Here is a 57,671-nt window from a genome sequence, read left to right as displayed (position 1 = left end):
AAGCCTTTAAAGTGTTAATATAGGCGACTTTTCATAAGTGAAATGTCCAGTGAACGGCAATAATCAATCCAACTATCCCCCTCAAATCAGCCTGCCGCAAGCAAACAAACAGCCTCTTAATCCCGCTGGTCATCAAGAGAGTTCCGCCACCCAAAAAAGGAATTATCAAAACCAGGGAGGAATAAGTAATGCGGGAGGAATGACAATGAGAATTATCGCAGTTCACGAACATCCTCATTTATTGGATAGCGCAGTTCAATTTTTCTGGGAGAAGTGGGGAACAGAAGAAAACTTCACTTTTTACCAGGATTGCATGATTCACTCCGGGAAAACTGAGGACGGGATTCCGAGGTTTTATGCAGCCATCCAGGATGAGCAATTCATTGGCACGTATGCATTAATCCGCAATGATCTTAATAGCCGGCAGGATTTGCATCCGTGGCTGGCATGTCTGTACATTGACCCGGACTGCAGAGGGAAGCAGTTTGGCGCCCGGCTGCTTGATCATGCTATTGAAGAAGCGGCGAACCTTGGATTTAAAAAACTCTATCTTCAGACGGATTTGGAAGGGTATTATGAAAAATACGGCTGGACGCATCGAGGAGAGGTGTATGGGGCGGGCGGCGGCTCCATTCCCTTTTTTGAAAAGGGGACAGGGACTTAAAAAGTAACGCTCAGGAAGAATCCTGAGCGTTTTGCTGAATGCTTATGATCTTTTTCCAAAAAACGTACCGGTCACTTCCTGTTCCTGCAGGGATAGAAGCTCGGAGACGGTAATGAATTCGTAGCCCTCTTTTTCCAGGTACTTCAGCAGGTCTGGAAGTGCTTGAGCAGTTGGCATATGGATGTCGTGCATTAAGACGATTGAGCCTGGCACGGTATTGGCCTTCACAATTTTTTGAATCGATGAAGCGTTTAGTGTTTTCCAGTCAAGTGAGTCGACAGACCAAAGAATAAGCGGTGTATGGGCCATTCCGGCAATTTTTTTCACATCTTCATTCATGGCGCCATAAGGCGGACGGACGGTTGCGGGAAGCTGGCCGCTTGCTTCCTTGATTTTGGCGCTGGCCTCTTCCATTTCTTTGCGGATTTCTTTTTCGCCGAGAGAAGAAAGGTCCGCATGGCTGTCACTGTGATTTCCGATTTCATGGCCTTCCGCAGCCACTTGGCTTGCGAGTGCAGGATAAAATTGCGCCTGACTGCCAAGCATATAAAAGGTAGCCTTTGCGTTATACTTCTTTAAAATATCCAATATAAGCGGTGTGACTTTCGGGTGCGGCCCATCATCAAAGGTAAGAGCAATATACTTGCCGTTTGGATCAAGTGGAGCTGCTTCCTGTTCTTCGACTTCGGGTTCAGGCAGCTGGATGTCAGGGAGCTTCAAATGCAGGGCAATTTCATCCTTTAAGAGGGGACGAATCTGTTCGATTGGAATTTTTACCTTGACCGCTCCGGCTGCTCCTGCCGCAATTTCATATTCGTTAAAATAAAGCGTGAAATTCTTGCCGCTCAGTGACCATTTCCAGCTCGACGGATTTTTCAGCGCTTCGTCCAGCAGGTCATTAAACAGATAGTCCTGGAGCTCTTCCTTCTGGCCAATTTGGTTTTTTATCATCGTTCTGAGCGTTGTCAGGGAATCCTCATCCATATGGATGACATCTGCAAGCTGCACCATTTTCTGATTCGCAAGGTCGATCGTGAACGTTTTGACCGCGGCCTGCCCATTGGCGCCGCCGGTGTACTGGTAGGCTTCAAATACCAGGGTGTACATGGTATCGGAGGCCTTTTTCGGCTCAGCTTTGATATTGAGATGGGCACGGAATTCTTCGCTGTCCAGCACTTGCCGGTTTGCCTGCACAAGTTCCAGGAATTCCATTTCCTGAGCCTGAATCCACTCTTTCATGGGTTTGTTTAAATTCTCAATTTTAGTTATAGGAGTACTGATCGCAAGGGTATAAGATTTCGTTTCCTTTGTCCGGGTTTCTAGGTTTAATCCGGGGAAAGCTGCCGGGGAAGTTGTTTCTGTTCTGGAAAAGGCCTGCAGGCTGGTGTCAGCTCCAGAGCTGATGAAATAATAGATGCCTGCAATGAAGATGCTGAATAATACCCATGATGGCCATTTTAACCGCTTAAGCAATGATATCCTTTCCTTTCCTGTCTTTAAAATTATGACTCTCCAAATATATAATTATATCAGGAAATCTTCGGGCTGGAGAAAAATTCACCATTTACTTTTAAAAAAATATAGTATAGAATAACACTTTAATCCGACTAAAGTGATAAGAAAAGGAGTGAATAAGGTTGGCTCAAGTAGAAGTTAAAAGTAAATCATGGGTTTCAGCACCAACAACAGTTGTTTCAAACTTAAATCCGATTCAAAAGCCTTTTGTTGCAGCGGGCGTTCTTGCAGCTATCATTTTGTTCATTTCCATTATAAATGCAGCGAACATGACACAGGGAGTTCTATTTATTATTGGAATTGCACTCGGCATGACCTTGCTTCATGCCCGCTTCGGCTTCACATCTGCATTCAGGCGCTTTGCAAGCGTCGGAAACGGGCAGGGCCTGCAGGCGCATATGCTGATGCTGGCAGTTGCTTCAGCTTTATTTGCAATTATTTTAAGCACAGGCTTCAGTTTTACAGGAATTGAGCCTAAAGGATATGTTTCTCCTGTAGGAGTCAGCGTCCTGTTTGGTTCCTTTATTTTTGGAATAGGGATGCAGCTTGGGAATGGCTGTGCATCCGGTACTTTATATTCTGTAGGCGGAGGGCAATCCTCCATGATCCTGACACTGATTTCTTTCATCGCTGGTTCCACGATTGGAGCGTACCACTTTTCATTTTGGATGGAAGAAACACCGTCATTGCCGCCAATCTCCCTGGCTACCTCTACGGGACTCGGATACGGCGGAGCATTGGTTCTGCAGCTTGCGTTGTTTGCCTTAATCTATTGGGTGACCCTGCAAATCGCGAAAAAGCGTAAAGCGCCAATGATGAAAGCCTTGCCTACAACGGCCGGCTGGAAAAAAATCCTGCGGGGCTCATGGCCATTATTCGCAGCGGCAATCGTATTGGCTTTACTGAATGCATTGACTCTGACAGTCCGCGGAACGCCTTGGGGCATCACATCCGCGTTCGCATTATGGGGTGGAAAAACGCTGATGGCAATGGGCATCGACGTAACCTCATGGGGTTATTTTGCAAGTGAGCCCAATTTAGCGGCTTTGAAAAACACTGTTCTTGCTGATTCTACAAGTGTTATGAACTTCGGCATCATCCTGGGTGCCTTTATTTCAGCGGCATCACAGGGAACGTTCAAGCCTGGGAAAATTAAGCCGGGTGTAGCAGGTGCTGCGATTGTCGGCGGACTGCTGATGGGATATGGTTCCCGTCTCGCATTCGGATGTAACATCGGCGCCTATTTCGGCGGAATTGCATCCTTCAGCCTGCACGGCTGGGTATGGGCGATCATGGCGATGCTTGGAACCGGCGTTGCTCTGTTCATCCGTCCGCTGTTTGGATTGAAGAACCCGAAATCAACGGATTCGGTTTGTTAATGGATAGCCTGGTGCTCTTGATGAGTGCCAGGCTTTTTTTTGTTAAAACTGGCGGTAAGCTCCTGCCAATTCCCTCCCTCAGATTCAACTTCAGCAAAACTGGCGAAGCTCACACTTACAAGACTTTCCTCCTATTCCTTATAAAAAACATTTTTTTGAAAAATATTGAATTTTAGGAAAAAGTAATCTATTAATATTTCTGCTCTCGAAATATAATGAGTGGCAAATAGTAGAGGAGGGATTATATGAAAAAGAAAAAGCTTCTCAGACCTGCAGCTGTGTTAGCGGTCATTTCTATGACTCTATCATCACTTGCCTACACGCCTTCAAATGCAGCTGCGAAAGAAGAGCCTGTACAGGCAGCACAAATCGAGGATGTAAAGTCTCAGCCAATTTATTCATATGAAGAGGCGATTCGTGAGACGATCTATGTCGAGTCCACACTTGATTCGGATGAAAACGGAAAAGCAGACCGGATTGCCGTAGATATCATCCGTCCGAAAGAAACAGAAGAGGGATTGAAGGTTCCCGTGATCATGGATGCGAGCCCATACTATGAGAGTCTTGGGCGCGGAAATGAAAGTGAAGTGAAAGACCGGGACAAGGATGGTGTGAACGAGAAGTTTCCTCTATTTTATGATAATTATTTTGTTCCAAGAGGGTATGCAGTAGCATTGCCCGAGATGGTTGGAACGAACAATTCTGATGGCTGCCCGACAACTGGCGGATATGAAGAGATTGAGAGCATCCGTGTTGTAATTGACTGGATGAATGGCAGAGCAAAAGCATGGGATCAAGATCATAAAGAAGTAAAAGCAGAATGGACAACCGGGAATGTAGGCATGATTGGAAAGTCCTATGATGGTACACTGGCAAATGGGGTTGCCGCTACAGGAGTAGAAGGCTTAAAGACCATTGTTCCAATTGGCGCCATAAGCAGCTGGTACAATTATTACCGTTATGAGGGACTTACATATTACAACAACGGGCCAGGCGGCCTGGCCAGCAGAGTTGCAAGCAGCTCCCGCAAAGAGGCCTGCAAGCCGGTGTTCGATCGCTTGAACTCAGAAGCGGATGATCCATCAGGAGATTATAATGAGTTTTGGGATGAACGAAATTACGTGAAAGACGTTAAAAACGTAAAAGCAAGTGTGTTTGCGGTCCATGGATTAAACGATTACAATGTGAAAATGAATCACCTTGCGGACTGGTGGACAGCACTTGCGAAAGAAGATGTACCGCGTAAATTATGGCTCACTCAAACCGGCCATGTCGATCCATTTGACTTCCGCAGGGCAGAGTGGGTTGATACCCTTCACCGCTGGTTTGATTACTGGCTGATGGATATGGAGAATGGCATTATGGATGAGCCTGCTGTTGATATTGAAAGAGGCGCGGATAATTGGGAAACTCAAGCTTCCTGGCCGGATCAAAATGCGGCAGATGTCAAGATCCGTCTGGCACCAGGCGAGAATGACCAGACAAATGGCACGCTGACAACAGGACCTGTGAAGGGCAATTTTAAACAATCTTTTACAGATAACCCAACACAAACGGAGCAGCAGATGGTCACGAATGAAACGGCTGTCAAAAGCGACCGCCTGGCATTTTTATCTCCACAGCTTAAAGAAGACGTCCGTTTGAGCGGCATACCTGAAATTTCACTTCGGGCAAAGGTAGATAAAGAAGACTCCAACTTAACAGTTCTCATTGTAGACTATGGAACAGATACCCGCATCAATCATGAGGGTCCAGGAGAGGGTGTCCGGACACTTGATACAGAAACCTGCTGGGGAGAAAGCAGTTCAACAGATGATGCCTGCTACAAAGAAACAGAGAAAACCACTCACACAGCACCATATGAAGTTGTGACAAGAGGATGGTTTGATCCGCAGAACTGGAAAACGATTGAGCAGGACGACCCTTTAAAAGAGGGCAAGAATTATAAGTTTGAATGGGGTGTTTTGCCCGAAGACTACGTATTTAAGGAAGGTCACCGAATTGGCATCATCATCGCCGGAAGTGACCGGAGACGTGCCATTCCTTCAACAACAGGCGCGACATTTGAAGTAAAAATGGGGCAAAGTTATATCAGTCTTCCTGTTGTGGGCGGAAGAAAAGCGGTTGAATTTTAATAGAATAGAAGAGGCGGGTCTGCAGCAAGTGCAGACTCGTTTTTTATTTAAGATGGACAATTGCTTATGTAAATTCCATTTCATAACAGAGTTCTTCCTGCTGTGTATCCTCAAACCACTTCATGCCAGCCGCAGTCATGCCGATTTTTTCGAGCACCTTTCCGGATGCAGGGTTGGCCGGATCCGCCGCCGCGGATATTTTCCGCACATTCAGGCCACTTTTCCTTAAAGCGTCCACGCACGCAGCCGCAGCTTCAGCAGCATACCCCTTGCCCCAGTAATGCTGATTAAAATGATAGAGGAGCTCGACTTCGTGTTCATTTTCAGTCGGGTTAAACCCGCAAACCCCGATGGTGGAGGAGGATTCTTTTAGCAAAACAGTATAAACAGAGTAGCCTTTTTCATTCTGCAGCCTCCGGTAAAAGTCAATGGAGCGCTGGATTCGGCTTTTTGTACTGGCGCCGCCGCAGTGTTTCATTACCTCAGGACTGCCCCAAATCTCAGAAATTGCATCCAGGTCATCGGCCTGCATGGTCCGGAGCTGGAGCCGGTCTGTTTCAAAAGGAATGGCCATTCTATTCACCTCTCGCAGTTTCGTCTTCTATGAAAATATTATAAGATAGAGTGAGGAAAAAAGTTAGGAGTTTTTGTTATGCACGTACTCTATAAATCTTTGATTTTAGGAATAGCTGCCGGCATCCAGGGAATCGCGATGACCTTTTTCTTGTTTCCGCATTTTATCCCTTCCGGCGGAGCGGCGAGTCTGGCAGTTTTATTCAATTATCTATTGGACATCCCTTATTCGGTGACATTGTGGATTTTGAATGTGGGCCTGCTGCTGGCAGCGGCCAAATGGCTCGGGAAAAGCAGTGTGATCTGGACGCTGTTTTGTGTTTCGGTTACTTCGGTTACGATTGATTTTCTGACTCCATACATAACGGAACCACTGAATCCGGTTCTCATGGATCTTTTGCTTGGAGCAGCAGTCTTTGGAGTTGGAGTCGGCATCTTATTCCGGATGGGCGCTTCGTCAGGGGGCATGGATATCCTGGCGTTAATCATTTCCAAAGCAAGAGGAAGTGCGCCGGGACGGACGCTGTTTTACATAAATGGCAGTCTGCTTTTGCTTACAGGGGTTGTCGTGGACTGGAAGGTTATTGTTTATGCGGTGATCTGCCAGATGATCGGGACGCGGATGATTGATCTCATTTACAAGCTTGAACTTGATATAAGTAGTAAAAAGGCCGTTAATTGACGGCCTTTTACTGTGCTTTTGATCATTTTATAGGTCAATCGGCTGCTGAAATCGGCCAGGTTTCGTTATATCGGGCAAAGAGTTAAGGATAGCGGCCGGATTTTTATTTTATCGGTCACTTTCAAAAGTAAATCGGCCAGAATTACATTTTATCTGCCACTCCGCTTCACGTTGATTTGCGGCAATGGCACAGTGCAAAATAATTTAATATAATACTCTCCACAAATAAAAAGTAGCATACGCTTCCCAATTCTCCCAGCGAGCTGAATATTTCAGGATTTCCTCTCTCGCCGGTTTCCTTTCAGAGCCTGTGATCACTTTGATCGCATTATGCAGGCCGACATCATCGATAGGAAAAGCGTTCAGGAAGCGCAGGCACCGCATGAGGACATAATGGGCGGTCCAGGGGCCGATGCCGCGTATTCGCGTTAGTTTTTTTTCTGCAGCTTTTACATCGCCTTTAAGCAGGTCCTCTTTCGACAGCTCGCCGTTTGCAATTAAGCGGGCTGTGTCTATCAGATATTCGCATTTTTTAACGGTCATTTTTAAGTCGGCCAAATCTTCGATAGTTAACCCGGCAATCGTATCCGCTGCAGGAAAGAGCCAGTATTTGCTCCCGCCGTTTTCCAGCGGCTCCCCATATTTTTCAACGAGCCGCCGTTTTAGTGTATATGCATATGTAAGGTTAATCTGCTGCCCGAGGATTCCCCAGGCCAGAGCCTCGAATAAATCGGGAATTCCCATAACTCTCAGCCCGAAAAATTGCTCAGCAGGCTTTTTCAGTAAGGGATCTGATTGTGCCATCTTATAAAATGGCGTCAGGCTGACTCCCAGGTCGAACCAATCATGAATATATGCCGCAATCTCCGCTTTCATTTGATGCGTGACAGGCTTATGAATCCTGACGGCTAGGAAGTGTTCTGACTCACCGCTTATTTCTAGCAGCAGCTTTTCATCTCTGATGGAAATGGCGCGTCTAATTGTCTCGCCAGAAATCTCATAAAGGCATTCATTTGCCGAACGTGACAAGTATTGCAGGTTTTCGGAAAAGCTGAATTCAGACGGAGTGAAAAGCACCAGGCCATTTTCAGCATCTTTCCAGTTAACAAATGGAAAGCTCATTTTGATTCCCCCTTTTCTTTATTGTAAATCCTCAGGATTACGTTATCTTGCGTTTATATATAGGAAATGGCTGATGAGGAGTATTTTTTGTGTATACTTTTTAGCAGAGGTGAGCGCATGTGGCTTATGAACAGATTCCGGAAGAATACTGGACTGCAATAAAGGATTGCGACAAATCCTATGATGATCTCTTTCTTTATGGCGTTAAAACGACAGGAATATTTTGCAGGCCATCATGCCGATCGAGAGTCCCGAATATCGGCAATGTCGCTATTTTTAAAAATGCTGATCAAGCAATGGCGGAAAATTTCAGACCGTGCAAGCGCTGCAGACCAGAAGGCCTCAGCCTGCCAGCAGAAGAATGGGTTAAGCAAATAACCGGGTGGATCGATCAGCACTATAGCGGCCCGATTACATTGCATCAATTGGGGGAACTGTTTCATGGAAGTCCTTATCATTTGCAGCGGGTGTTCAAACAGGTCACCGGGAAGTCGCCCACAGAGTATATTCAGGATATCCGGCTCGAAAAAGCGGTTCATATGCTGGAGACTGGGGAGCATTCGATTGCCGATGTCGGTGCATCAGCAGGATTCCCCAGCACCCCTTATTTTATCTCTTTATTTAAAAAGAAGCTCGGCACAACGCCTGCAGCATATAGAAACAAAACAAGGGAGGAGAAAGAATGAACATTGAATGGGCGAACCTGCAGGAAGGTGAATGGAGCCTTTATCTGGCGAAAACAGAAAAGGGTCTTTGCTATATTGGATCTGACCCGGAGTTTGAGGAATTTGAAAGCTCCCTGAAGAAATATATCCCAGCTGCAGTGCTTGCGGAAAATAAAGATGCATTGCAGCCATACATGATGGAAATACAGGAATTTCTACAGGGAAAAAGACATGTTTTTTCAATGGACCTTGATGTGAAAGGGACTCCGTTCCAAGAAGATGTTTGGGAGGCATTAGCGCAGATTCCTTACGGAAAAACAGTCTCTTATTCTGACATCGCAGAGAAAATAAACAGGCCGCAGGCAGTCCGGGCAGCCGGGAAAGCAATCGGTGCCAATCCGCTGTTAATCGCAGTCCCATGCCATCGTGTCATCGGCAAAAATGGTGCGATAACCGGCTACCGCGGGGGCGTTGAAATGAAGCAGACTCTGCTTGAATTGGAGAAACAAGGCTGAAGAGAGGGCCTCTTCGGCTTTTATTTTTCCGCAGCTGGAACATCCAAAGGATAAAGGGAACTTTTTCCTCCCGCGTTCGTAGAAATAGACAAGAGAACACGGTGTTCGTACAAAGGCGGAGGAGGGAAGGGTATGTATGACATTGATCCAATGATCTGGCCTAAGTTATTACTCTTATTAGCCATTGTCGGAGCATCTATGTATTTCTTCGAATTGGGTTTAAGAAAATGGCTGAAGGTTGAGAAAAAGAAATTTTTTTCATATAACCATATCAATGATAAACATAAAAAGGTGGATTGGACCATTCGAATAGGGTTTTTAGTGGCCATCCTGGGCGGAGGCACTTTTAACATGACGAGGGATCCGATGGAGTGGCTATGGTTTTTAGAACCATGGTTCCTGCTCTTTGTTTTTATAGGTGTTTCAGAAAGCGCCAGGGCTTTAATGGAGTGGAAATATGCCGAAAACCGCAGGGCTTATATGGTGACCATTATTCATCTGGTCTTTGTTTTAGTTTTGTTATTGACAGTTATTAATACTGATTTTTTCTGGATGTTATAGGTTGAATCAGCTATCAAACAGTCACTGAATTCCGGACCTGAAAACTCCCGGGGGTCCTTGTCTATTTTTTAGCGGTTAACTTCTTTTTCGAAAAGCATTTGAAATCCGTAATTTAATAATGCTAACGCATAATACCTAAAGAATTTAATTTATTTAACTTATAATGACCAATTTTTTGAAACAGTGCACTCAAAGGAAAAGCAAATATTAGATCCATGATGAGGTTGCTTAAGGCATAGATCGAGAATTTTCCATATGTAAAATGGAATACCCACAAGTTAATGGTGAAAATGGCCCGTAGATGAAAGCAAGGTCATCGAATATAAGAAATTTAGTGCCGCCCTTTACATTCCACCATTTAAAGATGAAGTTAAGAAGAGAAAGTATCAGCAAATTACCTGCACAAAATAGTGTAACCGGTAAAAATCTCCCATAAGACAATCGCATTGACTATTCTAAAGAAACTTGCCATCCGGATGCCACCCCCATTTATTTCATTATCATGTGACATTTGGCTTTTTTTATTCAGTTTAGAATTCCCGATTCATTGTCCAATCTATCATCCCTCATAGTTTCGGATTATAATAAACTAAAGCATGATCAGGGGGGATTAAAATGCAAAGCATCACCTGCGAAAAAAGATCCTATTCCAGAGAGTTTCATTCGCACCAGCATGAGTTTGGCCAGTTTCTGTTCCCCTTGCAGGGCTCCCTGGATATCCAGACGAAATGGCAGGAAATCAAGCTTGACCCCGAGCATTGTTTTTACCTTCCGCAAGGGGTTGATCATAATTATCGGTCCATGGACCGGAATGAATTTTTGATCCTGGATATCCCGACGGCCTATTTGCCCGAAGAGACCAGCAGCATGTATATTCAGCTGAACCAGCAATGGTCTTCGATCCGGTATTTGCTGCTGGAAGAGGCGGGGAATCAGGGGAATGCATCCTCCCTGGCAGATTTGACCAGGTATGTGGCCAGTAAACTGCAAATCGCCAAGCCCCCATCGATTGACTATATTCATAAGCATTTTAAGGAGTCCATCCGATTAGAGAATTTAGCGCAAATCGAACATTATCATCCAGCCTATTATTCCGCATGGTTTAAGAAGAAAACCGGAAAAAGCCCGAAAGCCTATATATCTGATCTTCGATTGAGAGAAGCGAAGCATTTATTAATGACAACCTCCTGGTCCATTTCGGTGATCAGCGGGGAATTAGGGTTTGAAAATTCTTCCTCTTTTACCCGCTGGTTCAGCCGCTGTGAAGGGGCAGCACCACAAAAGTACAGGATCCTTAAGAATGGATAAAAGGGATATTAAACTTGGTAAAGAAAATTCACTTGGAATTTTCTAAGATAAGTTTAATGATGTCCTTTTATCTTTTTTATTGAGGTGAGAAAATGAGTGTGAAAATAGCTCCGTTTTATATACTGCTTGCCGGATTGCTCTGGGGGACCACGGGTACCACGCAGGCATTCGCGCCGGAAAACGCACACCCGATTGCCATCGGGGCTGCCCGTCTGGCGGCAGGCGGTTTATTTTTATCATGCATGGTTCTGATGGCGGGGAAATTGAACCTGAAAAATTGGCCTATTAAGAACACCCTTTTGGCTTCACTTTGTATGGCGCTGTACCAGCCATTATTCTTTTCAGCGGTCACTCTTACAGGGGTAGCCATTGGGACCGTGACAGCGATCGGGAGTGCGCCGGTCTTATCGGGTTTTCTTGAATGGCTCTATTTAAAAAAGCGCCCGTCTGTCATTTGGTGGTGTTCTACCTCCCTGTCCATTTTGGGGTGTGTTTTGCTTTTCATGAACAAAAATTCGGTTCATATGGACCCGATTGGCCTATTAATGGCATTGGGAGCTGGTTTAACATTTGCAGGCTATACGCTTGTCAGCAGGGATCTGGTTGAAAGTTATTCATCCCTCTCAGTCGTTGCCGTTGTGTTCACACTAAGCGCCATCTTTCTATCGCCATTCTTATTTATTTTTGACATGTCCTGGCTTGCGAGTGGTCGGGGGTTGACTGTCAGCCTGCACCTGGGGATTCTGGCTACTGGAATTGCCTATTTCCTGTTTTCAAAAGGGCTTGTCCATATTTCCTCTTCAACGGCTGTCACACTTGCGCTGGCGGAGCCTTTAACTGCAGCATTATTAGGCGTTTTTCTATTAGGGGAATCTTTAAACATGACTTCCTGGCTGGGGATATTCCTTTTGCTGCTTGGAATTGGCGTATTGATAGGGTCCTCAAAAGCTTCTGGAGGACACCTTGAGCCTGGGGTGGTAGAGAAACATTGAGCTTCAAATAAAAAGCCTGTCCGGACCAGGGATTATCGAAAATCCAATTAATCTAGTATTATATATAGTAAATAAACAAAAAGGGGAAATACACAGTGGATATACAGAAAATCATTACAACACGCCGCAACATAAAAAAATTCAAATCTGATAAAGTAGAGCATAGTTTAATCACATCCTGGCTGGAGGCTGCAAGCATGGCACCCAACCATAAAATGACGGAGCCTTGGGAAGTATTATTTGCTGGTCCGGAAACAAGAGCCAAGCTGAATCATAAAACCGATTTCGGCGGTGCCCCTGTTGTGCTGGCGATTCTGTCCAAACATGGAGCAACAGCTCTTGAGCGAACAGAGAATATGGCTGCCGTATCCTGCTTTATCCAGAATTTTATGCTGATGGCTTGGGAATCAGGAGTGGGGACATTCTGGTCTTCTCTGGGGACTTCAGCTAAAGCCAGATTAACTTTAAATGTCCCTGATGATTACGATGTAGTCGGTATTCTGGGAGTAGGATTCCCTGAGGAAGTGCCAGAAGCGAAGGAACGTACACCGATTGACAGGAAAATAAAGCATTTATCATAAGTATTTTAATAGGGCGCCTATCTCATTGGATGGTGCTCTTTTTTGTTAAAATATGGTATAATTACGAAGTAGTAGATTACTATCTTACAAGAGGAGTTCATATGAAAATCATCCAGGCTATTATAATCATATTAATATGGGCGATTCCTATTTTCAGTATAAGAAAAACTTATAAAAAAATGGATTATGAAGAAAAGCAGGATGTTAAAGATGAGTTGAAGAACCCCTCGTTCCTTCTGTTTGTTTTCACCTGTATTGGTTTTCAGGTGTTGATTACCGGCAATATCTAAGAAATAAAACTCCTGCAGCATATAGGCGCAGGCTTAGTGTTCATCGGATTCGTTTCTGGATGTGTGGGCGCTTTCAGACAAAGATACTTTAAAAAGGGCATTGGGTTAATGTTAGCAGGCGGTATTGGAGCAGTGATTTATTTTATCTAATGTTTGTTCAGAAAGGGGTGCACACGCAGCTCTTTTTTTCACGTCCTCCCTATGGCATAATTTTCTAAGACAAAGGAGTGAGAGGATGCAGAAAGTATTCATTATTGAGGATGACCCGAAAATTGCGGAGCACCTGCAATCTTATTTAGTGAAGTATGGCTACCAGGCAGTTATGGCGGAACAGCTCGATGATGTAATGGCAGAATTTCATAAGCAGAAGCCGGATCTTGTCCTTTTGGATATTAATCTTCCGAGCTTTGACGGGTATTACTGGTGCAGGCAAATCCGAAAGGAGTCCATTTGTCCGGTCATCTTTATTTCCGCCCGGGTAGGGGAGATGGACCAGGTAATGGCGCTTGAAAATGGCGGGGATGATTTTATCACAAAGCCGTTTCATCCGGAAATTGTGATGGCGAAAATCCGCAGCCAGCTGCGCCGGGCATACGGGGAGTATGCCTCACAGGCACAGGAACGGATAATTGAGATAGAAGGATTAAAGCTGTTTCCGGAAAGAATGGAACTCACATTTCGTGATAAAACGGTCCAGCTGTCAAAAAAAGAAGCGGATATTATCGAAAGTCTCCTGGAGCGGCACCCGCGTGTGGCAGGGCGTGAGGATCTTCTTGAAAAGCTGTGGGATGAGCAGGTTTATGTGGATGAAAATACACTGAATGTAAATATGGCAAGGGTAAGAAAAAAATTTGAGGCAATTGGGCTTTCAGGAGCGGTCGAAACCGTGAGAGGGGCAGGCTATCGTTTGATTGTTACCTGGTGAAAGGCTGGAGAGACATGAAATTATTTTTTAAAGAGCATGCACTATTAATTGCTGTACAGATTGTTCAATTTTTTGTGGTTCTGGCTATTTACTGGCTTGATGGCTATCAGCGTCTATTGCCGGCTCTCTATGGCATATTTCTCGGACTATTCTTTCTCACGGCTTACCTTGCCTACCACTATTTTAGCCGCCGCAAGTTTTATAAGAGGCTGACAAATGAGCTTTCTTCTCTTGACGATTCCTTTCAAACAACAGAAAACTCCCCCATCTCCCTGGCGCTTGATGAACTGCTGAAGGCCCAGTATAAACACTATCAAACGAGAATCAAAGCGCTGGAATCCAGGCAGGATGAGCACCTGAAGTTCATGGATCAATGGGTTCATCAGATGAAAACACCGCTTTCTGTCATTGAGCTGATTGCACAAAACCTGGATGAACCGGATTCATCCAGCATCCGGGAAGAAACAGACAGGATGAAAACGGGCTTGAACACGATCCTTTATATGGCGAGACTTCGGACAATCGAACAGGATTTTCATATCAAACCTGTACACTTATCGAAAATCATTCATGAAGTAAATGGCGAAAACAAACGGTTTTATATCCGGAACGGAGTGTATCCGAATCTTCTGCAGGAAAAAGAAAACATAATCGTGGAGACAGATGAGAAATGGCTGTTCTTTATGCTTTCTCAGCTGATCCATAATGCGGTCAAGTATTCCAGGGGAAAGAGCAGCAGGGTTGATATTTCCGTCTATGAAAAAGACGGGGAAGCTGTCTTAGAAGTGAAGGATTTTGGCGCCGGCATTCCGGAAGCGGATAAGCGCCGTGTGTTTGAACCTTTTTATACCGGTGAAAATGGGCGGAAATTCAGGGAGTCCACAGGTATGGGGCTGTACTTGACGAAGGAGGCGGCCGACTACCTTGGCCATCGGATTGAACTGGAATCCACACTTGGTGAAGGGTCTCTTTTCCGGCTGATTTTCGGAAAAACACAGAACCTTACAATCTTGTAAGGTAAGTGAAAGAAAAATCGATTTTTGGAACTGGGAATAGACGATATACTGATCACAAGTCAACAGAATGTGAAAGGAGAACTTGTGATGCTAAAAGTAAAACAAGTAAGCAAGATTTATGAAGGAAAGATCGCCTATCGTGCGTTAACGGATATTAACTTAACGATTGAAGAAGGTGAGTTTGTCGGAATCATGGGTCCTTCGGGAAGCGGGAAAACGACGCTGCTGAACATGATTGCCACCATTGATGAACCGACCACAGGGGAAATCCTGATTAATGAAAGAAATCCACATGTCTTAAAAAAAGAGGAGCTTGCTCAATTCCGGCGCCGTGAATTGGGGTTTGTCTTTCAGGACTTCAACCTGCTTCATACCTTGACGGTTGAAGAAAATATGGTCCTTCCGCTGACATTGGACGGAAAAAAAGTGAAGGAAATGAAGGAAAAAGCGTATCAAATTGCTGAAAAACTGGGGATTACCGGCATTATGAATAAACGGACGTATGAAATATCCGGGGGACAGGCACAAAGAGCGGCTGTGGCAAGAGCGATGATTCATACGCCAAAGCTGCTATTGGCAGATGAACCGACAGGGAATCTGGATTCCAAGTCTTCCAAGGATGTAATGGAAATGCTTGAATCGATTAATAAAACGGAGAAGACCACCATGATGCTTGTCACACATGATGCCCAGGCGGCGAGCTATTGCAACCGCGTCATTTTCATCCGGGACGGAAAATTCTATTCGGAGATACACCGCGGCGATAACCGCCAGGCCTTTTTCCAAAAGATCATCGATACACTTTCGCTGCTGGGAGGGGATGCACATGACCTTTCGTCAGTTCGCGTTTAACAACGTCATCCGCAACAAGCGGCTGTATGCAGCCTATTTTCTCAGCAGTTTATTTACAGTCATGGTCTTCTTTACCTTCTCGATTTTTGCAAATCATCCTGCATTAAGCGGGGATGCGATGAACTCAACTGTCACGAAGGGAATGAATGCAGCAGCCGGAATTATCTATGTGTTTTCGTTCTTTTTTGTGTTGTATTCGATGAGCTCATTTTTGCAGTCCAGAAAAAGGGAATTCGGCTTATTAATGATACAGGGCATGAGCATGAAACAAATCCGCCTCATGGTCTTTTTGGAAAATATGCTGATTGGCTTATTTGCAACTGTGGGCGGCATTCTGCTGGGCCTTGTGTTTGCAAAAGGGATTTTGCTGCTGGCTGAGAATGTGCTGATTATTGAACGTACGCTTTCTTTTTATTTTCCGGTGAAAGCCATTCTGGTTACCTTTATATCTTTCATCATTTTATTTTTCTTTATTTCCTTGTTTGTCACGTATGTTCTGCGCAGCAAAAAGCTGATTGAATTAATTAAAGGAAATAAGATGTCTAAGGGTGAGCCGAAAGCGAATCTTTTCTTAACGCTGCTGGCTGTTCTTTTATTAGGAGCGGGGTATGCAGCCGCCTTACTTGCAAAAGGTGTTATGGTAGTAGCTGCCATGGTGCCGGTGATCATCGTTGTCAGCATTGGGACCTACCTGTTATTTACGCAATTAAGCGTGTTTATCATTAGACGATTAAAGAAGAATGAGCGTGTTTTCTGGTTTAAGACCAATATGCTGCTGTTTTCTGACTTAGCCTTCCGCATGAAGGATAATGCGCGGACATTCTTCATGGTGGCCATGGTTTCAACGGTTGCCTTCAGTGCAATCGGCACGCTGTTCGGATTTCAGACCGTTTTGACCTCCAGTATCAAAGATCTGAATGCCACAACGTTTTCATATAAAACAAGTGAAGATCAAGAAGAGAAAAATGTTGCGGCTATCAACCGAATATTAAAGGAAGAAAACATTGAAACCGAGTCGGCACATACTGTATTGCAGAGCTTTGAAGTGGGCGGAAGTTCCACTCAGATTGCCAGCCAATCCGATTTTAACCGTTTTGCCTCCCTTATTGGCGAAGATCCCGTTACTTTAAAAGAAGGACAAGTGGTGGTGGTGGAGTTTGAAGGCACCAACTTCGGGCAATCGAAGGACCTCATGAATGAAACCATTACACTGACGTCAGGCACAGTTTTGAAACCGAAAGAAGCTATCCACTCGAAAGCCCTGCCGGCAATAGATTCCTATTTTATCATGTCTGATATAGACTTTAAAAAACTTCCTGAACCGACTTGGAAAGAAAGCTATTACGCCTGGCAGGCAACAAATGGCGAGGAAAGGGTAATGGCTGCTTCTGAAAAGCTGTATAAAGAACTGCCAAGATATGAGATCACATCCGTGGAGTATGAATTATATGAGATTATGAAAGGATACGGGCCCATATTATTTGTCGGTCTGTTTATCGGAATTGTCTTTTTCGTATCAGCCGGCAGCTTCCTATACTTCAGGCTTTACATGGACCTGGATGAAGATAAACAAAAATTCAGGTCGATATCCAAGATGGGGCTGACCGGTAAAGAGCTGAAAAAGGTCTTAAACAGACAGACGATGATTCTGTTTTTCGCCCCGATCCTCGTCGCTCTTATTCATGGTGCTGTGGCCCTGACTGCGTTATCAAATCTGTTCTACTTTAACTTGTTTAAAGAATCTGTCGCTGTTCTGAGTGTTTTCCTGGCCATCCAGGTTGTTTACTTCTTCATAGTGCGCTTTTTCTATACGAAGCAGATTCAGGCGGCGGTCTGATTAATGATTGATTAAATATTCAGGATATAACAGAGCATTCATATTTTTGGAGTTAATTATAGAATAGGGGGTATTCACTGCGGCAGGCTTGTACTGCCGCTTTTCTTATATATCATACTCAAGATCCCACCTGCATATAGAAAAGGGAACGAAACTATATGCAGGAGTGATGGAATGGCAATTTTGGTTACTGGAGGAGCAGGTTATATTGGTTCGCATATTGTAGATCTTCTCATGCGAAAAGGGTACAAAACAGTAGTTGCCGATAATTTGACTACTGGCCATAGAAAGGCGGTCCATCCGAAGGCAGCTTTCTATGAGGGGGATATCAGATCGCAGGCTTTTCTAACTAGTGTCCTTTGCCGTGAGCGTATAGAGGGAGTATTTCATTTTGCGGCGTCATCCCTTGTAGGGGAATCGATGAAAGATCCGCTAAATTACTATAATAATAATGTACTTGGTTCTCTTAGCCTTTTAAAGGCTTTGGAAGCGCATAAGGTAAAAAAGCTGGTGTTTTCGTCAACAGCGGCCGTGTATGGGGAGGCAAAAAGCCAGCCAATACGGGAAGATGCGCCGCTATCGCCTGCAAGCCCTTATGGTGAGACGAAGCTTGCCGTTGAACGGATGCTCCATTGGTGGGCGCAGGCATCAGGAGCAAGGTTCGTGTCGCTCCGTTATTTTAATGCTGCAGGGGCAAAGGCTTCAGGGGAGATGGGCGAGGACCATCAAAATGAGACGCATTTAATCCCGATCATCCTGCAGGCGGCACTTGGAAAAAGAGAATCGGTCTCCATTTTTGGGGATGACTATCCAACAAAGGATGGTACCTGCATAAGGGACTATATACATGTAGAGGATTTGGCTGAAGCCCATCTGCTGGCACTCCGGTACCTGGAAGATGGAGGGGACAGCAATGTGCTTAATCTGGGGGGCAGCAAAGGGTTCTCTGTAAAAGAGGTGATTGAAGCTGCAGAGGAGGCAACAAACAGGCATTTTAAAGTAAGAATTGCTCCCCGCAGACAAGGAGACCCGGCAGAACTGGTTGCTTCATCTGAAAAAGCAAGGCTACTGCTGAACTGGAAGCCGCAAAAAACAAGTATCCGCCAGATTGTTGAGGATGCCTGGAGCTGGCACAGATCCCATCCTGACGGATATCGCAATTCATAAGCGGGCTTGCCTTAAATATAGGGAAAGCTTATCCTTCAGTTCAGGTCTTTGCAGGGCATAATCAATCGAGGCTTTAAGAAAGCCGAATTTATCTCCAATGTCATAGCGGCTTCCCTGGATCAGGTAGGAATAAATTTTTTCCCGGCAAAGCAAGGCATGGAGCGCATCTGTCAGCTGCAGCTCACCTTTGCTGTCAGGGCTTCCGTTCTCAAGCATGTCAAAGATTGCGGGTGTTAAGATATAGCGGCCAATAATCGCATGGGCAGATGGGGCTTTTTCAGCAGAAGGTTTTTCCACGAGGCAATCCACTTTGTATAATGGGCCCCTCTGTTCTGAATAGCCTACAATTCCATATTTATTGACTTCAGACATAGGAACCTCACTGCATCCAAGGATGCTTGCCCCCATTTGATTATATTGCTCAATCATTTGCAGCATGGCAGGTGGTTCTCCGTCGATGATATCATCGCCAAGGAGGACGGCAAATGGCTCCCTGCCAATGAACTTTCTCGCGCATAAAATGGCGTGCCCCAATCCAAGCGGCTCCTTTTGCCTGACATAATGGATATCAGCCAGATTGGTTATTTCGCGAACTTCCTCAAGCATTTCAAGCTTTCCGCTTTTCTGCAGCAGCAACTCCATTTCAACCGATTTATCAAAATGGTCTTCAATGGCCCGTTTGTTTCTCCCTGTTATGATGATAATATCTTCAATTCCTGAAGAAATGGCCTCCTCCACAATATATTGAATGGCAGGCTTATCGACGATGGGGAGCATTTCCTTCGGCTGTGCCTTCGTGGCGGGCAGAAAGCGGGTTCCGAGGCCTGCAGCTGGAATGACCGCTTTTTTAATCATAAAATCCCCCTTTCCACTCTATTTTTATGTAGGAGGAAGGTTGTATTATCCCTTCCTGAATAATTTGCCCCTCTTCGTGAACCCTAAAATTGTAAATATTCTTCAACCCAGAGGTGTAGAGATTTGCTTCTAAAAAAATTGGCAGCCGAGAAAAATCTCCTTATTCTGGCAGGCATTGCTTTAGCTTTATTTGTTTCCCCTTTATACATATTAGGTGAAAATGCACATATCCGCGTTCATGATAATCTTGACAGCAATCTGGCGTGGTATAAAGTTCTTGCTGAAAGCGGGCAGCTTACAGGGCCAATAGATGCTGTCATTGCGCAAATTATGAACGGAAATCTATCCCGCAATGCGTTCGGATCTGAATGGACCATCATTGTTTGGCTGTATGCCCTTTTTCCGACAATGATTGCGTATGCACTCAGCCAGACAATCACAAGAGTGTTTGCTTTTATCGGGATGTATTTGCTCTTGAAAAAGCACTTTCTAATAGGTGAAAAGTGGGCGCCCGTAACGATTGGGACAGCCCTTGCTTTTGCTTTCACGCCATTCTGGCCTTCCGGTATGCTGAGCACGCTTGGGATGCCGCTTGCGCTTTGGGCATTCTTAAATATCAGGCAGGGGGAACGGTCATGGAGAAATGTCCTTGTCCTCACCCTCTTGCCCTTATATGCAAGCATCGTCCTTGGCTTTTTCTTTTTCCTGAGCGCCATGGGAGTATTCTGGCTGAGAGACTTGATCCGGAAAAGAACATGGAATTGGCCATTTCTCTTATCAATTATTTATATGACCGGAATCTTTTTCATCGTTGAATACAGGCTCGTTTATTCCTTCCTATTTGACGATGAGCCGAACAGCCGGGATGAATATTTCCATGCAAGGCTCACTTTTTGGCATTGCGTCAGGCTGGCATTCAAGAACTTTGCTATCGGGCACCATCATGCTGCCACAATTCATACGCTGATCATTCTGCCCATCATGTTAGTGGCCCTTTTTATGGTACTGAGGAAAAAGGATTGGAAAAAAGAGAAGGTGTTTATGGGCCTGTTTTTCCTGAACTTTGCGTTATCTGTATGGTATGCCTTCTGGTTCTACAGAGGCTGGCTTCCCCTTACAGAGCGTTTTCACGTGCTTGATACTTTCAACTTTGCCAGGTATCACTTCTTAAGGCCCCTGGTGGTTTATGTCCTGTTTGCGTTATCGTTAAAAATTGTTTGGTCATACGGGAGGTTATGGAGGAGGCTGGTCCCTGTATTTGTGCTTGCCCAGGTGTTTGCCGCGTCCTTTTTTAACGAGGAAATTCTTTTTCAGAATAAGCCTTCTTTCAAACAGTTTTATGCAGAAGAGCAGTTCTCGGCTATTAAAGACTACATTGGGCTTCCTCAGGAGGGGTACCGGGTCGCAAGCATTGGGCTTCATCCGGCTATTGCCCAGTATAATGGGTTCTACTCGCTGGATTCCTATAATAATTTCTACCCCTTAACATACAAATATCAATTTCGAAAAATCATTGAAAAAGAGCTTGAAAAAAATAAAACCATCCGCACCTATTATGATGAGTGGGGTGGGAGATGTTATATCTTTACAGACGAGCTTGGCAAGCATTATATGTTCAAGAAGCGCACGAAAAAAAGGCTGAAGAACCTGGAATTGAATACAGACGCCTTTAAAGCCATGGGAGGCTCCTATCTTTTTTCATCCGTTCCCATCGACAATGCCGAAGATAATCAGCTTCGGCTGGAGAAGGTTTTTGAATCAAAAAGCTCTGTGTGGAAAATCTACCTTTATAAAGTCATATAAGCAGGGGGGATTAGAATGACCAACCCGGTACTCACCATCGTAGTTCCTTGCTATAACGAAGAGGAGGTACTGCCGGATACAATTGATCAGCTTGGTGGCTTGCTAACAGAATTGGTTGATGATGATCTTGTTTCTGATCAAAGCAAAATTCTGTTTGTCGATGATGGCAGCAGGGACCGGACCTGGCAGATCATTTATAAGCAGAGCCTGAATAACCCCAAAGTGCGGGGGCTGAAGCTTGCCAAAAATGCAGGACATCAGAATGCTCTGCTTGCGGGCTTAGCAGCTGCAGGAAAGGTTTCGGATTGCACGGTGTCCATTGATGCCGATCTTCAGGATGATATTGCAGTGATCCGGGAGTTTATCCTGAAATTCCGGGAAGGAAATGACATTGTCTATGGAGTTAGAAGAAAGCGGGACAGTGATACATTGTTTAAGAGAAGCACAGCACAGGGATTTTATAAGCTGATGGAGAAAATGGGCGTAGATCTTGTTTATAATCATGCTGATTTCCGCCTGATGAGCAAGCGAGCTTTGGAGGAGCTGCAGCGCTATGAGGAGGCCAATCTGTTCTTGCGGGGAATTGTGCCTATGCTGGGCTTTAAAACAGCCAGTGTTTACTATGACCGCAAGGAACGCCTTGCCGGGGAAACGAAGTACCCGCTGAAAAAAATGCTGGCCTTTTCATTTGAAGGAATCACTTCTTTTTCCGTGACGCCGATCCGGATGGTATTGGCATTGGGGATCGGATCTTTTTTTATCAGCTTTTTATTTGGCCTCTACTTTCTAGGTTTGCGCTATTTTGGAGAAACGGAAACCGGCTGGACCTCGTTAATCGCCTCGATCTGGATGCTGGGAGGACTTCAGCTGACAGCCATTGGACTGGTTGGCGAATATATTGGGAAAATCTATAAAGAGACAAAACGCAGACCTAAGTTTTCGATTGAAGTAGATGCGTTTAATTTACCGATTTCCCGTCATTTGATTACGGATGGAGACCATGATGATGAGTTCGCGGACATTCATTTTGGAACATTATCTGAAACGAACTAATACCTTTATTCGCTTTTTGATCGTAGGAACAGTCAATACATTAGTCGGGCTATCCATGATATTTATACTGCTGAATTTAGCAGGAATGTCATATTGGACAGCTACATTCCTTGGGAACAGTACGGGGGCGGCGGTCAGCTTTTTCCTGAACAGAACGTTCACCTTCAGGAGCGGGATCTGCATTCAAAGCAGTGCTGTGCGCTTCGTTTTGATTTTATTTCTGTGCTATATTTTATCTTATTCAATTAGCGGCATGGCTGCAGAGAGTTTAAAGGGCTTTACGCTTTTCGGACATGAAGCATCGCCTGAAGAGCTTGCGGTTCTTTTGGGGGCGGGCATTTATACTGCAATCAATTATATGGGGCAGAAATACCTCGTTTTTACTAAACAGTAAAAACATCTCGGGGGATCCAAATTAGTCTCACTTATAAAGGGTGAGACTAATTTGTTAACAGTGAATCAAGCCTGGATTTTCTTCACTCATTCATTTATAAGAAAGTTATGGCACAGCAGAAGACTTTCTTTTAATTCATGACTAACCCTTTCTGAATCGTAAGCACAAACAGATAGAAGTTTTGTTTTGGCAACGATTAGATCAGCTTCTTTTTCAGAAACCGATAATTTTCCCCTGACTTCCGGTTCATCCCGCCATTCGACATGAGCCCAGCTCCGGACAGCCAATTTGTGTTCTGAATATTCTTCAATTAAGTTCGGAAGATAATCGAAGATAGAATTAACTCTAAAGTCCCCCTTGGCATAATAGAAGTCATAATTATTGACGAACATTACTTTTTCCAGGCATTTATTATTCAGCTTTTCTGTGAGACTTTTCTTAATCAATGGAGTCAATCGGTCATTTTCTATAATGATTGAGTATTCATTTCGTTCTAAGCCCGAAAGAACAAATTCAATGACATTTGATATATATTGGTCCGGATTCTTGAAAAAATATAATACATGTCCCTTAGTAAGAGCTTGAATTTCATGGACTTCTTTTACCTGCATACTTTCCAAATTTGCACCCCATAGAATTCTGACATTTTATGCCTGCAATTTCAGTTTATCATACTTTGATCTTGAAAAGGGTTCAACAGCGAAAGTAGAAATTCTTCTTTTTAAAGCCCTGCTGATTGATTGTAAATAAAATGCAATAGTGTTAACCTTTAACGACATAGTGTTTTTCCTATGTAAAAAGGAGCGAATACACTATGCTTAGTAAGGAAGAAAACTTACTATTCATTCGAGAACTTGGACGTTTACAGGCTGATTATGAGAACTGTAGCGATGATCAAGTATGCAACAGCATTCATCAGGATATTCGATTACTTCTTAAGGCACTATCCATGACTGCTATGAAATAAATAGCAGTTTTTTAATGCTTAAAATTCGACGCTTGTGCAATGCTTATATGGAAGACTTTACGACTTTTCTTGCATATTATTCTGAAAAGTGTTATGCTGTATAAGAATTATTTTTGTTCGGTGTAAAGGATAGTTTGAGTAATAACTTTACGTCTTGATGATCACTGAGAGCAAGGATAGTAACACAATGTGTGGTTTACACACAAGGAGGCAACAAACATGGAAAACGGTAAAGTAAAATGGTTTAACAGTGAAAAAGGCTTCGGATTCATCGAGCGTGAAGGTGGAGAAGACGTATTCGTTCATTTCTCAGCTATCCAAGGCGAAGGCTACAAATCTCTAGAAGAAGGTCAAGAAGTGACTTTCGACGTTGAGCAAGGCCAGCGTGGAGCTCAAGCAGCTAACGTTCGCAAAGCTTAATTTTAAACCAACTCAGAGCAGGCCCTTTATGGGCCTGTTTTTTTGTGAACTTATGGGACCCCGCTCACTAATAAGCAGGGCAAATGTTTAGTATCTTATCCCCGGTCCACCTCCATCATAATTTTCGTAACATAATGCTCCTTATCATTCCGGACAACAGTATCATAAATGTACTCTTCAAATACATGCTCTCCCAAGGTTAAACCGAGCCGTTCCATTTCTGAAAAAAGCCGCTTATAGGTATCGCCGATCGTTTTTTCGCTCCCAACATGATAGCCGATGAGAAAATCCCCTTTAACAGCCCGAAAATAGGGATGGCCTTCCTTTGGATTGGGCTGCTCGATATACAAATAGCTGTAATTGGCGTATTCCCCCTTCAGCACCTGCTCACGCTTCGTTATAGACCCGATCGGGTAGCCTGAATCAAGCTGCGAGATCTGCAATTCATTAATAAAATCCGAGATGACCTCTAAAAATTCTTCGTCCGATATATTTTGAATGTTTCTGCTTAAATAAAGGGTTGCTTCCGGCAAACGCTGAAGCGTAATCCGGTTAAAATCAAGGTGGGAGGCTTCTTCCATTATGGCTATTTTGGCTTCAATCATTTTCTCCTTCATTTCGATTTCCTGACGCTTCTTTACAATCTCTTCTTTTTTCCGGTACATGATGGATAAAAAGCTTTCGGGCGATTTATTTTGCATGTATTGCTGTATATCGTTAAGCGACATGCCAAGATCTTTCAATAAATCAATCACAAAAAACAACTCTAATTGATGAATGGAATAATAGCGGTATCCTTTTTCATTTTTCATGACCGGTGACAAAATTCCAATCTGATCGTAATAAAAAATGGTCTGCTTGTTAACCTTGCAAAGCTTTGCGAATTCACCTGTCGTTAAATATTTGCCGTCTTTTTTACTCATTTTTTACATCACTGCCCTTGACTATATAGTTACTATATACACTAGGATAGATCGTATAAATAAATCAAGTTTGACTGTTTTGTAAGGAGCATGATATAGATGAAAACACCCAAAATCACATTAGGATTATTATTGACGAATTTATTCATTGCCTTTTTGGGAATCGGCCTGGTCATTCCTGTCCTGCCTACGCTGATGAATGAATTAGGCATAACGGGCACAACGGTCGGCTATTTGACAGCCGCATTTGCCTTAGCCCAGCTGATTGTTTCCCCGTTTGCAGGGAGAGCAGCCGATAAATGGGGCAGGAAAATCATGATTGTCACCGGCCTATTTATTTTCGGCCTATCAGAATTCTTATTCGGGTTCGGCAAAGAAATCGAAGTTCTGTTCGTTTCGCGGATTTTAGGCGGGATTAGTGCGGCCTTTATTATGCCGGCCGTTACAGCCTTTATTGCGGACATTACCACGACTGAAACCCGCCCGAAGGCACTCGGGTATATGTCAGCGGCCATCAGCACCGGTTTTATCATCGGTCCAGGCATTGGCGGATTTTTAGCAGAGTTCGGAACGCGGGTGCCATTTTTCTTTGCGGGAGGACTTGGTGCGCTTGCAGCTGTGCTTTCCCTGATTTTATTAACAGAGCCTGAGCGCAATGAGGAAAATAATGAAGGAGCCGAAGCAGGAAAGAGCGGCTTAAGACGGGTGATGGAGCCAAAGTACCTCCTTGCCTTTATTCTGATTTTTATTGCCTCATTCGGGCTTGCTGCTTTTGAATCCTTCTTTAGCTTATTTGTCGATCACAAGTTTGCCTTTAAACCAGCGGATATTGCTATTGTCATAACGGGCGGAGCCATTTTTGGCGCAGTATCGCAAATTCTGCTATTTGACCGCCTCACCCGCATCTGGGGCGAAATCAAACTGATCCGCTACAGCTTACTATTATCCGGCCTGCTTGTGTTTTTAATGACCGTTGTTCATTCCTATTTTGCGATACTGCTTGTAACCTTCATTGTATTTGTAGGATTTGATTTATTCCGTCCGGCTATCACTTCTTATCTTTCCAAGATCGCCGGCAATGAACAGGGCTTTGTGGGCGGAATGAATTCGATGTTTACAAGCCTCGCGAATATCAGCGGACCTATTATAGGGGGAATGCTGTTTGATATCAATATTAACTACCCTTACTATTTCGCAGCTCTCATCACTGCAGTGGGGATTGGTTTAACCCTGCTGTGGAAAAAGCCTGCAGAGAAGGCATCCAAAGTGGTGAAGGCAATCTAAAAAGAGTGAATTAATGTTTAATTCACTCTTATCCATCATTACTGTTTAGCTCCATTTTCCGGGTAGGGCTGACCGTACCCTTCCACATTCCCGGCACGTTCTTTTTCATATTCTGATCCTGAACCCTGACGTTTTACTGCTGCGGAATTTGTTTTCTGTTTCTCTGATTTATTGTTCTGACGCGTCAAATCCTTCACCTCCCATACACAATTAGAGTGCTTAAAATTGGGAAAAGTATTCAGAGCGGGTCCGGTCTCCTTGTTCGGACAGTACAAGGGGAAATCGGTGCGGGTGATCCGAAGCCGGGCTAACTTTGGACAGGAAAAGAGGGAAAGCGGCGGGAAGAGTCTGAACAACATGGATCAACTTCGGACACAAGAAGCGGGAATACAAGAGAAATCAGTCCAAATCTAACGCTCCTAGAAAAACAGGAGCGTTTTTTCTTGCAGAGATGAGCAGATAGTCTGAATTTAAAAGGAAAAATAATACAAAAAGGAGAAGTAATAAGATGGCTAAGGAAATAGGTAAATATCATTCAAATTTAAAAGGAGAGATTCTAATGAGCAAGCCGCTGCTGAAAGGCGTGGAAGGAATCTTTATACCGGTCAAGAACCCGGAGCTATCAGCAAGATGGTACGAAGAAATACTGGGATTTCAGCTGATTTACATGGAAAGGGAGGCAGCTGTCATGCGAATTGGGGAACAGGCGCAAACTGTCGTCTGCCTTGTCAGAACCAGTCCTCATCAGCCGATGAAGTTTCCGGAAAACCATTTTGGAGTGGGGAAATATTATAATTTCATTCCGGAAGATATTGAAGAAACTCATAAGCTTTTAATTGAAAAGGGTGTAAACGTAAATCCAATTGGCGGGGAAGGAACTGCGAGATTTTTTACATTCTTTGATCCTGATGGGAATCCGCTCGGAGTTTGCCAATGATCACATAAGTTAGCTGGCTTTTCAGGTATCTATATGCTATGTTGTAAATATATAGTAGACCTTTCTTTTGTAAATAGGAAAGGTCTGCTTTTTATATATTCAAAAAAGGATGGTGCATGGAAAATGACAGTAGAATTGAAGTTTTGCAAAGTGTTTAATCCGAGCAGGGGGGTTATCTATTATGAACCATAGTCTTGAGGCTCTCACTGAAAAAGACTTCTTTATTAAACAGCTGACGTATATTGATGAAAATCATCAGGATTTGAATGGCCTTTACCTTTCTTCGACTCCGCTAAAAGAGCGGAGAAAGGATTTTCTCAGTATTTATGTAAGGGAAGTAGAGCAATACCTTGCTCTTTGTAATCAGGCGCCGGCGGAACAGCCTTTGCGGAAAGTATTAATTGGAACAAAGGTAACTGTATTATTTGACGGGGAGGATGATCGGGAAGTTTATCATATTTGCCTCCCGGAAGAGTCAGACCCTGATAATGGCTGTATCTCGTTCCTGTCTCCGGTTGGCAGGCAGCTTCTGTTAAAAAATCTGGGAGAAAAGACGTCACTCATGATCCCAAGCGGCCAGCTGGATGTGGTCATAGAAAATATATCATGGGACCAGGGGGCTGGCTGAACGCGGGAAAAGAAGCAGAGGGACAAGTGACTTGTCCCTCTGTTCCTTTGGGAACGCTGAGATTCAAATAATTGACTTCCTAAACTGTAACATATAACATTACAGTATTGTTTCGCTGTCAGTTTATTTTGCGTAAAAGTTAAACAAACTAGGACTGAACGAAAAAGAGGAGTGATTTACTTGAATCAAAGCTATAAACCGCTGTTAGAATCTCTTAAGTTAAAAAATAATGTCGAGTTAAAAAACAGAGTGGTCCTGGCTCCGATGACCAATTTCTCATCACATCCCGATGGAACTGTGTCAGATGCCGAGATCGATTATTATGTACGCCGCTCCAAAGGGGCCGGAATGGTGATTACGGCCTGTACAAATGTGACGGCCAACGGAAAGGGATTCCATGGTGAATTCGGCGGCGATCATGACGGGATGATTCCAAGTCTTTCAAGGCTGGCATCAAGCATTAAAGAGCAGGGTGCCAAAGCCATTCTGCAGATCTTTCATGGCGGGAGGGAATGCCCTCCAGAGCTCGTTCCAAATGGCGAAACGGTCAGTGCCAGTGCGGTTGCGTCTGAAGGAAGCAGCAATACGCCAAGAGCACTGACGGAAAAAGAAGTGGAGGATATCATTGCTGCTTTCGGCGAAACTACCCGCCGGGCCATCGAGGCAGGCTATGATGGCGTTGAAATTCACGGCGCCAATGGCTACTTAATTCAGCAGTTCTTTTCTCCCCATTCAAATCGCCGTGAGGACCGATTCGGAGGCAGCCTTGAGAAGCGCATGACGTTCCCTCTTGCTGTGGTAGATGCAGTCCAAAAAGCGGTGCAAGAGCATGCGAAGGAGCCGTTCATTGTCGGATACCGTTTTTCTCCTGAAGAACCGACCGATCCAGGAATCAGCATGGACGATACTCTTCAACTGGTTGATGTCCTGTCAGATAAAGGACTGGACTACCTTCATGTCTCTCTGATGGACTTCTGGTCCAAACCGAGACGCGGGGCTGATGAAGCTAAGCCAAGAATTCAGCATCTGTTAGAAAAAATGAATAATCGCCTTCCGCTTATCGGAGTAGGGTCGATCCATACTCCTGATGAAGCTGTGAAAGCATTGGAAACAGGAGTGGCCATGGTCGCCCTTGGCCGCGAGATGATTATGGAGCCTGATTGGGTGCAGAAGGTGCAGGGAGGAAAAGAATCTGAAATTGCCGTCACATTATCTAAAAAGGATCAGGAAAAGCTGGTTATTCCGGATCCGCTCTGGCAGGCAATTGTGAACACTCCGGGGTGGTTTCCGGTTGTGGATTAAATGATTGGATGACCGTACATTTATAATTATATTAAAGGGCAGAAGTGACAGCTTTCATTGTCATTTCTGCCCTTTTGTTTTTTCTCCATCTTGCTTCCTCCATCCCACGCTGAACAGTTCCATCCATAAAATCAGCCATTTTTTTTCAAAAAAAATTTCTTTGACATTTTCCTGACACATTGGGCCTTTAAAGTATGACTTGTAAGGCAAACGAAAACTAATTCCAATTCAAAATAGATAAGAAGGAAGTGTTCAATCATGACAGAGTTTAACGAAGAAAGCAGGACGGAGAACCGAGCAGCGAAAAAGCCGGTATGGAAAGGATTCCTGTCAACCGTGGCAGCAGGTGTGCTGGGTTCGGCGCTTACGCTGACAGCCGTTCCGTATTTCCAGGAAGACACACCGCAGGCAACGGTTCCGGAAGAAGCTGGACAAGCTGAAAGCTCATCCAATCTTGATGTGACGCCAGTATCTTCTTCATCCAATTCCCTGGCGGATACAATTGAACAGGCTTCGAAGGCGATTGTCGGCGTTGTGAATATGCAGCAGCAAAACAATAATCCGTTCAGCCAGTCAAGTGAAGCATTAGAAAGCGGAACGGGTTCGGGGGTTATTTTTAAAAAGACAGATGATGCGGCCTACATTGTGACCAACAACCATGTGATTGAAAATGCAAGCGAAATTCAGGTGACACTGCATGATGGTGAGAAGGCAACAGCAGAATTAATTGGAACCGATGCTCTGACAGACATTGCGGTGCTGAAAATCAAAGGGGATGTAGACGCTGCAGCCATGACGTTTGGCGATTCTTCCAAGCTGAGAGCCGGCGATCAGGTGCTGGCGATCGGCAATCCGCTTGGCCTGGATTTATCGAGAACGGTGACACAGGGCATCGTGAGTGCGGTCGACCGCTCGATTGAAGTCAGCACTTCTGCAGGGGAATGGAACTTAAATGTCATTCAGACGGATGCAGCAATCAACCCTGGCAACAGCGGCGGCGCATTGATGAATACAGCCGGGCAGCTGGTCGGGATCAACAGCCTGAAAATCGCGGATAGCGGTGTGGAAGGCCTTGGGTTTGCAATTCCAAGCAATGAAGTGAAAACACTGATTGATCAGCTGATTGAAAATGGTCAAGTGATCCGCCCGTATCTTGGCGTTGGATTGGCAAGCTTTGACGAAGTGCCGCCTCAATATTTGCGCAATCTTCCTGATGGCGTGACAAACGGGGCAATTGTGGCGAATGTTGACCCGGATTCGGCAGCTGCCAAAGCCGGTCTTCAGGTGGAAGACATTCTCGTCAGTATTGGCGGAAAGCAAATTACGAATTCAGGAGATTTGCGCAAGCATTTATACAGCGGTTTTTCGATTGGCGATAAGGTGAAAATTAAATTTTACCGCGGGGGAGAAATGAAAATAGCTGAAGTCACGCTGACAAGCAATCAGAAAGTGAATTAGGAGAGGGGAACAGGATGAAGAATAAGAAAGTTTTCTATTGGATTTTAGGCAGTGCAGTAACAATCGGGGCAGCGGCAGCCATCATTTTTACAATAAAAGAGGATGATGCTGCTGCGACCGTAAACGGGGAAGAAATCAGCAGGGATGAGCTGCATGAGCGTCTCGTTGACCAGTACGGGCAGGAGCTTCTGGATTCGCTGATCACCGAGAAAGTGATTGATCAGGAAGCGAAGAAAGAAAATGTGAAAGTGACACAGAAAGAAATTGATGAGGAAAAGGCAGTATATGCGGAGTCCTATGGCGGGGAGGATGCTTTAAAGCAGACGCTCGAATCAAGCGGCCTGACGATGGCCGATTTTGAAGAGGATATCGAATCCTACCTGGCAACGAAGAAGCTGCTGGAACCAAGGATTGAGATTTCGGAAGAAGATATGAAAGCCTATTTTGATGAAAACAAAGACAGCTTTGCCCAGGAGGAACAGGTGTCGGCTAGCCATATTTTAGTAGAAGATGAGAAAACGGCAAATGAAGTCATTGAGAAGCTGAAAGATGGCGGCGATTTTGCAGAGCTGGCAGCTGAATACTCAACGGATGAAAGCAATAAAGGTGCGGGCGGTGACCTCGGCTTTTTCGGAAAGGGAGACATGGTCGAGGAATTTGAGAAAGCTGCATTCGCACTCGAGCCTGGCAAAATCAGCGAGCCAGTTAAAACGGAATATGGCTATCATGTCATCAGGGTAGCAGAAAAGCAGGAAGCAAAAGAAGCAGTTTATGAAGATGTGAAAGAAGAGGTTAAAAATACATTATTTGAAACAGAGATGCAGACTGAATACACTGCATGGCTGGAAGAAAAATTTGAAGAATATGAGATTAAGAATTATTTAGAGGGCTGAGGGGAATTTTGAGATGAATTTTTTAAAACGAGCGTTTTTAAGCGTGAAGGCCCGAAAAGGGAAAAGCATTCTGCAGATCTTCGTATTTACCGTGATTTGTGTATTAGTGCTGGCTGGACTATCGATCCAGACAGCTGCCGAAAAGTCGGGAGATCTCGCCCGGCAGAAGCTTGGGGCAGATGTCACCCTGCAGGCTGATATGGAAAAATTGAGAGAGCAGGCGGTGTCCGAGCAGCAGAGCGGAGGGGAGCGGGTACGTTTCCAGTCAGTGTCTGTCCCGCTTGAAGCCGCCGATGAGCTGGCTTCTTATGATCAGATTAAAGGCTATAATTTTTACTCATCCACTACGGGGATAGCCTCCGATTTTGAGCCGATTGAAAGCGAGTCGGCTGCCTCTGACACATCTGAAGAAAGCAGTGAAGGGCAGGAGCCTGGGAGAGGCATGCCGGGCGGAATGATGCAGGGGGATGTGAGCCTGCAGGGGGTTGCCTTTACAGACTCGGTTGCGGAGTTTATGGATGGAACCTCCTCGATTGTTGAAGGAACCGGGATCACAGAAGACCATATCGGAAAAAACGTCACGATGATTGAACAGACATTGGCAGAAGAAAATGAGCTGAGAGTCGGTGACAAGATTACCGTCTCGGACCCGCGTGATGAAACGGCTGTAATGGAGCTTGAAGTGATCGGAATCTATCAAACAGCTTCTGCCGGATCTGATCAGGCAATGGATTTTACAGCACTGAATCCTTATAACAAGCTGTATGTTCCATACACTGCTGCTGCAGCACTAAAGGGATCTGACTATGAAAATACAATCGATAGCGCCATCTACTACATAGATGATCCTGCGTATATGCAGAGCTTTATCGATCAGGCAAAAGCAGAGAGCAGTATCGATTTCGAAACGTTCAAGCTTGATGCCGATGACCAGCTTTATCAGCAGATGGTCGGACCGATTGAAAATGTAGCTGGATTTTCGAAAAATATTGTGTACTTGGTATCCATTGCCGGAGCGATCATATTGGGTCTGATCGTCATGATGTCGATCCGTGAGCGGAAGTATGAAATGGGCGTCCTGCTGGCGATCGGGGAAAAAAGATGGAAGCTTGCAGGCCAGTTTATGGCGGAAATTTTAGTCGTGGCTGTATTATCGCTCGGCATTGCCACAGCGAGCGGCAATGTGGTGGCGAGCCAGCTTGGCGACCAGCTCCTGAATCAGGAATTGGCATCAGCAGAACAGACGAATACACCGGAATCCTTCAGAGGAAGGGGCTTGGGCGGCTTCGGTCCGGGAATGATGCAGACTCAGGAAACAGTGGAAACGGTAGATGAAATGAATGTCCAGGTGACAGGGGAGGATCTTGGCTTCCTTGCGCTAATTGGCCTCGTGATTGCAGCATTGTCGGCATTATTGCCTTCGTTATCCGTATTGCGCCTTCAGCCAAAAGCCATTCTAAGCAAGCAGGATTAAAAGGAGATGGAAAAATGAGTTCATTGCTGGAATTTAAAGATATCAGCTACTGGTATAAACATGAAAATAAAAAACACGATATCTTGAAAAATATTAATGTGAGTTTTGAAAAAGGGAATTTTTACAGCATAATTGGGCCGTCCGGATCCGGGAAAACGACATTCCTTGCTCTGGCCAGTGCCCTGGATGTTCCGAAAGAAGGAGAAGTCCTTTACGAAGGAAAGGATATCCGAAAAATCGGGCTGACTCGGTTCCGGAACAAATTTGTCTCGATTGTCTTTCAATCTTATAATCAGCTTCCCTATATGACGGCTCTGCAGAATGTATTGACGGCGATGGAAATTACCGGTTCCTCTGTGAAAAATAAAAAGGCGATTGCTGTGGAGATGCTGAAGCGGGTCGGGATTTCTGAAATCCAGGCCCGGCAAAAAGTGCTTACACTAAGCGGCGGTCAGCAGCAGCGTGTGTCCATTGCACGGGCCTTGTGCTGTGACGCCGAGCTGATTGTGGCGGATGAGCCGACCGGCAATCTGGATGAAGATACCGCCAGGGAGATTGTTGGACTTTTACGGGCGCTGGCCCATGAAGAAGGGAAATGCGTGATCGTCGTTACGCATGACCCCGACATTGCGAGAGATTCGGATGTGGTTGTGAAGCTTTCGAAAGGGGGTATTACGGTTACATCGAATGAATCCGAGCTGGTTTCGAAGTGAAAAAGGTGCCTTTTCCCAATGGGGAGGAGGCACCTTTTTGGTGTGCGTTGTATCGAACGGTTTTTTGGTTCTTTTAACAGATGGCAGAGTGGGAAGCAGCACATAAATGAACTAATTTGGACCGTAAATGTAAAAAGCTGTACGCTAATGGATAAAAGATTCATAAAGTCGAGCCTATTGCCTCAATGAAATTTCAATTCAGAATATTGCCTTTGTTATGATAAAATTATAAATATTTGGGGGTGATTGGCTATGCTGGAGGAATTATTGACAGAAATGAAGTCGGGTGCCGCAAAATTTTTTCAATCGTATCCTGTTAAAGCAGATGTATTGCTGACAGGAATGGAATGGAAGAATTTTCATCAAAATTGTCAGATTGCCTCTAAGATCAGGAAGACCGGAATCAATGCGCTTGTAAAGCAGAAATCTGATCATAGTACATGTATGTCTTGTTCTGCAAAAGTTCATTGTGCAATTGAAACTGCTGCATTTTCTCCTATTTTCATTAAAAAAAGAGTGGCAGGGATTATATTAATTACTCCCATAAAAGAACAGAGGGAGTGGCTGCAAAATAATTTGGACATTCTAGAGCTTCAGCTTGATTTATGCAGTGAATGGGCAGGTACGAAACTAGAAAATCATGAAATGAAAAAGGAGAATAATCAGTTTTTAGGAGAGATAAATGGAATATTTCATTTTATCCATGAGCCTATATTGATAGCTGGCAGGGACGGAACCATTCATAACATCAGCAATAGGCTGTGCAGCATGCTGAATAAAACTCAAGCAGAATTAATAGGTGAACATGTTACAGAAGTCATTTTGGTTCCGGACTGGCTGAAGGTGGCCAAAATAGCCAATCAGCAGGAAATGAATGTCTCTCTCCATACAAGTAAAACCGTACGAAAGTCAGAACCCTATCTGGCCCGATTAAAGCCTATTTTCTCAGCTGGACAAATCGAATCATTTCTTATCCAGTTGAATCCCATTTTAAAAACAATGAAAAAAGAGGATAAAAAATTTCTGTACTCCTTTCATGATGTTAAAGGGACAAGCGAGGCCATTCAAGGTGTGGTTGAAATAGCAAAAAGAGTAGCTCCAAGCGATTCTTCCGTTTTACTTAGAGGTGAGAGCGGTACCGGGAAGGAAGTATTCGCCCAGTCCATACATCAGGCGAGCAATCGAAAAGACGGCCCATTCATCGCCATTAATTGTGCAGCCATACCTGAATCGCTGTTGGAAAGTGAGCTTTTCGGACATGTAAAAGGGGCTTTTACAGGTTCAAACGCAGATAAACCTGGAAGATTTGAGATGGCCAATGGCGGAACGATATTTCTGGATGAGATAGGTGACTTATCTCTTCATCTCCAGGCTAAATTGTTAAGAGTGGTTCAGGAAAGAAAAATTGAACGGGTTGGGGATACGAAAACCACTCAAATAAATGTACGCATCATAACAGCTACTCACCGCAATCTGGAAGAATTAGTTTCCGAAGGGCAATTCAGGGAGGATTTATATTACAGGCTAAATGTAATTCCGATTACCATTCCTCCCCTAAGAGAAAGAAAAGAAGATATTCCTATTCTCGTCGAATACTTCTTAAAATCGTTTTCTCAAAAGCTCTTCCGATCACCAAAGAGATTATCTAAAGATGTCAATGAAATTCTGCTGCATTATCATTGGGCAGGTAATATACGGGAACTCCAAAATGTTGTCCATCACTTTATGCAGCTGGAGATCGGTGATTTGGTCACGATTAAAAGCTTGCCTGTCTATCTAAGTGACCTATATAAAAGCCAGGTAAACAAGAATGCTCTTCAGCAAATACCGGCTGTAACATCCGGCAGAAGAAAGAAACATTCAGATGAAAAGGAGCAAATTCTAAAGCTATTGGATCAATTTGGAAGAGATACGACAGGGAAAAAGAAAGTAGCTGAACAGTTGAACATAAGCCTTCCTACATTGTATAGAAGGATTAGCAAGATGAAAATTAAATGATTCTTCAGTTGAAATAAAAAGGTTAAAAATATGATAAAAAGTCAAAAAAATGAGAAAAAACGAGAAAACTTGAGAAAATCGTTTAAATAATTATGATTTTTATTTTTAAATTCTTTCTCATTATCAACAGTTTTGCATTTGAAAAAATCTTAAAGGCAATCAACCCCATACTCCTCAAGCCTGAGGGGTTTTCTCTTTTCTGGCACAGTTCTTGCATTTATAAAATTTGAAAGGGGCAGCACATCATATGTCTTGGCAGATTAGAAAGAATGACATTCCCATTTTAGCATTGGGAGCAAAGCTATTATCCTGCGGCGGGGGCGGTGATACGAAAACAGCGGAAAATCTGTTGATGTCCATTATGAGAGAAGATGATGTCATTGCGGTCAAATCCATCTCAGATCTTGGGGATGAATGGGTGGCTGCGGCAGGAATTATGGGTTCCATTGTTTTATTTAATGAGGATATTCCAAGCGGCCGTGAAGGAGTCCAGGCTTTAAAGCTTTATGAATCCGTCATAAGCAAGAATGTAGGAGCCCTTATTTCAATCGAAATAGGCGGTGTTAATTCCTTAATACCCTTAGTAATAGCAATCCAAGCGAATTTGCCCGTCATAGACGGGGATGGAATGGGAAGAGCCTTTCCGGAGTTATTTATGACTGCCTTTCATTTATCGGAAATTCCGTTATCACCGATGGTTTTACAGACACATGACACGAACAGGGTTATTTATGACGCAGAAAATGCTCATTACACAGCAGAAATGGCAAAGGTTTTTACCGTAAAAAATGGAGGCCATGCCCATTTAGTTGGATATGGAGCCAAAGGACGGAAAATGAAGACGTCTATGATTCCCGGAACATTAAATTTAATTTTCAGGCTGGGCAATGTCCTTAAAAGTGAAACATCAGCAGGCGTTAAAATGGATAATATGAAACACGTGTTTGAAAACTCCATTTATGGGAAGCCTCAGCAAATCATTAGCGGAGTGGTAACAGAGGTCCGCCGCTGGTTTGAAAAAGGCTCACTTGTAGGAAAGTTCATTGTTGAAGGGCGATCTGCATTTTCAGATCAACGGATTGAAATAGAATTCAAGAATGAATTTATATCCATAAAAAATGGCCAATACATCTGTACAGCACCTGATCTCATCCTGGTATTAAATGAGGAGAATTTAATTCCTTACAATGTTTCTGAAGTTCAATCAGGTCTTTCCATCACCATAGTCGCTGTCCCTGCGCCTAATATTCTTCGTACAAAAGACATGCTGGAGCTAGTCGGTCCGAATAGCTATGGTTTAGCCTGTTCCTATAAACCATTTCAGGGGGATTCAGGCTATGAAACTTGGAATTGATGTAGGCGGTACAAACACAGATGCAGTAGTCATAACGAACGACGGCAAGCTTCTTTCCTGGTCGAAACACTTAACAACAAAGGATATCATTACCGGCATTAAATTAGCAGCAAACGAAGCTTTACAGGAAGCGAATATTCCGCCAGAAAAAATTGAGGGTGTATTCCTGGGGACGACTCATGTGCTCAATGCCTTATACTACCCTAACAATCTGGCAAAAACCGCGCTGATCCGCATGACCAAGATACCTTCTTTAATTGGACCTGCCATACAATGGCCATCGAATCTTAAGAAGTATATTGGAAAAGTGTATGATTTTAAGAGTTTGTGTGATTACAAGGGGAATAAGGATAATTCTTTAAATCCGAATTCTGGCCAAATAAACAAGCTGCTCAGCGATATTGAAAAATACAGCATTGAATCCATTTGTATTGTAGGAGCTTATTCCCCTTTATATGAAACGGAAGAACGAGAAATCCAGAAAATCATAAAGGAAGATTATCCTGAAATACCGGTTACGATGTCACATGAAATTGGAAGCACCGGTTTTATAGAAAGGGAAAATGCCGCCTTATTAAATGCCATTTTATCAAAAGTTATAAGGCAGGCTATGACTGACTTATCAAAAATATTTAAGAATCTATCGTTAAATTGCCCATATTGGCTGACACAAAATGACGGATCACTTATGGAAATTCATGAGGCTTCGGAATATCCCATCCTGACAATTGGTTCTGGTGTGAGCAATAGTATTAGAGGCGCCAGTATCTTAAGCGGTTTAAAGAGCTGCATTGTTGTGGATGCTGGCGGAAGCACAATCGATATTGGAAAAATCATAAATGGACAGCCAGAAGTTTCTGTAGGTTCTTCTTCTATTTTTGATATTCAAGTTAATGTCCGTGTTCCGCAAATTCATTCTTTGCCATATGGAGGCGGGAGTCTTATCACGATCGAAAACGAATTAGCGGAAATCAAGGAAACGATTGCTAATGATATCGAACAGCAGGGGATGGCATGGGGAGGCCATACATGGACGTTAACCGACTCCTTTCTTAAACTATTTCCCGATTCTTTTCAAGATGAAACTTTACAGCTGAAAGGATTGGACCTTTTATCAAAAGAAGACTGCAGAAAAGTTATTCAAATGGTAACAAAAGATATTAAGGAGTCAATCTCACGACTCCAGCCAAGTGTCGAGGATCTGCCTGTCATTCTTGTTGGAGGCGGAAGTCCGCTTCTTGCTAATCGGTTATTTGGCAAATATAAGAAGGTATTGCATCCGGCTGGCTACCATATTTGCAATGCTGTCGGAGCATGCTTTGCTCCTCTATCTGCAGAAATAGATAAAGTTTTTTGGTTAAATGGCATTACTAAACAGGAAGTCATTGACCGGGCAAAAGAACAGCTTTTTCAGCAGCTTCTGCAAAAAGGAGCAAAAAAAGAAAGCATAGAGCTTGTTTCATTGGAAGAATTCCCATTTGATTATCTGGAAGGCGAAGTATTAAGAGTTCGGTTAAAGGCTTTAGGAGAGTTGGCCTGATAGAATGTGGCCTCTCCATTTTAAATATAGACAATGTCAAATTTAATAAAGGAAGTGTATATGAATGAAAATCAAAGTGATCATGCCTATTACATCGGATATTTTTAATGAGGAAATTAAAGAGGAAGTTAAATACTATGCAAGCGATACAACTGAAGTGGAAGTTACAAGTCTGGATTATGGTCCTGCCTCTGTTGAAAGCGAATATGATGAGGCCTTATGTGTACCTAATTTCTTAGAAAAAGCAAAAGAGGCAGAAGAAGAAGGGTTTCAAGGCGTTATTAGCGACTGCTTCGGAGACCCGGGTGTAAAGCCTGCCAGAGAGATTTTGGATATTCCGGTTGTGGGTGCATGTGAAGCCTCTATGCTGTTCGCAAGCTCTCTTGCAAAATCTTTTTCAGTGGTAACTGTGCTTCCGAATGTTGTCCCAATGATTGAGAATATCAGCAAGACTTTAGGGGTAAACGGAAATTTGGCTTCAGTACGCTATGTGAATATTCCCGTTTTGGAAGTTCACGATAAAGATAGGCTAAAAAGAGAATTATACGATGAAATGATTAAAGCAATCGAGCAAGATCATGCACACGCACTTGTATTAGGCTGTACAGGCTTTATGGGGGTGGCAGCGGAACTGCAGGAACGCTTAAAGCAGAAAGGGTACGATGTTCCGGTCATCGATCCGGTGTTTGCCGCTACGAAACTACTTGAAAGCCTGATTTCGATGGGAGTAAAACAAAGCCGCCTGACTTACATGACACCTCCATCTAAAAAGCGAGTAAAAAGTTCATAAGGAAAATGAGCTTAGTTATATCACATTTTACTTTGCCTCAAAATAAGGGGAAGCTTCTTAAAATCGGACTAAAAATACAAGGCAGAAGAGTAAAAAATGTAACAGGAGGTTGAAATTCATGGAAGATCATTCAAAGTTAGGAGACGATTACTCTCTGTCCAGAGTTCCGAAGTCAGCACGTTTGCCAATGTGGGATATCATGCTTGTCCGTGTTGGTGCTCTGGCGACACTCTCTCAATTTATGCTTGGGGCTGCTTTGGGGTACGGAATGACTTTTTGGCAGGCGTTTTGGGCCATGATGCTCGGAAGTGTAATATTGCAGGTCGTAAGCTTTCTAATCGGTTATGCGGGGGCGCGTGAAGGGCTTTCTACGAGTCTATTGTCTCGCTGGACAGGATTCGGCAGATACGGTTCGACCATTATCGGAGCCGTCATCGCCATTTGTACAATTGGCTGGTTTGGTGTGCAGAACTCCGTTTTTGCCAATGGACTGGTTCAGGCGACAGATGGAAAATTGAGTCTGCCAGTCGCAGCTGCTATCACGGGATTAGGTGTGACGGTATTGGTTATATTTGGATTTAAGCTTTTGAGCATGACGGCGAAAATTGCCGTACCAGCTTTCTTATTGGTAGTAGGAGTGGGAATCTACCAAGTATTAAGCGACCACTCCATATTTAACCTTATGAGTACTCCTCCTCCCGGAGAAGGACTTTCCATCGGGGTAGGTGCAACAATGGTTGCGGGAGGCTTCATGATTGGTGCAGTCATCACACCTGACTTCAGCCGCTTTGCCCGAAACGGCAAGGATGTGTTCTGGATGACCACCATCGGAACCCTTGTTGGCGAGCTTGGTGTCGGAATGATCGCGGTTCTTATGGCCCATGCAGCCAAAACAAGTGATGTTGTCAGCATTATGCTTCAAACATCGGGCTGGCTTGGAGCTGCAGTTGTTGTTTTTTCAACCGTGAAAATTAATAACTTAAATCTATATTCTTCTTCACTGGGATTTACAAATATCATTGATTCCGTATTCAAGGTGAAAGTAAATCGCGGGCTCATTACCCTTATCATTGGTGCGGTCGGAACACTGTTATCCATTCTCGGCATCCTGGACAGATTTGTGGATTTCCTCGTTCTGCTTGGAATCATGATTCCTCCTATTGCCGGTATTATGGTGGTGGATTACTTCGTGTTAAAAACATATCGTAAAGCACTTGATGAAAGCAGGGAAAAAGGCATCTTGCCATCAGAGCCGGAGAAATTAAATCCAGTGACTTTATTCGCCTGGGCTGCAGGATTTGCAGGCGGGTATTATATAACGCTAGGAATACCATCCATTAATTCGCTGTTAATAAGCGCTATCATCTATTACCTCGGTGTAATAGCTATGAAAACCATATCCGGCAATAAAGAGGTTAAAGAACATATTGCATCATAATTTTTTGGAAAATTGGGAGGTTTTAAAAAATGAGAAAATTAGGCAAGCAGGAGATTGAAGATATAGCAGTAGGTGCCGCCTTACTTGGAACCGGCGGAGGGGGAGACCCTTACATTGGAAAGCTCATGGCATTGCAGGCGATCGAAGAATATGGGGAAATTACACTTTTAGATCCAGATGAGGTGCCGGATGATGCATTAATTGTCCCATCAGCCATGATGGGAGCGCCAACTGTTATGCTTGAAAAGGCCCCAAGTGGTGAGGAGGCAGCTGCAGCTTTCAAAAACCTTGAATCGTATTTAGGGAAAGAGATTTATGCAACTATGCCAATTGAAGCTGGCGGATTGAATTCCATGCTGCCCTTGGCTCTTGCTGCCAAACTTGGCCTTCCAGTTGTAGATGTGGATGGGATGGGACGAGCGTTCCCTGAACTGCAAATGGTCACATTCTACTTGGATGGAATTTCTGCTACTCCTATGGTGATCGCAGATGAAAAAGGAAACACAACACTATTGTCGACGATCAATAATGTCTGGACAGAAAGGATTGCCCGGGCTGCAACGATTGAAATGGGCGGTTCTTCCATGATTGCCATCTATCCAATGACCGGCAAGGAGATTAAGAAAAGCGGTATTAGCAATATCTTAAAACTTGAAGAGGAAATCGGCAGAGCGATCCGGCTGGCTAAGGAATATAATGCTGACCCGATAAGCGAAGTCCTGAAAAAGGCTAAAGGGTTTGAACTGTTCCGCGGCAAAGTCAGCGACATTAATCGAAAGACAGAAACAGGTTTTGCAAGAGGAGTGGCAACCTTCGAAGGAATCAATGAGTATAAAGGCGAGACTCTAGAGGTTCGCTTCCAGAATGAACATCTTCTTGCCCAGACGGATCAGCGCCTGCTTTGTGTCACACCTGACCTGATTGCGGTACTTGATGCAGAAACTGGCCTTCCGATCACAACGGAGGGAATTAGATACGGTGCGAGATGTGTCATTATCGGAATGCCTTGCCATCCAAAATGGAGAACAGGGAAGGGGATTGAAACAGTTGGTCCAAAGTATTTTGGATATGATGTGGAATATGTCCCTGTTGAAGAACTAGCTAAAAAAGGAGTGACAGCATAATGGGTGTTTATCGAATTGGAATAGACGTTGGGGGAACCCATACAGATGCAGTGCTTTTAGATCAGGATAATACAGTCATTTCGGAAACAAAATCACCGACAACAGAAGATGTGGCAACGGGCATTTATACAGCCATGAAAAAAATTATACAGGATGGAAATGTTCCGCGGGAAGAAATCAAATATGCCATGCTGGGAACAACACACTGTACAAACGCAATCGTTGAGAGAAAAAGACTGAATAAAATTGCCGCAATACGTATTGGTGCTCCTGCAACCCTCGCGGTTAAGCCGCTGATCGGAGTGCCTGATGACCTGCGTGATGCACTCGGAAAATATGTTTACCTGATCCGGGGAGGACATGAATTTGATGGACGCGAAATCGTTTCTTTAGATGAAGAGCATTTATATCAAATTGCAGAGGAAATTAAAGGGAATGTGGATTCTGTTGCCATTACTTCTGTTTTCTCGCCAGTCTCGCAAGCACATGAGCAAAGAGCAAGTGAAATCATGAAAGAAGTGCTCGGAGAAGATATTTCTGTTTCCTTATCATCCGAAATTGGATCAGTAGGATTGCTGGAAAGGGAAAATGCAACCATTCTGAATGCTGCTGTTGTCAATGTTGCTAAAACAGCTGCGGACGGATTTATCAATGCTTTAAAAAATGAAGGTATCGAGGCAAAAGTCTTTTTCGGACAAAATGATGGCACCCTGATGTCTGTTGAGTATGCGGTGAAATACCCGATTTTCACAATTGCTTGCGGCCCAACGAATTCACTGCGCGGTGCATCTTATTTAAGCGATTCCTCAGATGCTATCGTTGTGGATGTTGGCGGTACAACGTCTGATGTCGGGGTTTTGGTTCAGTCATTCCCTAGGGAATCCTCCCTGGCTGTGGAAATTGGAGGAGCCCGCACGAATTTCCGGATGCCGGATCTGATTTCCATTGGACTTGGCGGCGGAACGATTATCAGAATTCAAGAAAATGGAGGCTTCACAGTTGGACCTGACAGCGTCGGATATCGGCTGCCGGAAAAAAGCCTTATTTTTGGAGGGGACACGTTAACCGCCACAGATGTTGCAGTAGCACTCGGCAAAGTGAATCTTGGCGATTCTTCAAAGGTAGCACATCTTGACCAAACATTATTGAATAAAGTCTATGATAAAATGGTCGAGCTTGTTGAAGAAGCGATTGATAAGATGAAAACAAGTGCGGCGCCGGTACCGGTCATCCTTGTTGGCGGAGGAAGTATTTTGCTGCCGGAAAAATTAAAAGGCGCTTCACAGGTCATTCGGCCTGAGCATTCAGGAGTAGCAAATGCCATCGGAGCAGCGATTTCCCAAGTCAGCGGACAAATTGAAAAGGTATATGCCCTGGCTGAAATCGGAAGAGAAAAGGCGCTTCAACTCGCTAAAGAAAAGGCTATGTCGGAAGCAATCAATGCTGGTGCTGATCCTGATAGTCTGGTCATTGTAGATATAGAAGATGTTCCGCTTGCCTACATGCCTGGCAATGCAACCCGTATTCGCGTAAAAGCTGCAGGAGATTTAGCCCGTCTGGAAGTGAATGAGTTAGTGTAGGATTGGCCGATATTGTAAAAGCTCTAGTCTATCGCTAGAGCTTTTTACTCATGATGGACAGGTGGAACAGTAATTTTTAGTATGGAGGAAGATCAAATGGATACAGAAACATATATAGATCAGATTAAAAATCACGCTCTTATTATGGATGGCCACTTCGACTTATTGATGGACGTGGCAATTCAAAGGGAACGCGGCAGAAGGAATGTGATTGAAACAGATTATTGGCCGCGTTTTAAACAAGGCGGCGTGAATATCATCATTGCTGCTATTTTTATTGATAGCAGTTTTTTGCCGGAAATGGCCTTGCGGAAAGCCTTGAATCAAGTAAGTGCAATTTATGAAGAAGTACAGGAATCACCAGATAAGTTAATGATCTGCAAAAATAGTGAAGACATGCTGCTGGCCCGGAAATCAGGCAAAATCGGTTTCCTGCTTTCTCTTGAGGGTGCAGAGCCAATTGGGACCGACTTAAGCCTGTTAAGGATATTCTATGAATTGGGTGTCCGAAACATGGGCTTGGTGTGGAGCAGAAGAAATGCCGTCGGTGATGGAAGCCATTTCAGCCCAATACGGGAAGGCAGGAAAGGCGGCATAACCTCTTTTGGTGTCCAGTTAATTGAAGAAGCAGAACAACTGGGAATGACGATTGATGTTTCCCATTTGAATGATGAAGGTTTTTGGGATGTCATTGAAATTTCAAAAAAGCCTATTATTGCTTCCCATTCAAATGCGAGGGCTCTTTCGAATACGATGCGCAATTTAACGGATGACCAAATGAAAGCCATTGCCTCCAAAGGCGGTGTTATCGGAATAAACGCAGTCAGCATCATTGTCGCAGCAGAAGACGAAAACAGTAATCTGGACCAGCTGATTAACCATCTTGATTATATGGTTCAGCTAGTTGGCATTGATCATGTCGGAATAGGTCTCGATTTATGTGATGATTTCTTCAAATATGTGTCCGCAGAGGATTTAGCCAGCATGCCTCGGAAACCGTTCGACGTGATTGACGGACATGGAAACCTGGGTCAATTGATTAAGGGATTGGCAGATAGAGGGTACAAGACGGAAGATATAGAAAAGATTTTGGGACGGAACTTTCAGAGAATATTTTAAACCTGAAGCTAGTAAATATTTATGCAACCTGACTTGTAAAAAAGGTGCTTTGCCCATTGCAGTTCTTGGGAGAGGCACCTTTTTTGCTAACATTATTTGTTTCTTAAAACAGACGGTAGAATAGGAAGTAGTGCATATAATCAAAAAGTGGTACATAAATGAACAAACCTGAAGCATAAATCGAAAAAGTGATGCACAAATCTATGAAAATGGTGCATAAATGTAAATGCCCCTAATTGTCCGCGGAAAATTCTTCTCTATTCATACAATCCGCCTGTATACATCCTCGTCAAGTTCACAATTACATCATCCATCTGATACTTTTCTTTGTTCATCACCAGATCCCACATGAACATCTCATTGGAATAAAACCAGCCTCTAGCGGTGAGGGCTGGATCGAGGTGCTCTTTGGCGAGATTTTGCGCCTGGGCGTAGCGGATATCAACTGAAATCCGTTCGATGAACCGTTCGCGAATTCCATACCATTTTTCCTCTATCTCAGGCGAGACGCGGATTACCTCTTTTACGACCTTCATCATGTCCCGCTCATTCAAAGCCAGCTGCAGAAACAGTCTGACCTGCTTCTTAATATTTTCAAAGGCCTCCTTTGGCCTGCGGCTTAAAGGGCATCTCTGCCACTTCGTAAAACTGGTTCATGAGATCCTCCATTAATGTTATGAAAATACAATCGATAGCGCCATCTACTACATAGATGATCCTGCCGATATGCAGAGCTTTATCGATCAGGCAAAAGCAGATGCGTGATCGTCGTAACATGACCCCGACATTGCGAGAGATTCGGATGTGGTTGTGAAGCTTTCGAAAGGGAGTATTACGTTTACATCGAATGAACCCGAGCCGGGTTCGAATTGAAAAAAGGTGCCTTTTCCTGAGGGAGGAGGCACCTTTTTTCAATTGCACTGCATTGGCAGTAGGAGGGAAAAGTTAATTAGCTGACCTTGCTCTCTAAAGGCAAACTCCCATTCTATACGCATAAATCTATTTTATAGTGGCACAATGAGAGAAAAGTCCGGAGAGCTGAAAATGAAAAAACAAAGATTATTTTTTAAAAAGCATCATCCATTTAAAGAGCAGTCTTCAGCAGAGGAAGATTCACATAAGGAAAAAAACATTGATCCTGAACTGGATAAAACAGTCCAAACATTAAAATCCATCTATTCTATTCCGGATAACATGGATGTAAAAGTCCGTACCTTTCATATTGGCGGATTAAACAGGAAAGCCGCCATTTTTTATATAAGCACCATTTCGGATACAGAGATCATTGAGGAGCACGTCCTCCAGCCTTTACTTTTAAATAAAGACTCTTCAAAAGAAATTAAGGATATGGTTACTGCCCAATCATTAACTGCTGTGGAAGGAATCAAGGATTTATTAAAGGAGCTAAACACCGGAAATACAGCACTTTTGGTAGATGGTGATCAGAAAGCCTATATTATCAGTTCCAATAATTTTCAGGGCAGAGGTATTGATAAAGCTGAAAATGAGGTCGTGATCAAAGGTCCAAAGGAAGCCTTTAATGAAAAAGCAGGCACAAACATTTCATTAATCCGAAAGAAAATAAAGAATGAAAATTTAATAGTGGAAACGACTACAATCTCCAAGCGATCGAATAACGAGCTATTTATTGTTTATATAAAAGATCTGGCAAATGAAGAGCTGCTCGATACTATTAAAGAAAAAGTAAATTCACTTGATGTGGATGCTATACAGAATCTTTCCATTTTAGAAGAATATCTGGAAGAAAGCCACATTACCCTTTTTCCGACCATTTTGTATACAGAAAGGCCGGATCGTGCAGCTTCTTTTTTAGAAGACGGCTATATTGCTTTATTAATGGATAATTCACCGGCTTCTTTAATTCTACCGGCTACATTCTGGTCCTTTTTTCATACCTCTGAAGACCGCTATTTACGTTTTATCTATGGGAATTTCACAAGGGCATTGCGTATACTTTCCGTATTTATTACGTTATTTATATCTTCCATATACATCTCCATTACCAATTACCATGTTGAGATGATACCGGCAGACCTGCTATTGGCCATATCGGCGACAAGAGAAATTGTGCCTTTTCCTTCCGTTGTGGAAGTCCTGCTGATGGAAATTGCCTTTGAACTGATTAGGGAAGCCGGCTTGCGGGTGCCCAGTCCAATTGGTCCAACAATCGGAATCGTAGGCGCTTTAATATTGGGGCAAGCCGCTGTCCAGGCAAATATAGTCAGCCCTCTCGTTGTCATTGTGGTTGCCCTGGGAGGCTTAAGTTCATTTGCGATTGGAGATATAAGTATGAACTTTGCCATTCGTTTAATGAGATTCCTGTTTATTTTTTCAGCTGCTTCTTTCGGATTTTATGGAATGACAGCCGCATTTTCAGTTGGGCTGTTTTATATGGTTTCCATTAAATCCTTTGGTGTTCCTTACTTAGCTCCAATGACACCTGCCTATACATCATCTAAGGATACCGTTTTTAGAAGGCTGATACGAAAGGAAATATTTCGGCCAGATTACCTTAAGCCGGAAGACTTACAGAAAAAATCAGGAGAATGAATATGGAGAAAATAGAGGGAAAAATAGGCGGAAGGGAATTTATAGCTATCATTATCCTGACCGTTGGGACAAAACTGGCTGACGATACCCCTGCCATTTTATATGAAAGATTAGGCAATGCTGCCTGGATGGCACCAATGATAATGGGAATGGTATGGATCATCCCTCTCTATCTTCTGGTAAAAGTCATTTCGTTGTATGAAGGCAAAAGTTTAGTCGATATTATTAAAAACCTGTTTGGAAAATACATGGGATTTATCATCCTGTTTTTATTATGGGTCATCCAATCCTACGCAATTATTATTGATACAGCGATTTATACAGACATAATTGGAACCATGTATTTTACGAAAACACCCGCTCTAATTATTTATATCATATTAATGGCTGTATCCGCGTATGGGGCAAAAAAGGGACTTGAGCATATTGGGTCATTCGCCTGGTCTGTATTACTCTTGATCAAAATTTCCGCTTTTGCTGCGTTGATAATGATCTGTATTCAAGGGGAAATCGATTTTATATTTCCAATTTTGGGGCCAGGTAAATGGGATATTTTGAAGGAGAGTACAGCAAATTCCTCTCTTTTTGCCGACTTTGTTTATTTCAGTCTGATCGCGCCATTAATAAAAAGTTCAAAGGACTATAAAAAATGGAAACGGCTGGGGCTTATTTTTGTTATTCTGGAACTTTCTTTTGCCCTATTTGGCTTTGTGCTGGTATTTGATTATATCGCTGTAAAAATGATGAATTATCCTTTTCATGAAGCCATTCGGTATATTCAATTCGGGTTTCTGACCAATGTAGAGATGTTCATCTTCCCTTTCTGGCTGCTGTCCACTTTTGTTCGCTTTGCCGTGTATTTGTATTTATGTGCCTTGCTGTTTGGAGGTCTATTCAACATTAAACAATTTGAATATATCATCCCGACGCTTGCGACTTTAGTTGTTTTCATTGGGATGATGCCGGAAACCCCAACTTTTACGATCTTTAATCTGAGGCAGAATTTCCTGCACCTTATTACTCCATTCTTTTTAGTGCTGCCCTTTGTATTATGGATTACGGCAAAATTAAAAGGGGACCTAAAGAAATGAAAAAATATGTGCATTTATGTAAATATCTGTGTTTATTGGTGATGATTTTTCTGCTAAGCGGCTGCTGGGATCAAATAAGTATAGACAAAAGAGCCTATGTAGTTGCCATGGGCCTGGATAAAGGGGAAAAAGAGGATGAAATTAAAATAACTTATCTCATTTCAAACCCTGAATTATCCAAACAGCAGGGAGGATCTGATGAACCGCCCCGGGAAGTCATATCCTTTCAAACAAATGACATGATCACATCAAAGAATCTGGCAAACACTACTATTGCAAAAGATATCGTCTATGATCTATTGAGTGTCATGATCGTCTCTGAAGATTTCGCTAAAAGCGGGGACTTTATCAGGTGGATATATGATGCCACAAAAGACAGGGAGATTAAACGAAACATTACTCTGATCGTAACCAAAGAAGAAGCCAGTAAGTTTATAAATGAAAATGACCCTAAATTGGAAACTCGAATTCATAAATACTTTAACCTAATATTAGAACACGGGATCCAAACCGGTTTTATACCAGATTCAGATCTGCATAGATTTTTTAGGATTGCTGAAGCAGACGCTGATCTCTTCTTGGCTATATACGGGTCTGTTGAGGAAGAAAAAGAGGGGAAGCAGAAGGAGCAATTTTTTGCAGGCGGACTTCAAACCGAAGGAGAAACAAATAAAACCCAATTTATAGGGGCGGCTGTTTTTAAAGAAGGAAGAATGATTGGACGGCTTACAGGTGAGGAAACACGGCTTTCGGGCCTTTTAAATAATACCATAAGCATGTCGGACATCTTAACCTCCTTTCCAGACCCTTTTGACGAAAGATACCGAATTGCAGCAAGAATTATACAGAAAGAAGCGAATGATGTAAAAATGAATCTGAAAAATGGAGAACCGGTCATTGATGTGACGGTCCCGCTTTATATGGAAATATTGTCGGATCATAGCATGGTTAACTATGCTAAACATAGCGGGAAAAGGAGCCATTTAAAACAATATATAGAGGAAAGAATCACACAAAAAATGAATGATCTCGTTGCTAAAACACAAGAGGAATTTAAAGGAGAGCCATTCGGCTGGTCACTGATTGCCAGAAGACAGTTCTCAACGATTCCAGAATACGAAAAGTTCGACTGGATGAAATCTTATCCGAATATGAAGGTTAATGTATCTGTAAAAATCAAATTTGGAGAATTTGGCAGACAAAGTGAATTGCCGAGTTTGGAGCAAATGAGGGATTGAATTGAACGCATTAGCGTGGGGAATCATGATCATGGTTTTTATGTATACAGCTGGTTTTGCCTTGAAACTTTGGCGAAATAAGAATAAGGCGGGTTCCATTGCCGTGTTTATTTTAGCGCTGGCCATAGCCGTTACGCCTTTTTTTTCAGTATTAAACTCAGGCTAGCGAATTTAAATAAACCATTAAGGTGCATGGCCAAAGGAAATCCCTGGGCAGGCACCTTATTTGTGGTATTAAATTATTCATATAATCCCCCCGTATACATTCTGGTCAGATTCACAATCACATCATTTATCTGATACTTTTCCTGATTCATCACCAGCTCCCACATGAACATCTCATTCGAATAAAACCAGCCTCTCGCGGTGAGGGCCGGGTTAAGGTTCTCTTTGGCAAGCTTTTGTGACTGAGCGTAGCGGATGTCTACTGAAATCCGTTCGATAAAGCGTTCACGGATTCCATACCATTTTTCCTCTATCTCAGGAGAGACGCCGATTGCCTCTTTTACGACCTTCATCATGTCCCGCTCATCCAAAGCCAGCTGCAGGAACAGCCTCACCTGCTTTTTAATATTTTCATAGGCCTCTTCTTTGGCCTGCGGCTTAAAGGGCATCTCTGCCACTTCGTAAAACTGGTTCATGAGATCCTCCATTAATGTAATGAAAAGCTCGTCTTTATTTTTAAAATAGACGTACGCCGTGCCGTAGCCTGTTTTTGCTTTTTTGATTACTTGGGAGATGGTCGCTTTTTGAAAGCCGTTTTCGAGAAAAACTTCTTTTCCGGCCTGGAGAAGCTTTTGGCGTGTTTTCAGGGCCTGCTGCTGTCTCGCAGGCAATTGATCTATGGAATTTTTCATCTATTTCATTCCTTTTTATATTTTCTACTATTACTGACATTATATCATTGACATAGTGTCAATCAAACAATATAATTTTCGTAAATAATAAATATTCTGAAAGGTTGGAAATATATGGATACCACAAAAGAGTATGCAGTCAGACTTGATGAACAAAATGACCTGTCCTGCCGGGAAGAGTTTTATATAAAAGAAGATGGAATTTATCTGGATGGCAATTCACTTGGCCTGCTTTCAAAACGTGCGGAGAAATCACTCCTTGACCTGCTTGAATCCTGGAAACACCATGCCATTGACGGCTGGACAGAAGGGGATAATCCCTGGTTCTATCTATCTGAAAAACTGGGTAGAGAGCTGGCGCCAATCGTAGGGGCAAATCCGGAGGAAGTAGTTGTAAGCGGTTCCACAACTGTTAACCTTCACCAGCTTGTCTCCACTTTTTATAATCCGGAAGGAAAAAGAACAAAGATACTGGCAGACGAGCTCAATTTTCCAAGTGATATTTACGCGCTGCAAAGCCAGGTGAAGCTGAAGGGCTTTGATCCCGATGAGCATCTTGTCCGGGTGAAAAGCGCGGATGGTCATACATTGAGGGAAGAAGACATTGTCGCGGCCATGACGGATGAAATCGCGCTGATTGTCCTGCCTGGTGTTTTATACCGTAGCGGCCAGGTGCTGGATATGGAGTATTTGACTGCTGAGGCGCATAAACGCGGGATTGAAATCGGCTTTGATCTATGCCATTCGGTTGGATCTGTCCCCCATTCCCTAAGTGATTGGAATGTCGATTTCGCGTTCTGGTGCAACTATAAGCATCTGAATGGTGGTCCAGGCTCAACGGGCGGGCTGTTTGTGAACAAGCGCCACTTTGGAAAGGTTCCGGGACTTTCCGGCTGGTTCAGCTCCCGCAAGGATAAGCAGTTTGATATGGAACATGTGCTGACTGCGGCTGAGGATGCGGGGGCTTACCAGATCGGTACGCCGAATATTTTCAGCATGGCGCCAATTATTGGCTCACTAAGCATGTTTAATGAAGTCGGTATGGAACGAATCCGTGAAAAGTCTCTTCAGCTGACAGGCTATATGATCGAGCTGATTCAGCATGAGCTTGAAGGACATGGTCTTGTCCTGCGCAATCCGCTTGATGAAAAGAAGCGGGGCGGCCATATTTATCTGGAGCACCCTGAAGCAGCAAGAATCTGCAAGGCGCTGAAGGTTGAGGGAGTCATCCCGGATTTTCGCGCGCCAAATGGTATCCGGCTGGCGCCGGTTGCACTATACAACACGTTTGAAGATGTGTGGAAAACCGTACAAATTTTAAAAGGCATCATGGAAGAGGAAAAATATAAGCAATTCGAAAATAAGCGGGGAGTCGTAGCATGACGAAAAAGGGATGGATCGATATATCACAGCCGCTGACTAATAGCATCGCCCACTGGCCCGGAGATACCCCGTTCAGCTATGAAACGGCTTTTACAAAAGAACAAACCGGCTCTGTCAATATCGGCCGGATTACGACAAGCCTGCATACCGGCACCCATGTCGATGCGCCGTTCCATTTTAATGATGAAGGCGAAAAGATTCTGGATCTGGACATTGAGCTGTATATCGGGCCAGCGAGGGTGATCGATGTATCTGGGTATGAAAAGGTGGATTCGGAGGTTCTGAAAAAGTTTGATCTCGAAGGCACAGAACGTGTGCTCCTTAGGACCTCGGTTCCGAATGATTCGGAAGTGTTTCCGAATCGGATCCCTGAACTGACCGCGGATATGGCAGACTACCTTGGCAGCAAAAGGGTGCGCCTGCTCGGAGTGGATGTGCCATCTGTCGATCAGCTCGACAGCAAAGAGATGGAAACGCATCATGCCTTATATCGGAATGGCATTCATATACTGGAAAATATCATGCTGGATGAGGTAGAAGAAGGAAATTATGAACTAATTGCTTTGCCGCTCCCGATCAAAGACGGAGACGGGAGCCCGGTGCGGGCGGTTATTCGCCCGATTTAAGCGGGGAATGCAAAATCCTGAATTTATCGGCCGATACGGAAATTTAAATTTAACGGCCAAATCCTGTATTTAACAGCCAATACGGAAATTTAACGCCAAACTAACATTTTTAACGGCCGAACGGCCAGGTTTATCGGCAAATTGCTAAATTTTTGCCTTGCAGGAACAGCAGAGCCATCAGAGATAGCCTTTACCGGCCGATTTTAAAGAAATACCGGCCAAACTGTTACATTTACCGGCCAATTTCAATAAAATACCGGCCAAATTGCGGGATTTACCGGCCAATTGAAGTTCGGCTGCAAGCAGCAGCGGGTATATCGGCAAAAAAATAATATATCGGTCAATCACATAACAATATCGGTCATATTTTCAATATATCAGTCACTTTCCAGATATATCGGTCAGCTGCTGATATACCGGCCGAATCGAGAACGATAAGAACCAATCCCAAGGAGGAACCAACATGATCAACGAAAAACACCAGGACGTAAACGCAACAACCTCTGAAAAAAGCATTCATACAGACTTTACTAATAACATGACATACGGTGAATACCTTCAGCTTGATAAAATCCTATCCGCGCAAAACAGGCTTTCCGGCCATCATGATGAGATGCTGTTCATCGTAATCCACCAGGTGAGCGAGCTGTGGATGAAGCTGATTCTTCACGAAATGGGCGCAGCCATCGAATCAATTGAAAACAATGATTTATCCACAGCACAGAAAAGATTGTCACGCGTTTCAAAGACGCAATCGCAGATTATTCAGGCATGGGATGTGCTGTCCACCCTGACACCTTCCGAATATATGGAGTTCCGTGATTCCCTTGGCCAGGCATCTGGCTTTCAATCCTACCAGTATCGTATGGTAGAATTTGCGTTAGGCTACAAAACCGAGCATGTCCTGAAAATCTATCAAAAAGATCCCGAGCTGCATGCCAGATTAACAGAAGCATTCGAAAGACCGGGCCTTTACGATGTAGCCATCCGCGCGCTTCACAAAGCCGGATTGCCAATTGATGAAGACATTCTGAACAGAGATGTAACCAGAACCTACAAAGAAAATGAGTCTGTCCGCGACGCCTGGATGACTGTGTATAAAAATCCTGAAAAGTACTGGGAGTTATACGAGCTTGCGGAAAAACTTGTGGATATCGAAGACTGGCTCCAGCAGTGGCGCTTCCGCCATATGAAAACGGTCGAAAGAATCATTGGCTTCAAGATGGGCACTGGCGGCTCATCCGGTGTCGGCTATCTGAAAAAAGTGCTGGATCAGCGATTCTTCCCTGAGCTTTGGGATATTCGTACAGAGCTGTAATCTCTCGGGGTAACTTCGGACAGAAGCAGGGGAAAAAACGCTGGTTGAGTCCGAACTTGGTGTTGCATCGGACACAACCAGCGAGAAAACCTTTGGCGGAGTCCGAACCCGGACCAACTTTTGACGCAGCTAGCGAGAAAACGGGGGTCAGAAGTCCGAACCCGGACCAACTTCTGACGCAGCCAGCGAGAAAACGGGGGTCAGAAGTCCGAACCCGGACCAACTTCTGACACAGCCAGCGAGAAAACGGGAGTCAGAGTCCGAACCCGGGCCAACTTTTGACACAGCCAGCGAGAAAACGGGAGTTAGAGTCCGAACCCGGGCCAACTTCTGACACAGCCAGCGAGAAAACGGGAGTCAGAGTCCGAACCCGGATCAACTTCAGACACAACCAGCAAGAAAACCGCAATCAGAGTTCGAACCACCTATATAACCTATATAAATAGAAACTAAACAGGGGGGAAACTATGAGTACAAATCGAGAGCAATGGTCATCTAAGTTCGGTTTTATTATGTCCTCGGCCGGGGCGGCGATTGGCCTGGGGGCCATCTGGAAGTTCCCGTACGTAGCCGGAACAAGCGGAGGGGGCGCCTTTTTGCTGATGTTTATCGCATTTACGATTCTGGTGGGGCTGCCGATGCTCATTTCAGAATTTATTATCGGGCGGGGCGCACAGAAGGAAGCGGTATCTGCCTACTATAAACTGGCTCCAAACAGCCTGTGGACGATTACCGGGAAGCTTGGGGTGATCGGCTGCTTCCTGCTGCTGAGCTTTTACTCGGTTGTTGGGGGCTGGGTGCTGATTTACACAGTTCTGTCGATCGGCGGCCAAATCATCAAGCCGGGTGCAGCCTATCCGGAACTATTCGGCATGATCACTTCAACGCCAAGCTGGACGCTAATGGGACTGGCTGTATTTCTTCTTATTAATATTGTCGTCATTACATTCGGAATCCAAAACGGGATTGAAGCTGCAAGCAAATACATGATGCCGCTATTATTCATCTTTTTTATCGTGCTTGTTATACGCGCTTTGACGCTGGATGGAGCAATGGAAGGGGTCAAGTTCTTCCTGAACCCGGACTTTAGTAAAATCACAGGCGAATCGGCACTCTATGCATTGGGACAATCATTCTTTGCGTTAGCAGTCGGTTTTTCCTGCATGGTCACGTACAGCTCATACCTGGATAAGAAAGTCAGCATTCCATCATCAGCCGGATCTGTTGTGATCATGAACATCATCATCTCGGTCCTGGCAGGGTTGGCGATTTTCCCGGTTGTCTTTGCATTCGGATTTGAACCGGCGGAAGGCCCGGGGCTGCTGTTCATGGTCCTGCCGGCAGTTTTTTCACAGATTCCATTAGGAGAAGTGTTCCTGGCGATTTTCCTGCTGCTATTCTTATTTGCAACCCTGACATCATCATTCAGCATGCTGGAAATCATCGTCTCCGCCTTCATCGAGAACGGAAAGCATTCACGGAAAAAAATCTCCTGGATCTCCGGCATTGTCATGTTTGCTGCCGGGATTCCTGCTGCGCTGTCATTCAGCCTGCTTGGAGACTTCACGATTTTCGGAAAAAATATTTTTGATGCAACCGACTACCTGGTCAGCAACATCCTGCTTCCGCTGGGCTGCCTGCTGATTGCCCTGTTTATTACTTTAAGAATGGACAAAGGGCTTGTCAAAGAAGAATTTCTGGTTGGCAGCGACATTTCGCAAGCCATGTACACAGTGTGGAGCATTCTGATGAAAGTGGTTGTTCCGGTTACAATTGTGGTTGTGTTTTTGAGCACATTAGGAGTTATTTAAAGAAGCGCCTATCCGGCGCTTTTTTTTACTTTTTCATAAAAAATTTAAATTTATGGTTTATGGGTAAAATAATAAGGGTATATAATTTTTGGATTCTGCCATAAAAATGAAGTGAACTTCAATATCGAATTCAAGAGAAGGATTTTATTCGATTTAAACGAATTGTATAATATATAAAACAAGGGGGCGTATGTTTAAAATGGAAGCAACCTACAAAGAAACAAGCGATATTGCGGGATTCATTGTTGCGAATCGTGAGAACTTTCAGCAAAAATTATTGTCAGAGGCTGTGAATGTAGCCTCTAAGATCAGTGAAATTCTGCAAAGAGGGAATATTGATCTTTTAAAAAATGCAGAAAGATTGGCTTTATATGTTGCGGAAAATAAAGAAGAAGAACTGATTGCTTTTGCCAGACAGGAAGGCGTTGCCTGGGCTGAGCATTCCCTGACGCTTTCTTTTAAACTGGAATGGGTGCAGGCGATCCGGCGGACTTTGTGGCACTTTCTGTTCCAGTATGACAAAGTTAAGGGGCAGGACAAGGCGCCTGAGGATTTTTATAATATGGAAAAAGAGGTCAATGATCATGTCGATCAATTTTTAAATAACTTCTTTATCAGCTATTCTGATTATAAAGATGAAATGCTTAAATCACAGCGCAAACTGGTGGAGCATTTGTCCGTGCCGATTATTCCGGTCAGCACGTCTGTCGCTGTACTGCCGCTGATTGGCATGATTGATTCGTACCGGATTCAGACGATTGAAGAGAAAGTTCTGATGGATATCTCATCGATTAAAATCCAGACCTTAATAATGGATCTTTCCGGAATTGCAGATATGGAAGTTGATGTTATTGTCCACTTCAAAAAGATTTTGAGCGGCATTAGGATGATGGGCTGTGATGCAGTAATTACCGGTCTTAGAGCTGAGCTTGTCCGCAAAATGATCCATGCTGGTGTTTCGTTCGAGAGCCAGGCGGAAACAAAGGGAACATTGCAGCAGACCTTACGGGAATATTTAGTGATTGAACCTAAAAAATAGTACATATAAATCTGCCTGCCGCTGTCCTTAATGGAACGCGGCAGGCATTTTTTAAAAGGAGCCCAAGATGAAGGACTTTGACGACTGGCTGGATATCCAAACACACGGCGACCAAAAAGGGTTTCACAAATCCTTTCACTATCACCGCTACGAACCTACTCCTTATGAGGGCCTGGAAAAACTGTTCAGTGAATACACGCTGAAAAGCAGTGACCGCCTCGTGGACTTCGGCTGCGGAAAGGGCCGGCTTCCGTTTTACATACACCATACCTTTCGAGCTTCCGCTGCAGGTGTGGAAATGAATGATGACTTCTACCATGAGGCAATGAAAAATCTCCGGACGTACAAAGGGGAAAAAGCAGGAATCAGCTTTTATAAGATCCTGGCTCAGGAGTATGAAATCACTCCGCAGGACACTCATTTTTACTTTTTCAATCCGTTTTCGGTGCAGATTTTTATGAAAGTCGTCAATAATATACTCCGCTCAGCCGAAGGCAGCCCGCGCAAAATGGATATTATTCTGTACTACCCTTCAGAGGATTATTTATTTTATCTGGAAAACAGCACCCCATTTGAGCTGATCAAAGAGGTGGCACTTAAGGGTGATGAAAACGAGCGATTCCTGGTCTATCGTTTCAATCAAACGTTTGATTGAAAAATTCCCCTTGCCAAAAGGCTGGGGGAATTTCTTTTTATCGCAGTCTAACGGGCAGTAAGACCCCCACTTTCAAGACTCAGAGGAATCAAAGGAGGATAAGTGGGGGGGCAAACTGCCCGTAAAGGCCCGATTGGTCGAGCTAACGAGCAGTGCAGGAGAGAGCGCCCCCCTGGGTCGCGGTACCCTTTATCGCAGTCTAACGGGCAGTAAGACCCCACTTCAAAACTCTAAGGAATCAATAGAGGAAATCGGG

Annotated in this window: 56 protein-coding genes; 46 read left to right on the top strand and 10 right to left on the bottom strand. The window is 43.9% G+C overall.

Annotation, left to right across the window (positions count from 1 at the left end; translation table 11 throughout):
- Positions 1-205 precede the first annotated feature (205 nt).
- Positions 206-664, top strand: coding sequence for a GNAT family N-acetyltransferase (locus tag CE058_RS21115; RefSeq protein ID WP_048009543.1), 459 nt, complete (start codon positions 206-208; stop codon positions 662-664).
- A gap of 42 nt (positions 665-706) precedes the next feature.
- Here the strand turns inward: CE058_RS21115 and CE058_RS21110 are convergent, their stop codons facing one another.
- Positions 707-2,137 (bottom strand): polysaccharide deacetylase family protein, encoded by a 1,431-nt coding sequence (locus CE058_RS21110; protein WP_163144962.1) that lies wholly within the window; start codon positions 2,135-2,137, stop codon positions 707-709.
- Between the two features lie 164 nt (positions 2,138-2,301).
- Here CE058_RS21110 and CE058_RS21105 point away from each other — a divergent pair, with 164 nt between their 5' ends.
- Both CE058_RS21105 and CE058_RS21100 read left to right on the top strand, forming a co-directional pair.
- Positions 2,302-3,558, top strand: coding sequence for a YeeE/YedE family protein (locus CE058_RS21105; protein ID WP_082138966.1), 1,257 nt, complete (start codon positions 2,302-2,304; stop codon positions 3,556-3,558).
- A gap of 245 nt (positions 3,559-3,803) precedes the next feature.
- Complete coding sequence (locus CE058_RS21100; RefSeq protein WP_163144961.1) at positions 3,804-5,693, top strand: Xaa-Pro dipeptidyl-peptidase; 1,890 nt, start codon at positions 3,804-3,806, stop codon at positions 5,691-5,693.
- A gap of 64 nt (positions 5,694-5,757) precedes the next feature.
- Here CE058_RS21100 and CE058_RS21095 read toward each other — a convergent pair whose 3' ends face one another.
- Positions 5,758-6,267, bottom strand: coding sequence for a GNAT family N-acetyltransferase (locus CE058_RS21095; RefSeq protein ID WP_163144960.1), 510 nt, complete (start codon positions 6,265-6,267; stop codon positions 5,758-5,760).
- A gap of 78 nt (positions 6,268-6,345) precedes the next feature.
- On the opposite strand from CE058_RS21095, the gene CE058_RS21090 reads away from it, so the two are divergent.
- Positions 6,346-6,948, top strand: a complete 603-nt coding sequence (locus CE058_RS21090; RefSeq protein ID WP_048009538.1) for a YitT family protein — start codon at positions 6,346-6,348, stop codon at positions 6,946-6,948.
- Positions 6,949-7,152: 204 nt separating this feature from the next.
- Here the strand turns inward: CE058_RS21090 and CE058_RS21085 are convergent, their stop codons facing one another.
- The gene (locus CE058_RS21085; protein ID WP_163144959.1) at positions 7,153-8,070 is read right to left on the bottom strand and encodes a DNA-3-methyladenine glycosylase family protein; all 918 of its coding nucleotides are present in this window, start codon (positions 8,068-8,070) and stop codon (positions 7,153-7,155) included.
- Positions 8,071-8,189: 119 nt separating this feature from the next.
- On the opposite strand from CE058_RS21085, the gene CE058_RS21080 reads away from it, so the two are divergent.
- The 12 genes from CE058_RS21080 to galE all read left to right on the top strand — a co-directional run bounded on the left by CE058_RS21080 (position 8,190) and on the right by galE (position 18,779).
- Complete coding sequence (locus CE058_RS21080) at positions 8,190-8,756, top strand: bifunctional transcriptional activator/DNA repair enzyme AdaA (protein ID WP_048009536.1); 567 nt, start codon at positions 8,190-8,192, stop codon at positions 8,754-8,756.
- Positions 8,753-9,250: a methylated-DNA--[protein]-cysteine S-methyltransferase gene (locus CE058_RS21075; RefSeq protein WP_163144958.1), complete on the top strand. Its 498-nt coding sequence runs from the start codon at positions 8,753-8,755 to the stop codon at positions 9,248-9,250. Before CE058_RS21080 ends, CE058_RS21075 begins: the two co-directional genes overlap by 4 nt.
- Before the next feature lie 132 nt (positions 9,251-9,382).
- Positions 9,383-9,811, top strand: coding sequence for a DUF4181 domain-containing protein (locus CE058_RS21070; RefSeq protein ID WP_048009534.1), 429 nt, complete (start codon positions 9,383-9,385; stop codon positions 9,809-9,811).
- A gap of 615 nt (positions 9,812-10,426) precedes the next feature.
- Entirely contained in the window at positions 10,427-11,119 is a 693-nt protein-coding gene (locus tag CE058_RS21065; protein WP_048009533.1) for an AraC family transcriptional regulator, read from the top strand.
- Between the two features lie 92 nt (positions 11,120-11,211).
- Positions 11,212-12,111 (top strand): EamA family transporter, encoded by a 900-nt coding sequence (locus CE058_RS21060; protein ID WP_163144957.1) that lies wholly within the window; start codon positions 11,212-11,214, stop codon positions 12,109-12,111.
- Between the two features lie 95 nt (positions 12,112-12,206).
- Positions 12,207-12,692, top strand: coding sequence for a nitroreductase family protein (locus tag CE058_RS21055; RefSeq protein ID WP_048009531.1), 486 nt, complete (start codon positions 12,207-12,209; stop codon positions 12,690-12,692).
- A gap of 101 nt (positions 12,693-12,793) precedes the next feature.
- On the top strand, positions 12,794-12,982 hold the full coding sequence (locus CE058_RS25170; RefSeq protein ID WP_286168105.1) for a hypothetical protein: 189 nt from the start codon (positions 12,794-12,796) through the stop codon (positions 12,980-12,982).
- 235 nt (positions 12,983-13,217) lie between these two features.
- Positions 13,218-13,907 (top strand): response regulator transcription factor, encoded by a 690-nt coding sequence (locus CE058_RS21045; protein ID WP_048009529.1) that lies wholly within the window; start codon positions 13,218-13,220, stop codon positions 13,905-13,907.
- A gap of 14 nt (positions 13,908-13,921) precedes the next feature.
- Entirely contained in the window at positions 13,922-14,923 is a 1,002-nt protein-coding gene (locus tag CE058_RS21040) for a sensor histidine kinase (RefSeq protein WP_163144956.1), read from the top strand.
- Between the two features lie 87 nt (positions 14,924-15,010).
- A complete protein-coding gene (locus CE058_RS21035; RefSeq protein ID WP_048009528.1) occupies positions 15,011-15,775 on the top strand; it encodes an ABC transporter ATP-binding protein in 765 nt (254 codons plus the stop codon).
- A complete protein-coding gene (locus CE058_RS21030) occupies positions 15,750-17,612 on the top strand; it encodes an ABC transporter permease (RefSeq protein WP_048009527.1) in 1,863 nt (620 codons plus the stop codon). The genes CE058_RS21035 and CE058_RS21030 overlap by 26 nt, the downstream gene beginning before the upstream one ends.
- A 174-nt stretch (positions 17,613-17,786) precedes the next feature.
- On the top strand, positions 17,787-18,779 hold the full coding sequence (gene galE / locus CE058_RS21025) for a UDP-glucose 4-epimerase GalE (RefSeq protein ID WP_163144955.1): 993 nt from the start codon (positions 17,787-17,789) through the stop codon (positions 18,777-18,779).
- Here galE and galU read toward each other — a convergent pair.
- Complete coding sequence (gene galU, locus CE058_RS21020; protein ID WP_163144954.1) at positions 18,774-19,634, bottom strand: UTP--glucose-1-phosphate uridylyltransferase GalU; 861 nt, start codon at positions 19,632-19,634, stop codon at positions 18,774-18,776. The genes galE and galU overlap by 6 nt on opposite strands.
- 123 nt (positions 19,635-19,757) lie before the next feature.
- On the opposite strand from galU, the gene CE058_RS21015 reads away from it, so the two are divergent.
- The 3 genes from CE058_RS21015 to CE058_RS21005 are packed head-to-tail and all read left to right on the top strand — an operon-like array spanning position 19,758 to position 22,884.
- A complete protein-coding gene (locus CE058_RS21015) occupies positions 19,758-21,437 on the top strand; it encodes a DUF6044 family protein (protein WP_163144953.1) in 1,680 nt (559 codons plus the stop codon).
- Between the two features lie 15 nt (positions 21,438-21,452).
- Entirely contained in the window at positions 21,453-22,490 is a 1,038-nt protein-coding gene (locus CE058_RS21010) for a glycosyltransferase family 2 protein (RefSeq protein WP_163144952.1), read from the top strand.
- Complete coding sequence (locus CE058_RS21005) at positions 22,444-22,884, top strand: GtrA family protein (RefSeq protein WP_197246911.1); 441 nt, start codon at positions 22,444-22,446, stop codon at positions 22,882-22,884. Before CE058_RS21010 ends, CE058_RS21005 begins: the two co-directional genes overlap by 47 nt.
- 86 nt (positions 22,885-22,970) lie before the next feature.
- Here CE058_RS21005 and CE058_RS21000 read toward each other — a convergent pair whose 3' ends face one another.
- Positions 22,971-23,495: an MEDS domain-containing protein gene (locus tag CE058_RS21000; protein ID WP_286168111.1), complete on the bottom strand. Its 525-nt coding sequence runs from the start codon at positions 23,493-23,495 to the stop codon at positions 22,971-22,973.
- Between the two features lie 575 nt (positions 23,496-24,070).
- Here CE058_RS21000 and CE058_RS20995 point away from each other — a divergent pair.
- The gene (locus CE058_RS20995; protein WP_009335135.1) at positions 24,071-24,271 is read left to right on the top strand and encodes a cold-shock protein; all 201 of its coding nucleotides are present in this window, start codon (positions 24,071-24,073) and stop codon (positions 24,269-24,271) included.
- A 95-nt stretch (positions 24,272-24,366) separates the two neighbouring features.
- Here the strand turns inward: CE058_RS20995 and CE058_RS20990 are convergent, their stop codons facing one another.
- Entirely contained in the window at positions 24,367-25,194 is an 828-nt protein-coding gene (locus tag CE058_RS20990) for a MerR family transcriptional regulator (RefSeq protein ID WP_163144949.1), read from the bottom strand.
- A gap of 99 nt (positions 25,195-25,293) precedes the next feature.
- On the opposite strand from CE058_RS20990, the gene norA reads away from it, so the two are divergent.
- On the top strand, positions 25,294-26,478 hold the full coding sequence (gene norA / locus CE058_RS20985) for a multidrug efflux MFS transporter NorA (RefSeq protein WP_163144948.1): 1,185 nt from the start codon (positions 25,294-25,296) through the stop codon (positions 26,476-26,478).
- A 38-nt stretch (positions 26,479-26,516) separates the two neighbouring features.
- On the opposite strand, the gene CE058_RS20980 is transcribed toward norA, so the two are convergent.
- Complete coding sequence (locus CE058_RS20980) at positions 26,517-26,666, bottom strand: hypothetical protein (RefSeq protein ID WP_163144947.1); 150 nt, start codon at positions 26,664-26,666, stop codon at positions 26,517-26,519.
- Between the two features lie 371 nt (positions 26,667-27,037).
- Between CE058_RS20980 and CE058_RS20975 the strand changes: the two genes are divergently transcribed.
- The 15 genes from CE058_RS20975 (at position 27,038) to CE058_RS20905 (ending at position 44,826) form a co-directional block, all read left to right on the top strand.
- Positions 27,038-27,415, top strand: coding sequence for a VOC family protein (locus CE058_RS20975; RefSeq protein ID WP_163145006.1), 378 nt, complete (start codon positions 27,038-27,040; stop codon positions 27,413-27,415).
- Between the two features lie 181 nt (positions 27,416-27,596).
- Entirely contained in the window at positions 27,597-28,043 is a 447-nt protein-coding gene (locus tag CE058_RS20970; protein ID WP_163144946.1) for a GreA/GreB family elongation factor, read from the top strand.
- Positions 28,044-28,223: 180 nt separating this feature from the next.
- On the top strand, positions 28,224-29,345 hold the full coding sequence (locus tag CE058_RS20965; protein WP_163144945.1) for an NADH-dependent flavin oxidoreductase: 1,122 nt from the start codon (positions 28,224-28,226) through the stop codon (positions 29,343-29,345).
- A 258-nt stretch (positions 29,346-29,603) separates the two neighbouring features.
- Positions 29,604-30,803: a S1C family serine protease gene (locus tag CE058_RS20960; protein ID WP_163144944.1), complete on the top strand. Its 1,200-nt coding sequence runs from the start codon at positions 29,604-29,606 to the stop codon at positions 30,801-30,803.
- Positions 30,804-30,817: 14 nt separating this feature from the next.
- A complete protein-coding gene (locus CE058_RS20955; RefSeq protein WP_163144943.1) occupies positions 30,818-31,696 on the top strand; it encodes a peptidylprolyl isomerase in 879 nt (292 codons plus the stop codon).
- A 13-nt stretch (positions 31,697-31,709) separates the two neighbouring features.
- The gene (locus tag CE058_RS20950) at positions 31,710-33,170 is read left to right on the top strand and encodes an ABC transporter permease (RefSeq protein WP_163144942.1); all 1,461 of its coding nucleotides are present in this window, start codon (positions 31,710-31,712) and stop codon (positions 33,168-33,170) included.
- Positions 33,171-33,184: 14 nt separating this feature from the next.
- The gene (locus CE058_RS20945) at positions 33,185-33,883 is read left to right on the top strand and encodes an ABC transporter ATP-binding protein (protein ID WP_163144941.1); all 699 of its coding nucleotides are present in this window, start codon (positions 33,185-33,187) and stop codon (positions 33,881-33,883) included.
- A gap of 252 nt (positions 33,884-34,135) precedes the next feature.
- Positions 34,136-35,881 carry a sigma-54 interaction domain-containing protein gene (locus CE058_RS20940; protein WP_163144940.1) on the top strand — a complete coding sequence of 582 codons (1,746 nt, stop codon included), beginning with the start codon at positions 34,136-34,138 and terminating at the stop codon, positions 35,879-35,881.
- Positions 35,882-36,128: 247 nt separating this feature from the next.
- Entirely contained in the window at positions 36,129-37,235 is a 1,107-nt protein-coding gene (locus CE058_RS20935; RefSeq protein WP_163144939.1) for a DUF917 domain-containing protein, read from the top strand.
- On the top strand, positions 37,219-38,775 hold the full coding sequence (locus CE058_RS20930; protein ID WP_163144938.1) for a hydantoinase/oxoprolinase family protein: 1,557 nt from the start codon (positions 37,219-37,221) through the stop codon (positions 38,773-38,775). Before CE058_RS20935 ends, CE058_RS20930 begins: the two co-directional genes overlap by 17 nt.
- Positions 38,776-38,839: 64 nt before the next feature.
- Positions 38,840-39,565, top strand: coding sequence for an aspartate/glutamate racemase family protein (locus CE058_RS20925; protein ID WP_163144937.1), 726 nt, complete (start codon positions 38,840-38,842; stop codon positions 39,563-39,565).
- A 118-nt stretch (positions 39,566-39,683) separates the two neighbouring features.
- Positions 39,684-41,003, top strand: coding sequence for a purine-cytosine permease family protein (locus CE058_RS20920; RefSeq protein WP_163144936.1), 1,320 nt, complete (start codon positions 39,684-39,686; stop codon positions 41,001-41,003).
- Positions 41,004-41,032: 29 nt separating this feature from the next.
- Positions 41,033-42,127, top strand: a complete 1,095-nt coding sequence (locus tag CE058_RS20915) for an S-methyl thiohydantoin desulfurase family protein (protein WP_061791383.1) — start codon at positions 41,033-41,035, stop codon at positions 42,125-42,127.
- Complete coding sequence (locus CE058_RS20910; protein WP_163144935.1) at positions 42,127-43,707, top strand: hydantoinase/oxoprolinase N-terminal domain-containing protein; 1,581 nt, start codon at positions 42,127-42,129, stop codon at positions 43,705-43,707. The genes CE058_RS20915 and CE058_RS20910 overlap by 1 nt, the downstream gene beginning before the upstream one ends.
- A gap of 96 nt (positions 43,708-43,803) precedes the next feature.
- Positions 43,804-44,826, top strand: coding sequence for a dipeptidase (locus CE058_RS20905; protein WP_163144934.1), 1,023 nt, complete (start codon positions 43,804-43,806; stop codon positions 44,824-44,826).
- Between the two features lie 257 nt (positions 44,827-45,083).
- Here CE058_RS20905 and CE058_RS20900 read toward each other — a convergent pair whose 3' ends face one another.
- Both CE058_RS20900 and CE058_RS25165 read right to left on the bottom strand, forming a co-directional pair.
- A complete protein-coding gene (locus CE058_RS20900; RefSeq protein WP_286168104.1) occupies positions 45,084-45,365 on the bottom strand; it encodes a hypothetical protein in 282 nt (93 codons plus the stop codon).
- A gap of 55 nt (positions 45,366-45,420) precedes the next feature.
- A complete protein-coding gene (locus CE058_RS25165) occupies positions 45,421-45,603 on the bottom strand; it encodes a hypothetical protein (protein WP_252220889.1) in 183 nt (60 codons plus the stop codon).
- 267 nt (positions 45,604-45,870) lie between these two features.
- Between CE058_RS25165 and CE058_RS20890 the strand changes: the two genes are divergently transcribed.
- From CE058_RS20890 to CE058_RS20875, 4 genes are read left to right on the top strand one after another with little or no spacing between them, the layout of a single operon-like run.
- Positions 45,871-47,397 (top strand): spore germination protein, encoded by a 1,527-nt coding sequence (locus CE058_RS20890; protein ID WP_163144933.1) that lies wholly within the window; start codon positions 45,871-45,873, stop codon positions 47,395-47,397.
- A gap of 2 nt (positions 47,398-47,399) precedes the next feature.
- A complete protein-coding gene (locus CE058_RS20885) occupies positions 47,400-48,488 on the top strand; it encodes a GerAB/ArcD/ProY family transporter (protein ID WP_163144932.1) in 1,089 nt (362 codons plus the stop codon).
- Positions 48,485-49,726: a Ger(x)C family spore germination protein gene (locus tag CE058_RS20880; RefSeq protein ID WP_163144931.1), complete on the top strand. Its 1,242-nt coding sequence runs from the start codon at positions 48,485-48,487 to the stop codon at positions 49,724-49,726. The genes CE058_RS20885 and CE058_RS20880 overlap by 4 nt, the downstream gene beginning before the upstream one ends.
- Before the next feature lies 1 nt (position 49,727).
- A complete protein-coding gene (locus tag CE058_RS20875) occupies positions 49,728-49,892 on the top strand; it encodes a hypothetical protein (protein WP_163144930.1) in 165 nt (54 codons plus the stop codon).
- A gap of 73 nt (positions 49,893-49,965) precedes the next feature.
- Here the strand turns inward: CE058_RS20875 and CE058_RS20870 are convergent, their stop codons facing one another.
- Complete coding sequence (locus CE058_RS20870; protein WP_163144929.1) at positions 49,966-50,583, bottom strand: TetR/AcrR family transcriptional regulator; 618 nt, start codon at positions 50,581-50,583, stop codon at positions 49,966-49,968.
- Positions 50,584-50,697: 114 nt separating this feature from the next.
- On the opposite strand from CE058_RS20870, the gene kynU reads away from it, so the two are divergent.
- The 6 genes from kynU to CE058_RS20840 all read left to right on the top strand — a co-directional run bounded on the left by kynU (position 50,698) and on the right by CE058_RS20840 (position 57,415).
- Positions 50,698-51,966: a kynureninase gene (kynU, locus tag CE058_RS20865; RefSeq protein WP_163144928.1), complete on the top strand. Its 1,269-nt coding sequence runs from the start codon at positions 50,698-50,700 to the stop codon at positions 51,964-51,966.
- Positions 51,963-52,592 carry an arylformamidase gene (kynB, locus tag CE058_RS20860; protein ID WP_048009509.1) on the top strand — a complete coding sequence of 210 codons (630 nt, stop codon included), beginning with the start codon at positions 51,963-51,965 and terminating at the stop codon, positions 52,590-52,592. The genes kynU and kynB overlap by 4 nt, the downstream gene beginning before the upstream one ends.
- A 463-nt stretch (positions 52,593-53,055) precedes the next feature.
- On the top strand, positions 53,056-53,910 hold the full coding sequence (gene kynA, locus CE058_RS20855; RefSeq protein ID WP_197087645.1) for a tryptophan 2,3-dioxygenase: 855 nt from the start codon (positions 53,056-53,058) through the stop codon (positions 53,908-53,910).
- Positions 53,911-54,377: 467 nt separating this feature from the next.
- On the top strand, positions 54,378-55,721 hold the full coding sequence (locus CE058_RS20850) for a sodium-dependent transporter (RefSeq protein WP_163144927.1): 1,344 nt from the start codon (positions 54,378-54,380) through the stop codon (positions 55,719-55,721).
- A 199-nt stretch (positions 55,722-55,920) separates the two neighbouring features.
- Entirely contained in the window at positions 55,921-56,760 is an 840-nt protein-coding gene (locus CE058_RS20845) for an STAS domain-containing protein (protein WP_163144926.1), read from the top strand.
- A 67-nt stretch (positions 56,761-56,827) separates the two neighbouring features.
- Positions 56,828-57,415 carry an SAM-dependent methyltransferase gene (locus tag CE058_RS20840; RefSeq protein WP_163144925.1) on the top strand — a complete coding sequence of 196 codons (588 nt, stop codon included), beginning with the start codon at positions 56,828-56,830 and terminating at the stop codon, positions 57,413-57,415.
- Positions 57,416-57,671: the final 256 nt, after the last annotated feature.

Origin of the sequence: Bacillus sp. 22-7 (assembly GCF_010628845.1) — a bacterium.
Classification (GTDB): Bacteria; Bacillota; Bacilli; order Bacillales; family Cytobacillaceae; genus Cytobacillus; species Cytobacillus firmus_B.
This window is presented reverse-complemented; position numbering and strand designations above follow the sequence as displayed.

Bases quoted from the DNA above. Each gene is read 5' to 3' on its own strand.
- CE058_RS21005 (WP_197246911.1), top strand. From the start codon at position 22,444: ATGAGTTCGCGGACATTCATTTTGGAACATTATCTGAAACGAACTAAT.
- CE058_RS21000 (WP_286168111.1), bottom strand. From the start codon at position 23,495: ATGCAGGTAAAAGAAGTCCATGAAATTCAAGCTCTTACTAAGGGACAT.
- CE058_RS21010 (WP_163144952.1), top strand. From the start codon at position 21,453: ATGACCAACCCGGTACTCACCATCGTAGTTCCTTGCTATAACGAAGAG.
- galU (WP_163144954.1), bottom strand. From the start codon at position 19,634: ATGATTAAAAAAGCGGTCATTCCAGCTGCAGGCCTCGGAACCCGCTTT.
- CE058_RS21075 (WP_163144958.1), top strand. From the start codon at position 8,753: ATGAACATTGAATGGGCGAACCTGCAGGAAGGTGAATGGAGCCTTTAT.
- CE058_RS21070 (WP_048009534.1), top strand. From the start codon at position 9,383: ATGTATGACATTGATCCAATGATCTGGCCTAAGTTATTACTCTTATTA.
- CE058_RS25170 (WP_286168105.1), top strand. From the start codon at position 12,794: ATGAAAATCATCCAGGCTATTATAATCATATTAATATGGGCGATTCCT.
- CE058_RS20840 (WP_163144925.1), top strand. From the start codon at position 56,828: ATGAAGGACTTTGACGACTGGCTGGATATCCAAACACACGGCGACCAA.
- CE058_RS21060 (WP_163144957.1), top strand. From the start codon at position 11,212: ATGAGTGTGAAAATAGCTCCGTTTTATATACTGCTTGCCGGATTGCTC.
- CE058_RS20945 (WP_163144941.1), top strand. From the start codon at position 33,185: ATGAGTTCATTGCTGGAATTTAAAGATATCAGCTACTGGTATAAACAT.
- CE058_RS20930 (WP_163144938.1), top strand. From the start codon at position 37,219: ATGAAACTTGGAATTGATGTAGGCGGTACAAACACAGATGCAGTAGTC.
- CE058_RS21090 (WP_048009538.1), top strand. From the start codon at position 6,346: ATGCACGTACTCTATAAATCTTTGATTTTAGGAATAGCTGCCGGCATC.
- CE058_RS20940 (WP_163144940.1), top strand. From the start codon at position 34,136: ATGCTGGAGGAATTATTGACAGAAATGAAGTCGGGTGCCGCAAAATTT.
- norA (WP_163144948.1), top strand. From the start codon at position 25,294: ATGAAAACACCCAAAATCACATTAGGATTATTATTGACGAATTTATTC.
- CE058_RS20990 (WP_163144949.1), bottom strand. From the start codon at position 25,194: ATGAGTAAAAAAGACGGCAAATATTTAACGACAGGTGAATTCGCAAAG.
- CE058_RS20970 (WP_163144946.1), top strand. From the start codon at position 27,597: ATGAACCATAGTCTTGAGGCTCTCACTGAAAAAGACTTCTTTATTAAA.
- CE058_RS21045 (WP_048009529.1), top strand. From the start codon at position 13,218: ATGCAGAAAGTATTCATTATTGAGGATGACCCGAAAATTGCGGAGCAC.
- kynA (WP_197087645.1), top strand. From the start codon at position 53,056: ATGATCAACGAAAAACACCAGGACGTAAACGCAACAACCTCTGAAAAA.
- CE058_RS20880 (WP_163144931.1), top strand. From the start codon at position 48,485: ATGAAAAAATATGTGCATTTATGTAAATATCTGTGTTTATTGGTGATG.
- CE058_RS20915 (WP_061791383.1), top strand. From the start codon at position 41,033: ATGAGAAAATTAGGCAAGCAGGAGATTGAAGATATAGCAGTAGGTGCC.
- CE058_RS21100 (WP_163144961.1), top strand. From the start codon at position 3,804: ATGAAAAAGAAAAAGCTTCTCAGACCTGCAGCTGTGTTAGCGGTCATT.
- CE058_RS20995 (WP_009335135.1), top strand. From the start codon at position 24,071: ATGGAAAACGGTAAAGTAAAATGGTTTAACAGTGAAAAAGGCTTCGGA.
- CE058_RS20920 (WP_163144936.1), top strand. From the start codon at position 39,684: ATGGAAGATCATTCAAAGTTAGGAGACGATTACTCTCTGTCCAGAGTT.
- CE058_RS21115 (WP_048009543.1), top strand. From the start codon at position 206: ATGAGAATTATCGCAGTTCACGAACATCCTCATTTATTGGATAGCGCA.
- CE058_RS20935 (WP_163144939.1), top strand. From the start codon at position 36,129: ATGTCTTGGCAGATTAGAAAGAATGACATTCCCATTTTAGCATTGGGA.
- CE058_RS21030 (WP_048009527.1), top strand. From the start codon at position 15,750: ATGACCTTTCGTCAGTTCGCGTTTAACAACGTCATCCGCAACAAGCGG.
- CE058_RS20905 (WP_163144934.1), top strand. From the start codon at position 43,804: ATGGATACAGAAACATATATAGATCAGATTAAAAATCACGCTCTTATT.
- CE058_RS20910 (WP_163144935.1), top strand. From the start codon at position 42,127: ATGGGTGTTTATCGAATTGGAATAGACGTTGGGGGAACCCATACAGAT.
- galE (WP_163144955.1), top strand. From the start codon at position 17,787: ATGGCAATTTTGGTTACTGGAGGAGCAGGTTATATTGGTTCGCATATT.
- CE058_RS21085 (WP_163144959.1), bottom strand. From the start codon at position 8,070: ATGAGCTTTCCATTTGTTAACTGGAAAGATGCTGAAAATGGCCTGGTG.
- CE058_RS20885 (WP_163144932.1), top strand. From the start codon at position 47,400: ATGGAGAAAATAGAGGGAAAAATAGGCGGAAGGGAATTTATAGCTATC.
- CE058_RS21040 (WP_163144956.1), top strand. From the start codon at position 13,922: ATGAAATTATTTTTTAAAGAGCATGCACTATTAATTGCTGTACAGATT.
- CE058_RS20975 (WP_163145006.1), top strand. From the start codon at position 27,038: ATGAGCAAGCCGCTGCTGAAAGGCGTGGAAGGAATCTTTATACCGGTC.
- CE058_RS20950 (WP_163144942.1), top strand. From the start codon at position 31,710: ATGAATTTTTTAAAACGAGCGTTTTTAAGCGTGAAGGCCCGAAAAGGG.
- CE058_RS20870 (WP_163144929.1), bottom strand. From the start codon at position 50,583: ATGAAAAATTCCATAGATCAATTGCCTGCGAGACAGCAGCAGGCCCTG.
- kynB (WP_048009509.1), top strand. From the start codon at position 51,963: ATGACGAAAAAGGGATGGATCGATATATCACAGCCGCTGACTAATAGC.
- CE058_RS25165 (WP_252220889.1), bottom strand. From the start codon at position 45,603: ATGTTACGACGATCACGCATCTGCTTTTGCCTGATCGATAAAGCTCTG.
- CE058_RS21095 (WP_163144960.1), bottom strand. From the start codon at position 6,267: ATGGCCATTCCTTTTGAAACAGACCGGCTCCAGCTCCGGACCATGCAG.
- CE058_RS21035 (WP_048009528.1), top strand. From the start codon at position 15,011: ATGCTAAAAGTAAAACAAGTAAGCAAGATTTATGAAGGAAAGATCGCC.
- CE058_RS20845 (WP_163144926.1), top strand. From the start codon at position 55,921: ATGGAAGCAACCTACAAAGAAACAAGCGATATTGCGGGATTCATTGTT.
- CE058_RS20955 (WP_163144943.1), top strand. From the start codon at position 30,818: ATGAAGAATAAGAAAGTTTTCTATTGGATTTTAGGCAGTGCAGTAACA.
- CE058_RS21065 (WP_048009533.1), top strand. From the start codon at position 10,427: ATGCAAAGCATCACCTGCGAAAAAAGATCCTATTCCAGAGAGTTTCAT.
- CE058_RS20900 (WP_286168104.1), bottom strand. From the start codon at position 45,365: ATGATGAAGGTCGTAAAAGAGGTAATCCGCGTCTCGCCTGAGATAGAG.
- CE058_RS20850 (WP_163144927.1), top strand. From the start codon at position 54,378: ATGAGTACAAATCGAGAGCAATGGTCATCTAAGTTCGGTTTTATTATG.
- kynU (WP_163144928.1), top strand. From the start codon at position 50,698: ATGGATACCACAAAAGAGTATGCAGTCAGACTTGATGAACAAAATGAC.
- CE058_RS20960 (WP_163144944.1), top strand. From the start codon at position 29,604: ATGACAGAGTTTAACGAAGAAAGCAGGACGGAGAACCGAGCAGCGAAA.
- CE058_RS20925 (WP_163144937.1), top strand. From the start codon at position 38,840: ATGAAAATCAAAGTGATCATGCCTATTACATCGGATATTTTTAATGAG.
- CE058_RS20890 (WP_163144933.1), top strand. From the start codon at position 45,871: ATGAAAAAACAAAGATTATTTTTTAAAAAGCATCATCCATTTAAAGAG.